The following is a 57,460-nucleotide window of genomic DNA, read 5'->3' as shown; positions in this document are numbered from 1 at the left end:
GTGACGAGCAGGGCGATACCGCGCTTCTGGAGCAGGAATTTGCGCAGATCATGGGGGCAAAATATTGCCTTGCGGTGGCATCGGGCGGTTATGCGCTCGCCACCGCGCTGCGCGCCATCGGGGTGGGGCAGGGGGACAAGGTGCTGACCAACGCCTTTACCCTCGCGCCAGTGCCGGGGGCGATTGCTTCGGTGGGGGGCACGCCGATCTATGTGGGTGTGACCGAGGATCTGACCATCGACCTTGAGGATCTGGCGGCGAAGGCGCAGGACGCCAAGGTCTTGATGCTCAGCCATATGCGAGGGCATCTGTGTGATATGGATCGCCTGATGGAGATCTGCACGGCCGCCGGGGTCACGGTGATCGAGGATTGCGCCCACACCATGGGGGCCAGTTGGAATGGCACGCTGTCTGGGCGTCATGGATTAATCGGCTGTTACTCTTGTCAGACCTACAAACACGTAAACTCCGGCGAAGGCGGCCTGCTGATCACCGATGATGCGGAGGTCGCGGCCCGCGCCATTATGCTGTCGGGGTCTTATATGCTCTATTCCCGCCATTTGGCGGCACCTGAACCTGAGGTGTTTGAGCGGGTAAAATACGACACCCCTAATATTTCGGGCCGAATGGACAATCTGCGCGCCGCGATCCTGCGCCCGCAACTGCGTGATCTGAACACTCAGGTCGATCGCTGGAATGAGCGTTACCGCACGCTGGAGGCAGGTCTGCGCGACACGCCGGGCCTTACCGTGATTGAGCGCCCAGAGGCGGAGGTCTATGTCGGCTCTTCGATCCAGTTCCTGCTCTTGGATTGGTCGCCTGAGGCCGTCCAGGAGGTGCTGACACGCTGCGGTGCGCGTGGCGTGGAGCTAAAATGGTTTGGTGTGCCGGAACCTGTCGCCTTTACCTCGCGCTACGACAGCTGGCGCTATGCTCCGGCGCAAAGCCTGCCTGACAGCGACCGTATCCTTGCGGGCATTATAGACATGCGTGTGCCGCTGACCTTCAGCCTTGAGGATTGCGCACTAATTGCCCGCATCATCCGCGCCGAGGTCAGCGCGGTCTGGCAAGCTCAGGGCGCAGATGGCTGACCCTATGTCGCGCTAGACCGCGATTTGCGTGACCATGGACGGCTCCAGCAGTGCCCGTTGGTTTTTGAGCGCCCGCGCAATGAATTGTTTCTGACGCGCGTTTTGTGGAATGGGACGGGCGGGGGCGGTCAAAACACCGCCCACCGCTGCCAGTTCCGGGAACAGATAGGTGATCTCTGCCCGTGCCTCCGGTGTGACCGCCGAAAGAGAGCGCTCCGTGACCAGAAAACTCTCGCTCGGCGCGCCATTGGCATAGACCACCTCATGCGCATCAAACAGCATGTGAAAATAAGTCACCGGCTGCTCCGCCTCGCATAGGCTGACATCGGGATGATCCAAGAGGCGTGCCGCTGCGACAAAAACCTCGGCCTCGCCAAACATTCGCTCAGCAATCCGCGAGCGCACCAGCATACGATGCTGACGTGAGACATAGAGCGGCTGTTGCGGCAAGCCGCCGCCTAATGCGCCGCGTCCAATCCGCACCGGGCGCAGTTTCGGGTTCTGCGCGAGGTGCTGACGCGACAGCGGGCGCCGCCCCATCCAGCGCAGTGGCCTGAGCCCACGCGCGGTGACAATCATATCGCCGGGGCGCAGATCCTCAACGTGGCGTTGCCCCTGTGCAGTCTCAATCAGCGTGCCTGCGCAAAAACACACCATCATCTCCACATTGTCGATGATCGCGCCGAGGCTGTCGTTGGGGCCAAGCTCTGTGAAACGCAGGGTGTAATCGCCCGCAGCGGGGAAGGTGATGTCCAGCGACACCTGATTAAAGCTGTTGGTGGTGGGCAGAACCGTCATAGACGAGACAACATTGCCCGCATCATCAAGGATTTCGACCTCGAACCCCTCAATACCCGCATTGGAATTGGAGGCCGTGCGCAACGCCACATCAAAGGTCAGCTGCGTTGTGATCGGATTGTCGACGCTAAAGCTCTGCTGCATGACCGTGGTCTGGCCACGATGACCATCCAGTTCCGCCACGCGGTTGCCGGAGCCGCCACTGATGTAGGACGACTGATTATACGAGGCTTCGATATCGTTGCCCGTCCAATGCGCAGCACCGCTGTCAAACGTGCCATTCAGAATCAGATTGTGAAGCGGCATGAGACGTATCTCTCCCGTCGGGCCAAACTGTTTATGGTAACTTATTGGTAGGGGATATGGCCAAAGTGGGACCAAAAGTAACCCTTTGATTAAAAAATCAATCCAATGTGAAGTTTTCGACCCGCAAAGACCGATAGGCCGCCATTCCACCGCGCGCGTGTCCACAAATCCGTCGCGGCAGCAGCGGAACGAACATCGGCGTTGACCGATCTGCGGGGCTGTGGCATTTATTGAACAAGTGTTCATTAAATATCGTGACTCGGGAGGAGACGCGCAAATGTTCAACGCAAGCATGACATTCGATCTGGGCGAGGACGTAAACGCCCTGCGCGACATGGTGCACCGCTGGGCGCAAGAGCGCGTCAAGCCAATGGCGCAGGAGATCGACCAGAAGAACGAATTCCCCGCCGACCTCTGGAAAGAGATGGGCGAGCTGGGCCTTCTGGGGATCACCGTGGATGAGGAATATGGCGGCGCTGGCATGTCCTATCTGGCGCATACCGTCGCGGTCGAGGAAATCGCGCGGGCCTCGGCCTCGGTTTCGCTGTCTTACGGCGCGCATTCCAACCTCTGCGTCAACCAGATCAAGCTCAACGGCAACGCCGAGCAAAAGGCAAAATACCTGCCGCGGCTGATTTCCGGCGAACATGTTGGCGCGCTGGCAATGTCCGAGGCTGGCGCGGGCTCCGACGTGGTGTCGATGTCGCTGCGCGCCGAAAAGCGCAACGACCGCTATGTTTTGAACGGCAACAAATACTGGATCACCAATGGTCCTGACGCGGACACGCTGGTGGTCTATGCCAAGACCGATCCCGAAGCAGGCTCCAAAGGCATCACCGCCTTCCTAATTGAGAAAGAGTTCAAAGGGTTCTCCACCTCCAAACATTTCGACAAGCTCGGCATGCGTGGATCAAACACTGCCGAGCTGGTGTTCGAAGACGTCGAGGTGCCGTTTGAAAACGTGCTGGGCGAGGAGGGCAAGGGCGTGCGCGTCCTGATGTCCGGTCTGGATTACGAACGCGTGGTGCTGGCAGGCATCGGCACCGGGATCATGGCGTCATGCATGGATGAGATGATGCCCTATATGGCAGAGCGCAAACAGTTCGGCCAACCCATCGGAAACTTCCAGCTGATGCAGGGCAAAATCGCCGATATGTACACCGCGATGAACACCGCGCGCGCCTATGTCTATGAGGTCGCCAAGGCCTGCGACAAGGGCACGGTGACCCGTCAGGACGCGGCGGCCTGCTGCCTCTATGCTTCTGAGGTGGCGATGACGCAGGCGCATCAGGCGGTGCAGGCTTTTGGCGGGGCGGGCTATCTGAGCGACAATCCGGTTGGTCGGATCTTCCGCGATGCCAAGCTGATGGAAATCGGCGCGGGCACATCGGAAATCCGGCGCATGCTGATTGGGCGCGAATTGATGTCGCATATGAGCTGATGCGGATCGCCTACTGGATCCCGATTGCGGTGCTGGCATTGGTGCTGGCCGGCATCGGGTTCCGCTATGGCATCATTCGCCAAGGCATCACCGAGTCCGATGTGATCACGCATTACGCGCAAAAATATCTCGCGGATCACGCGGTTTCTGGGGCCGCTGGCCGGGCAAAGCTCAGCGATTGCGTGGCGCGGCCCGCAAAAGACGCCGGTTTCTGGACGTGGCTTGTGGTCACCTGTCGCCCTGATGGCACCGCCCAAGACGTGGGGTTTCGCTATCAGGTCAATTGGTTGGGTGGGCTGATTGATGTCACAAGGCTGGGGCAAACGCCGCCCACAACGCCCCAGACCTGAGAGAGGGCCGATTGCAGGCGAATACGCTTTGAAGGTTGCGACAAAAAAGGCGCCGCAGGCAGGCGGCGCCACTTGGATCAAACGCCGGGCGGGCAGGGCCAACCCGGCATCTGAAAGGGATCAGAAGCGGTGCACGTAAGAGACACCCACAGTGATCGGATCAATGCTCGCGGTGCCAATGGGGGCCCCGTTGAGCTTGGCGTCGGTGTCGATATCCATGTAGCGCACGTTCAGACGCAGCGCGCCCTGCTCAGAGATTTTCCAATCCGCCCCCACGGTTGCAGCAAGGCCAAAACTGTTGTCCAGATCCAGACGCCCCAGCGCAGTCTTTTCCGAGAAGAAGGTGGTGTAGTTCACACCCAACCCGACAAAGGGCGTGATCTTGCCGTTGGTGGGGATGTGATAGACCAGCGACAGGGTTGGCGGCAGATGTTTGGTGGACCCAATGTTGGTGCCGCCAAGCGCAATGTCATGCTCAAACGGGGTGGCTGCCAAAAGCTCGATGCCGAGGTTGTCGCGGATGAAGTACTCCGCCGTGAGCGACAGTTGGGTGTCGTCGTCAATCTTGGCCGCAGCACCGGCAAGGGTGCCATTGTCGGATTTTGGGTTCACGTTGATGATCCCGACACCGAAGGTCCAGTCGCCCTGCGATTGTGCCATGGCAGGGGCGGCGAAGCTCGATGCGGCAACGCCCAGAGCGAGGGCGGAAACCAGAGTTTTCATGGGGGTAATCCCTTCTTCAATCAGTACGTCGCGACAGTGCCACGTCAGCCGCGCGACATCTCTGATCCAGATCAAATTACCTCTGTCTTTCCCTTTGGAAAGACAGGGAAAAATCGCATATCAGCTATGCGCTACGTGCAGGGTTAAACATGACTACCAAACGCATCATTCCGGGGCTGACAGAGGCAGGCGCTTGGGACATTCCAGAGCGGCTCAATATGGCGGCGCAGGTGATGGATCACGCGGGTGATAAACTGGCGATCATCGACCTCACCTCCGGGACCCGCCGTGATGTGAGTCATGGTGATCTGGCCGTGATGGTCGATGGTCTGGCGCGCGCATTGCTGCAACGTGTCGCCCCCGGTGATCGGGTTGGCGTGCTCCTGTCTCAGTCGCCGTGGTGTGCGGCGGCGCATCTGGCGATCTGGAAGATCGGCGCCATTTCCGTGCCGCTCTTTAAACTGTTTCAGCACGACGCCCTTGCCAACCGGGTCGAGGATGCAGGTGCAAAATATGTGCTGACCGACCGGGAGGGCGCGGCGCAGCTTGGCGATCTGGCCGAGCCGCTGATCGCCGCAGAGATTGGCGTCGAGGGCGAAACGGTGCCCTTTGCCGATACTGGATCTGAGGACCCGGCGGTCATTATCTATACCTCCGGCACCACTGGAAAACCCAAGGGAGCCTTGCACGGGCACCGGATGCTGACAGGGCACCTGCCGGGCGTGTCAATCAGTCACGACCATCTGGGCCAGCCCGGTGATTGTCTCTGGACGCCTGCGGACTGGGCGTGGATCGGCGGGCTGTTTGACGTCGCCATGCCGGGGCTTGCGCTGGGCGTGCCGGTGGTGGCCGCGCGGCTTGATAAGTTCACGCCAGACACCTGCGCCGAGGTGATCCGCTTGGGCGAGGTGCGCAACGTCTTCTTTCCCCCCACCGCCCTGCGCATGCTGAAAGCGGCGGGGCAGGGGCTTCGGGCCTTGCGTTCCGTGGCCTCCGGCGGAGAGCCCCTGGGCGCGGAGATGCTCGCTTGGGGCCAGCATCATCTGGGCGTCACCATCAACGAATTCTACGGCCAGACCGAATGCAATATGACGGTGTCCTCCTGTGGCGCGGACTTCCCCGTGCGCCCCGGCTGCATCGGCAAACCGGTGCCGGGGCATGTGGTCGAGGTGATCGACGCAGACGGCCAGCCCACCCGCGAGGAAGGCGACGTGGCGGTGCGCCGTGGTTCCGGGTCTATGATGCTGGAATACTGGAACCGCCCCGACGCCACCGCCGAGAAGTTTCACGGCGACTGGCTGGTGACCGGGGATCGCGGCATTTGGGAGACGGGCTATCTGCGCTTTGTGGGGCGTGAGGATGACGTGATCACCTCTGCCGGTTATCGTATCGGCCCCTCCGAGATCGAGGATTGCCTGATGACCCACCCGGCCGTTGCCACCGTCGGTGTGGTCGGCAAGCCCGACGCCCTGCGTACCGAGATCGTCAAGGCCTATGTGGTGCTGAAACCGGACCACGCCGCAAGCGAAAAAGAGCTGCAAGACTACGTCAAAGAGCGCCTTGCCAGCTATTCCTATCCCCGCGAGATCGCCTTTCTGGAGGCCCTGCCGATGACGGTCACGGGCAAGGTGATCCGTAAGGAACTCAAGGCGCGGGCTGCGGGGGAGGAAGGTAGATAAACTTGTTTGGTAAATCTGATCTAAGCTGTCCACGTTGCGGAGCCGCACAGAACAATTTTGCGCTTAGAACAACTTTTAAGGGTGGCCTGAATTTCGTGCCAATGCAGAAGTTTTCAGGGTGCCCAAACTGTGGGGCGAGGCTGCGGTTGAAGTCGAGACTAGCCGAGACGGAGCTAGTTTTGATTCAGGTTGGGGTTCCGGTGCTGGCTATCTCTGCGTTCTTGTTTCTCGGTGGTGCTGGGCTTGTGGTGGGGTTGTCCTTCTTCACGGCATTCCTTGTTGTTTGGCAACTGTGGTCGAAATCTATCATGAACTTCTTCTTTGAAGTGGAGGAACTATGAAACTTCAATCCAAGGCAATGCCCTCCTCTGAAGGGTTCAAGGCAAACAAAGCTGCCCATCTCTCCGCACTGGCCGAGATCAGCGAGGCCGCCGAGGCCGCGCGCTTGGGCGGGGGCGAGAAATCCCGTGCCCGTCATGAAAGCCGCGGCAAGATGCTGCCGCGCCGCCGGGTGGCGAACCTGCTTGATCCCGGCTCGCCCTTTTTGGAGGTCGGCGCGACGGCGGCTCATGGCATGTATGACGGCGCAGCCCCGGCGGCAGGCGTGATCGCAGGCATCGGGCGCGTCCACGGTCAGGAGGTCATGGTGGTCTGCAACGACGCCACCGTGAAAGGCGGCACCTATTTCCCGATGACGGTGAAAAAACACCTGCGCGCGCAGGAGATTGCCGAGGAAAACAACCTTCCTTGCGTCTATCTGGTGGACAGTGGCGGTGCCAACCTGCCGCAGCAGGATGAGGTCTTTCCCGACCGCGACCACTTTGGCCGCATCTTCTACAATCAGGCGCGGATGTCGGCCAAGGGCATTCCGCAGATCGCCGTTGTCATGGGCTCCTGTACCGCAGGTGGTGCTTATGTGCCGGCAATGTCCGACGTCACCATCATCGTTAAGGAGCAGGGCACCATCTTCCTTGCAGGCCCGCCGCTGGTGAAGGCCGCCACGGGCGAGGTCGTCTCGGCCGAGGATCTGGGCGGCGGGGATGTGCACACGCGGCTTTCGGGCGTCGCGGATTACCTCGCTGAGGATGACGCCCATGCGCTGGCCCTCGCGCGGCGCGCGGTCAGCCATCTCAATCGCACCAAACCCCAAGGCGTGAACTGGCAGAGCCCCGAAGAGCCCGCCTATGACCCCGAGGAAATCCTTGGCGTGGTGCCGGGCGATCTGCGCACGCCCTATGACATCCGCGAGGTGATCGCGCGTCTCGTGGATGGTTCGCGCTTTGATGAGTTCAAACCCCGCTTTGGCGAAACGCTGGTCACCGGCTTTGCCCACCTCAAGGGCTGCCCGATTGGCATCATCGCCAACAACGGCGTGCTCTTCTCTGAGGCCGCACAAAAGGGCGCGCATTTCGTGGAACTCTGCAGCCAGCGCAAGATCCCGCTGGTCTTCCTGCAAAACATCACCGGTTTCATGGTGGGTCGCAAATACGAAAACGAAGGCATCGCCCGCCACGGCGCCAAGATGGTAACGGCGGTAGCCTCCACCAACGTGCCCAAGATCACCATGCTGGTCGGCGGCTCCTTTGGCGCCGGAAACTACGGCATGGCGGGGCGCGCCTATAGCCCTCGGTTCCTCTGGACATGGCCCAACTCGCGCATCTCCGTGATGGGCGGCGAGCAGGCGGCGGGCGTTCTGGCCACGGTGAAGCGCGACGCCATCGAACGGCAGGGTGGCACATGGTCCGCTGAAGAAGAGGCGCAGTTCAAACAGCCCACCATCGACATGTTCGCCGAACAAAGCCACCCGCTCTATGCCTCGGCAAGGCTTTGGGATGACGGCATTATCGACCCACGCAAAAGCCGCGATGTGCTGTCACTGTCGCTCAGCGCCGCCCTCAACGCCCCCATCGAGGACACACGCTTTGGCGTGTTCCGCATGTAACCTCTTCTAACCTCAAATATCCCGGGGGTCCGGGGGCAGAGCCCCCGGCCGCGACGGTCCCTCAAAAGGAGCACCGCAAGATGTTCAACAAGATCCTGATTGCCAACCGTGGCGAAATTGCATGCCGGGTGATGGAAACCGCCCGTCGTCTGGGTGTACGCACCGTCGCCGTTTACTCCGATGCCGACCGAGACGCCAAACATGTGGCGCTTGCGGATGAGGCTGTCCATATCGGTCATGGACCTGCCCCGGCGGATAGCTACCTGCTGCAGGACGAGATCCTCGCCGCCGCCAAAACCACCGGCGCGCAAGGCATACATCCGGGCTATGGGTTTCTCTCTGAAAACCCCGATTTCGTAGAAAAGGTCGAGGCCGCAGGTCTCGCCTTCATCGGTCCCTCTGCCAGTGCGATCCGCAAAATGGGTCTCAAGGACGCCGCCAAGGCTCTGATGGAAGAGGCAGGCGTGCCCGTTGTTCCCGGCTATCACGGTGACACTCAGGACGCGGGCTTCCTCGCCGAACAGTCCGAGAGCATCGGCTATCCGGTCCTGATCAAAGCGGTTGCAGGCGGCGGTGGCAAGGGTATGCGGCTGGTCGAGGACCCCAAGGATTTCAACGATGCGCTGGCCTCGGCGCAGGGCGAAGCCACCACATCCTTTGGCAACCCGGCGGTATTGATTGAAAAATATATCCAGAAACCACGCCATATCGAGGTGCAGGTCTTTGGCGACGGCACATCGGCGGTGCATCTCTTTGAACGTGACTGTTCGCTGCAGCGCCGCCACCAAAAGGTGATCGAAGAAGCCCCGGCCCCCGGCATGACCGAAGAGATGCGCGCCGCCATGGGGCAGGCCGCAGTGCGTGCGGCCGAGGCGATCGGCTATGCGGGCGCAGGCACGGTGGAGTTCATTGTGGACGGCTCAGACGGGCTGCGTGCGGACGGGTTCTGGTTCATGGAGATGAACACCCGTTTGCAGGTCGAGCACCCGGTAACCGAACTCATCACTGGCGTTGATCTGGTGGAATGGCAGTTACGCGTCGCCTCTGGCGAAGGGTTGCCCCTGCAGCAGGAGGATCTCTCCATCAGCGGTCACGCCTTTGAGGCGCGGCTTTATGCCGAGGACGTGCCCAAGGGCTTTTTGCCCGCCACCGGCACGCTCTCGCATCTGGCCTTCCCCAAAGGTGTGCGCGCCGACAGCGGGGTGAGGGCAGGGGACACCATCAGCCCGTGGTATGATCCGATGATCTCTAAGGTGATCGTACATGGCCCCTCCCGCGCTGCAGCGCTGCGCCAGCTGGATGACGCGCTGGCCCGCACCGAGGTTGCCGGAACTGTCACCAACCTTGCCTTCCTTGGCGCACTGACCCGTCACGCGGGCTTTGCCGCAGGCGACGTGGACACGGGCCTGATCGCACGTGATCTCGACGCACTCGCGGCAGCACCGGTCGCCAAGCCCGAGCATAAGGCCGCCGCAGCGATGGCTGCGCTTGATCTGATCGAGGCGCGCCCCGAGATGGGCTTTACGCTGTGGGCCGACCTGCATCGCTCCGTCACGCTGGAGTGGCAGGGCGAGCAGTTTGAGGCCACTGTCGAGGTCGACGGCCCCGACCGTCAGGACTGGACGATTGAGGGCGCGCATATCGCCGTGAACCGCATGGCCTCAGGCTGGGTGATTGGCAGCATGCCCCTGCCGCCCCTTTCGATCTGCGGCGACACGATCACGGTGTTTGATCACTACGGGCTGAGCTTTACGGTGATCGACCCGCTGGACCGCGCCGCAGGCGCCGCCGGGGATGGCAACCTGATCGAGGCCCCGATGCCGGGCTTGGTCAAGGCGGTCTTTGCCGAGGCAGGCGCTGCAGTCAAAGAAGGCGACCGGCTCGCGATCCTGGAGGCGATGAAAATGGAGCACTCTTTGCTGGCCGCCCGTGACGGCGTGGTTGCAGAAGTTCTTGCGCAAGCGGGCGATCAGGTGGAGGCTGGAGCAGCGCTGGTCCGGCTGGAGGAAGACGCCTGAGCCGCGCCCATGAACCGGGAGGAGCAAAACCCATGAAAGACCGCGTCGAGATCTTTGAGGTGGGCCCACGTGACGGGCTGCAAAACGAAAAGCGCGACATCCCCGTCGCCGACAAGGTGGCGCTGGTGGATTGCCTCAGCCGCGCAGGCTTTTCCCGGATCGAGGTGGCAAGCTTCGTGTCGCCGAAATGGGTGCCGCAGATGGCCGGTAGCGCCGATGTGCTGGCCGGGATCACCAAGGCCAAAGGCGTGCGCTATGCGGCGCTCACCCCGAATATGCGGGGCTATGAAGACGCACTGGCTGCGCGCGCCGATGAAATCGCCATTTTTGCCTCCGCATCCGAGGGGTTTTCGCAGGCCAATATCAATGCCTCGATTGCCGAGAGTATTGAACGCTTTGCCCCCATTCTGGAGGCCGCGCGCCATATCGACCTGCCGGTGCGGGGTTATGTCTCCTGCGTGACCGACTGCCCCTATGATGGCGCTGTCGCCCCCGACAAAGTGGCCGAGGTCGCGGATCGGCTGTTCTCGATGGGCTGCTATGAGATCTCGCTGGGCGACACCATCGGCAAGGCCACCCCCGACAAGATCGCCAAGATGCTGATTGCGGTCAAAGACGCCGTGCCAGTGACGCGGCTTGCGGGGCATTACCACGACACCGCAGGCCGGGCCGTGGGCAATATCGACGCCTCGCTGGCGCTGGGCGTGCGGGTGTTTGATGCCGCCGTGGGCGGGCTTGGCGGCTGTCCCTATGCGCCGGGTGCGGCGGGCAATGTCGCCACCGAGGTTGTGCACGAACACCTGACCCGGCTGGGCTATGACACTGGGCTGGATGGTAATGTCCTGCAGGAGGCCGCCGCCATGGCGCGCGCCCTGCGCCCCATTGCCGCCGATGCCTGACCCTTCATCATAATAAGGACCCTTTGGCCATGTATGACACGCTAACGCTCACGCGCGATGATCGCGGCGTGGCGACCCTGACGCTCAACCGTCCCGAAAAGCACAACGCCATGTCGGGACAGATGCTGCAGGAATTGCAGGATGCAGCGCGCGCGCTGGCTGCGGACCAAAGCGTGCGTGTGGTGGTCTTGACCGGCGCGGGCAAGAGCTTCTGCGCCGGGGGCGATCTGGCGTGGATGCAGGCGCAGATGGATGCGGATGCCGAGACTCGCGCCCGCGAGGCGCGGGTGCTGGCGGAAATGCTGAACCTTCTGAACACCTTGCCGCAGCCCTTGATCGGGCGGCTACAGGGCAACGCGTTCGGCGGTGGCGTGGGCATGGCCTCGGTCTGTGATGTGGCCATCGGTGTCGACAGCCTCAAGATGGGCCTCACCGAGACCCGCCTTGGCCTGATCCCCGCCACCATCGGCCCCTATGTCATCGCCCGCATGGGCGAGGCGCGCGCGCGGCGCGTCTTTATGTCGGCGCGGCTTTTTGATGCGTCGGAAGCGGTGGAGCTGGGCTTGCTCAGTCGCGCCGTTTCTGCCGACTCACTTGATGCCGCAGTGGAGGCAGAGGTAACTCCCTACCTCGATTGTGCGCCCGGTGCGGTGGCCGATGCCAAGGCTCTGGCCCGCGCACTGGGTCCTAAGATCGATAAATCCACAATCGATTTTACCATTTCCGCCCTCGTCACCCGCTGGGAGAGCCCGGAAGCGGTCGAAGGCATCAATGCGTTTTTTGAAAAACGGCGCCCCTCTTGGCGTGACAAATAAGGGGATTCATCCCCCTCGGGCGCAGCAAATTTGCGCCCGTTTTTCGCAGCTTAAAAACTGAGTGAAACCATAAGGTTTTAGGGTATTGTTGCACTGCTGCGAAACTGGCCAATAAAGCTTTTCACATTAACTTCCCCTTGGTTGACGGTCTGTAGGGACAGGAGTAGTAACGGCGCAAGTCAACACGCCAATTGACGGTGCACGAGCAGATCTTGCCGTGTGCGCGGAAAGGAGCCACTCGTGGAAGAGATGTTGCGGGAATACCTGCCCATTCTGGTGTTTTTGGCCGTCGCCATCGGCCTTGGTCTCGTGCTTATTCTTGCTGCCGTTGTTGTTGCGGTGCGCAATCCCGACCCTGAAAAAGTCAGCGCCTATGAGTGCGGTTTCAACGCATTCGATGACGCCCGCATGAAATTCGACGTGCGCTTTTATCTGGTCTCGATCCTGTTCATCATCTTCGATCTGGAAATTGCCTTCCTGTTCCCTTGGGCCGTTGGCTTTAAGGACATCAGCGATACCGGCTTCTGGTCCATGATGGTGTTCCTGGGCGTTCTGACCATTGGCTTTGCCTACGAGTGGAAGAAAGGGGCTCTGGAATGGGAGTGATGGCTGGCGCGAACACCGCAGGTGTCGACAAGGAAGTGGTCACTCAGGCCCTCAACGCAGAACTGCAGGACAAAGGGTTTCTGCTGACCTCTGCCGAAGATATCATCAACTGGGCGCGTACCGGATCGCTGCACTGGATGACCTTTGGTCTGGCCTGCTGCGCGGTTGAGATGATGCATACCTCCATGCCACGCTATGACGCCGAACGCTTCGGCATCGCGCCGCGCGCGTCCCCGCGTCAATCGGATGTGATGATTGTTGCGGGCACCCTCACCAACAAAATGGCCCCGGCGCTGCGCAAGGTCTACGACCAGATGCCAGAGCCGCGCTACGTGATCTCGATGGGGTCCTGCGCCAATGGCGGTGGCTATTACCACTACAGCTATTCCGTCGTGCGCGGTTGTGACCGGATCGTGCCGGTCGACATCTACGTGCCCGGCTGCCCGCCCACCGCAGAGGCGCTGCTTTATGGGCTGATGCAACTGCAGCGCAAGATCCGCCGCACCGGCACCCTTGTGCGCTAAGGGCAGGAGACACAGATGATTGAAGCATTGCAAGACCTTGGCCATCAGATCGAAGCCAAGCGCCCCGATTGTGTGTTGTCCTGGGACATCGCGCATGGCGAGCTGAATATCGACGTGAAACCGGCCAATATCGCAGGTCTTGTGGAGTTCCTGCGCGTGGACAGCGCTTGCCGGTTCTCCACCTTGGTTGACATCACCGCCGTCGATTACCCCGAGCGCACCAAGCGCTTTGACGTGGTGTATCACCTGCTGTCGATGTACCAGAACCACCGCATTCGCCTGCGGGTTGCGGTGCGCGAAGAGGACATGGTGCCCTCCATCGTGGATGTGCACCCCTCCGCCAACTGGTTCGAGCGCGAAGTCTTTGACATGTTCGGCATCCTGTTCACAGGTCACCCGGACTTGCGCCGCCTGCTGACGGACTACGGCTTTCGCGGCCACCCGCTGCGCAAGGATTTCCCGACCACCGGCTACACCGAAGTCCGCTATGACGAGGCGCAAAAGCGCGTGGTCTACGAGCCGGTGAAACTGGTTCAGGAATACCGCCAGTTTGACTTCATGAGCCCATGGGAGGGTGCCGACTACATCCTGCCCGGTGACGAGAAAGAGGGGGCGAAATGATGGACGGCTCCAAAGGTTTCGACGACGCCCAGACGGGCGAGCAGAAGATCCGTAACTTCAACATCAACTTCGGCCCGCAACACCCGGCGGCCCACGGCGTTTTGCGTCTGGTGCTGGAACTGGACGGCGAGATCGTGGAACGCTGCGACCCGCATATCGGCCTTTTGCACCGCGGCACCGAAAAGCTGATGGAGAGCCGCACCTACCTGCAGAACCTGCCGTATTTCGACCGCCTCGATTATGTGGCGCCGATGAATCAGGAGCATGCATGGTGTCTGGCGATCGAGAAACTCACCGGGGTTGAGGTGCCGCGCCGCGCGCAGCTCATCCGGGTTCTTTATTCGGAAATCGGGCGCATTCTCAATCACCTCTTGAACGTCACCACGCAGGCGATGGACGTGGGCGCGCTGACGCCGCCGCTCTGGGGCTTTGAAGAACGCGAAAAGCTGATGATCTTCTACGAGCGGGCGTGTGGTGCACGTCTGCACGCGGCCTACTTCCGCCCCGGTGGTGTGCATCAGGACCTGCCGGATGAGCTCCTCGATGATATCGACCTCTGGGCGATGGAATTCCCCAAGGTGATGGATGACATCGACGGCTTGCTGACGGAAAACCGCATCTTCAAGCAGCGTAACTGCGACATTGGCGTGGTTACCGAAGACGACATTCAGAAATACGGCTTTTCGGGTGTCATGGTGCGCGGCTCCGGCCTTGCATGGGATTTGCGCCGCGCGCAGCCCTATGAATGCTACGACGAGTTCGAATTCCAGATCCCGGTTGGCAAAAACGGCGACTGTTATGATCGCTACCTTGTCCGCATGGAAGAGATGCGCCAGTCGCTGTCGATCATCCGTCAGGCCATCGCAAAACTGCGCGAGGCCACGGGCGACGTCATGGCGCGGGGCAAGATCAGCCCGCCCAAACGCAGCGATATGAAAACCTCGATGGAGAGCCTGATCCACCACTTCAAGCTCTACACCGAAGGCTTCCACGTCCCCGAGGGCGAGGTCTACGCCGCGGTTGAGGCCCCCAAGGGCGAATTCGGCGTCTATCTGGTGGCGGATGGCACCAACAAACCCTATCGCGCCAAGCTGCGCGCGCCGGGGTTCTTGCACCTTCAGGCGATGGATTACGTCGCCAAGGGCCACCAACTCGCGGATGTTGCCGCAATTATTGGAACCATGGACATCGTGTTCGGGGAGATTGACCGATGACACTGCGCGCTCTTATTGCAGGGGTTTCCCTGTGCCTCATCGGCCAAACCGCACTGGCAGAGAAATCCTTGGCGGATCTCATCGCCGAGTCTGTCGGCTATGTGCATGTGCGCGAGGGCGTGATCCTCGTCGAGGATGAGTATGATGAATACATCTGCCGCCTGAACGCCACCGATGCCGCTTTCGACGCCAAAGCCGCTGGTCAGGAGATTCCCGAAGGGGCGCTTACATCGACCTGCATTCTGCTTGAGGAGTTCGACAAGTAATGCTGCGCCGTCTGCACCACGAACAACCCGACAGCTTCGCTTTTACGCCCGCTAATCAGGCTTGGGCAGAGGCGCAAATAACCAAATACCCCGAGGGCCGTCAGGCCTCGGCGGTGATCCCGATCCTGTGGCGCGCGCAGGAACAAGAGGGTTGGGTCACCAAACCCGCGCTGGAATATGTCGCCGATATGCTCGGTATGGCCTATATCCGCGTGCTGGAGGTGGCCTCCTTCTACTTTATGTTCCAGCTGCAACCGACCGGTTCTGTTGCGCATATTCAGGTTTGCGGCACCACCTCCTGCATGATCTGCGGCGCTGAGGATCTGATCGCGGTCTGCAAGGACAAAATCGCCGCAAAGCCGCATACGCTGTCGGCGGATGGCAAGTTCTCTTGGGAAGAGGTGGAATGCCTCGGGTCCTGCACCAATGCGCCGATGGCGCAAATCGGCAAGGACTACTACGAGGATCTGACCGCCGCGAGCTTTACCAAGCTGATCGACGATCTTGCTGCGGGCAAAGCTGTTGTGCCCGGTCCGCAAAATGGCCGCTACGCGGCAGAGCCAAAATCCGGCCTAACCTCGCTCAAGGACTATGATGCGGACAAGCCGCAGTATAACGCGTCTGCCGCGCTGGCGACCGAGCTTGGCGATGGTGTGAAGCGCATTCAGGGCGATGAAGTACCGCTGCTGACCCCTTGGGTCGGCAAAGATGGCGTGGTTGCCGGACGTGCTGCGGCAGAGCCCACTCCGGCAGCGCCCGAGCGCCCCAAGCCAGCGGCAAAGCAGGCCGAGGACGCCAAGAAAGAGGCCGCACCTAAGAAAAAAGCGCCGGTCAAGAAATCCGACGCCGCCACCCCGGCACAGCCCGAGGCCGCCGCCGCGAAGGTGACGGAGCCCAAGGCAGAACCTAAGGCTGAGGCGACCGAGACGGTCGAGGAAAAAGCACCCGAGACGCTGACAGCGGCGCGCGAGGGCGGGGCGGACGACCTCAAACTCCTCAAAGGGGTGGGGCCGAAGCTCGAACAGACACTGAATGAGCTAGGCTTTTTCCACTTTGACCAGATCGCCAAATGGACCGGGGCCGAGGTGGCTTGGGTTGATGCGCGCCTGAAGTTTAAAGGCCGCATCGAACGTGACGGCTGGATCGACCAAGCCAAGCAACTGGCATCCGGTGAAGAGACCGAGTTTGCCAAATCGGCCAAGAAAGACGGCCGTTATAAAGACAAATCATAATCGCAGATCGCGGCCATGGGCCGTGCGCTGTGGTCAAGGATGACTGGACCCGATGACGAAGGACGAACAGGATAAGGCCATTGCAGCCAAGGGGCGGCACATCTCGCTGGTGATCGCCGGCACGATGGTGGCCTGGCTGATCCTGTCGCTTCTGATCGGTCCCGCGATCGGCCTGCCGGGCCGCTATGCGCTGCTGTTCGATTTCGCCGCTCTGGCGGCGATGATCTATGCGGGCGTCAACATCATTCAACTCTGGCGCATGCGTCAGAACAGTCAAAGGTAGGCACACATGCTGAAGGATCAGGACCGGATCTTTACCAACCTTTACGGGATGCACGAACGCACGTTGGCGGGCGCACAAAAGCGTGGCCATTGGGACGGTACGGCGGGCCTCATTGAAAAAGGGCGCGACTGGATTATCCAAACCATGAAGGATTCCGGCCTGCGCGGGCGCGGCGGTGCGGGCTTCCCCACCGGCCTCAAATGGTCCTTCATGCCCAAGGAAAGCGACGGACGTCCGGCCTATCTGGTGATCAACGCCGATGAGTCTGAGCCCGGCACCTGCAAAGACCGCGAAATCATGCGTCACGATCCGCATACGCTGATCGAGGGCGCGCTGATCGCATCCTTCGCGATGAACGCGCACACCTGCTACATCTACCTGCGCGGCGAATATATCCGCGAGCGCGAGGCGCTGCAGGCGGCGATTGACGAATGCTACGACAAGGGTCTCTTGGGCAAAAACGCCGCAGGCTCCGGCTGGGATTTCGACGTCTTCCTGCACCACGGGGCAGGGGCCTACATTTGCGGCGAGGAAACCGCCCTGATCGAGAGCCTTGAGGGCAAAAAAGGCATGCCGCGCATGAAGCCGCCATTCCCGGCAGGCGCAGGGCTTTATGGCTGCCCAACCACCGTGAACAACGTGGAATCCATCGCCGTGGTGCCGACCATCCTGCGGCGCGGGGCGGAGTGGTTTGCGGGTTTTGGCCGTCAGAACAACGCGGGCACCAAGCTCTTTGCGATCTCCGGTCACGTCAACAACCCCTGCGTCGTCGAGGAAGCGATGAGCATTTCCTTTGAGGAACTCATCGAAAAACACTGCGGCGGCATTCGCGGCGGCTGGGACAACCTTCTGGCGGTGATCCCCGGCGGCTCTTCCGTGCCCTGTGTGCGCGGCGAGAAGATGCGCGACGCGATCATGGATTTTGATTACTTGCGCGGCGAGTTGGGCTCCGGCCTTGGCACCGCTGCGGTGATCGTGATGGACAAACAGACCGACATCATCAAAGCGATCTGGCGTCTGTCCAAATTCTACAAACACGAGAGCTGCGGCCAGTGTACCCCGTGCCGTGAGGGCACCGGCTGGATGATGCGCGTCATGGATCGTCTGGTCCGGGGCGAAGCAGAACTCGAAGAAATTGACATGCTCTGGGATGTCACAAAACAAGTTGAAGGCCACACCATCTGTGCATTGGGTGATGCAGCTGCTTGGCCCATTCAGGGTCTCATTCGCAACTTCCGCGAAGAAATCGAAGACCGCATCAAGGCTCAGAAAACGGGTCGCGTCGGCGTGATGGCAGCGGAATAACCTGAAGAGATGATAATGACCTCACGTTTTACTTTAACGCTGATATTGGCGGCCTCGGTCGGGCTTGCGGCCTGTGGCGGCAAAACCCGCGAGGACAAGCGCATGCGGTTCGACGGCATCGCGTTCCGCACAAGCGTCAAAGCGATCAACAAAAAAGAGACCCTCGCGAATTTCCGCGTCGAGGTGCGTGATGCGCTGCGATCCCAGCGTGGTGCGCTGGCGGCTGCCGATCACGAGGCCAAACGCTACTGTATAGAAAACTACGGCACCTCGCGGTTTGATTGGACCAACATCGCGCTGGACGCCGAGGGCAACTATAAGATCCAGCTCGACAAGAGCGATGCGATCTACACGGGAAGCTGCGAGTCTTGATGCGCAGATCGGCATATCATGGCCGGTTCGGCGGGGCGTTATTGAATAACAGCGCGTCTCACTCCTGTGGTTCTGTCAGAACCACAAAGGAGTCTGACATGTCTGAATCAATTGCCATTTCCCCGGCACGCACCGCTGTGATGGCCACCTCTCTGGCGGCTTTGGCGGCCCTGCTTCTGGCCTTTGGTGCCAGCGCGGGCGAGGCCAGGCCGTCGTTGCGCGATGTGCAGGAAATCGAGGATCCGCTCTTTGCCGTGGCCGTGGCCAGCGAAGTGGCCGATCAATGTGATCGCCTCGCGCCCCGCACGCTCAAAGGGCTGAACCAGCTCTATCAGATCCGCGCGCGCGCCAATGCGCTTGGCTACAGCGACGCTGAAATTAAGTCTTACATCAAGTCGGACCAGGAAAAATCTCGGATGCGCGCCAAGGGCGAGCGCTTGCTGCGGCAGGCAGGGGTCAAACTGGACCAGCCAGAAACATTCTGCGCCTACGGGCTGGCGGAAATTAAGAAAAACAGCGCGATCGGCGTGTTACTGAGGGCGAAATAGACCATGTCTGACCTCCGCAAGATCAACATTGACGGAACCGAGATCGAAGTCGACGGGGCGATGACCCTGATCCAAGCCTGCGAGCAGGCCGGGATCGAGATCCCGCGCTTCTGCTACCACGAGCGTCTCTCGATTGCGGGCAACTGTCGTATGTGCCTTGTGGAGGTCGTCGGCGGCCCGCCCAAGCCCGCCGCCTCCTGCGCGATGCAGGTGCGCGATCTGCGCCCCGGTCCCGAGGGGCAAGCGCCGCAGGTGAAGACCAATTCACCGATGGTGAAAAAGGCACGCGAAGGGGTGATGGAGTTCCTCCTGATCAACCACCCGCTCGATTGTCCGATCTGCGATCAGGGCGGCGAATGCGACCTGCAAGATCAGGCGATGGCCTACGGCGTTGACTTCTCTCGCTTCCGCGAGCCGAAGCGCGCGGTTGACGATCTGAACCTCGGCCCGCTTGTGGGCACCGCAATGACCCGCTGCATCTCCTGCACCCGCTGCGTGCGCTTCACGACCGAGGTCGCGGGCATCTCCCAGATGGGCCAGACCGGTCGCGGCGAGGATGCGGAGATCACCTCCTATCTGAACGAGACGCTGGATTCGAACCTGCAGGGCAATATCATTGATCTCTGCCCGGTGGGTGCGCTGACCTCGAAACCCTATGCCTTTACCGCCCGCCCGTGGGAACTGACCAAGACCGAGACCATCGACGTGATGGACGCGCTGGGATCGAACATCCGCGTGGACACCAAGGGCCGCGAAGTGATGCGCATTCTGCCGCGCAACCATGATGGCGTGAACGAAGAATGGATCTCTGATAAGACCCGTTTTGTCTGGGATGGTCTGCGTCGCCAACGTCTGGACCGCCCCTATGTGCGCGTGGAAGGCAAACTGAAGCCCGCCACATGGCCCGAGGCGCTGGAGGCTGTCGCCACTGCGATGAAGGGCAAGAAAGTCGCAGGTCTGATCGGTGATCTGGTCCCGGTTGAGGCGGCCTATGCGCTGAAAAACCTGATCGAGAGCCTTGAGGGTAAGGTCGAATGCCGCACCGATAATGCGCGTCTGCCCATCGGCAACCGCGCCGCATATGTCGGCACCGCCACCATCGAAGACATTGATAACGCCAAGTTTATCCAGCTGATCGGCACCGATCCTCGCAATGAGGCTCCGGTGCTGAACGCCCGCATCCGCAAGGCATGGCTCAAAGGCGCGCAAGTGGGGCTTGTCGGCCCTGCAGTGGATCTGACCTATGATTACGCCCATGTGGGCACCGATCGTGCCGCGCTCGAGGGGCTGTTGAACAAAGACTACGGTGCGGTGCTGGAGGCGCCCTCCGTGGTGATCGTGGGGCAGGGTGCTCTGCGTGAGGCTGATGGTCTGGCCGTTTTGGCCGCCGCGCAGAAACTCGCGGCAGATACCGGCTCCAAGCTGATGATCCTGCACAGCGCCGCCGCCCGTGTCGGTGCTATGGACATCGGGGCTGTCACCGAGGGCGGCGTAGCTGCTGCGATTGACGGTGCAGATGTGATCTACAACCTCGGAGCCGATGAGGTCGAAATTGATGCAGGCGCATTTGTGATCTATCAGGGCAGCCACGGCGACCGTGGTGCGCACCGTGCCGATGTGATCCTGCCTGGTGCAGCCTATACCGAAGAAAACGGCCTGTTCGTGAACACCGAGGGCCGTCCGCAGCTTGCCATGCGCGCAGGTTTTGCTCCGGGCGAGGCCAAAGAAAACTGGGCCATCCTGCGGGCGCTGTCGGCGGAACTCGATGCAAAACTGCCCTATGACAGCCTCGCGCAACTGCGCAAGGCGCTGATCAAAGACGTCCCGCATCTGGCCAAGGTCGATCGCGTTGTTGCCAATGACGGCGAGGCGCTGCCGGTTGAAAAACTCGGCAAGGCGGACTTCCTGCCTGCGGTCAAAGACTTCTACCTGACCAACCCGATTGCGCGCGCATCGCAGCTGATGGCAGAGCTCTCCGCTCAGGCCAAGGCGCGTCGCGACACGGCGATTGCGGCAGAGTGATCCGGGCGGCGCTCATATCGCTCGCGGGGCTTGCCCTCATGGCCTGCACGGATGTGTCGGGCGATGAGGTGAGCCGCGCCGCGCCCGATTATCTGGGCGTGGACACCAGCCTCCTCGATGGGGATCTGGTGCAGTTCCATGTCACCATGGACCGGGTTGGGGCGCTTGAGGATCTGAACGATTATGCCGATTGCGCGGCAGCACAATATGCGCTGATCCGGGGATACGGCTTTGCGCGTCATGTGCGCACAAAAACGAAACAAGAGGCTGGTATTTGGAAGGCCGATGCGGTCTACACCATCTCGCCAGCCTTACCGCGCGGTTTGCGCACGCTCGACGCCGAAGTCGTGGTGCAGGACTGCAAGGCAAACGGAATACCTACGGTGTGAGGACCCATGGCTGAATTCTTTAACACCCCAGGCGGCATTGCTGTCATCATCCTGGCGCAGACCCTGGCGGTTGTCGCCTTTGTGATGATCTCGCTTCTGTTCCTTGTCTACGGCGACCGTAAAATCTGGGCGGCTGTCCAGATGCGGCGCGGTCCCAATGTGGTGGGCGTCTATGGCCTGTTGCAGACCGTCGCGGATGCGCTGAAATACGTGGTCAAGGAGGTGGTCATCCCGGCTGGCTCTGACCGGACCGTGTTTATCATGGCGCCGCTCACCTCATTCGTGTTGGCGATGATCGCCTGGGCGGTGATCCCGTTCAACGACACATGGGTGCTCTCGGACATCAACGTCGCCATCCTCTATGTGTTCGCGGTCTCCTCGCTTGAGGTCTACGGCGTCATCATGGGCGGCTGGGCGTCGAACTCCAAATACCCGTTCCTTGGCTCCTTGCGCTCTGCGGCGCAGATGATTTCCTATGAGGTCTCCATCGGCCTCATCATCATTGGTGTGATCCTGTCGACAGGCAGCATGAACTTTGGCGACATCGTGCGGGCACAGGACGGCAATGCAGGCCTGTTTAACTGGTACTGGCTGCCGCATTTCCCGATGGTGTTCCTGTTCTTCATCTCCTGCCTTGCGGAAACCAACCGTCCACCGTTCGACCTTCCCGAAGCGGAGTCCGAACTGGTGGCAGGCTATCAGGTGGAATACTCCTCGACGCCGTTCCTGTTGTTCATGGCCGGTGAATACATCGCCATCTTCCTGATGTGCGCGCTCACCTCGCTGTTGTTCTTTGGTGGCTGGCTGTCGCCGGTGCCATTCCTGCCGGACAGCCCGCTGTGGATGATCGCAAAGATGGCGTTCTTCTTCTTCCTCTTTGCCATGGTCAAGGCCATCACCCCGCGCTACCGCTACGACCAGCTGATGCGTCTGGGCTGGAAAGTCTTCCTGCCGTTCAGCCTGATCTGGGTGGTCTTCGTGGCCTTTGCCGCACGTTTCGATTGGTTCTGGGGGGCGTTCGCCCGCTGGAGCACAGGAGGCTGATATGACCCAAATCGATTACACCCGCGCCGCCAAATACTTCCTGCTGCAAGACGTGTGGCAGGGGTTCAAACTGGGGCTGAAGTATTTCTTCGCCCCCAAGGCGACCCTGAACTACCCGCATGAAAAAGGCCCGCTCAGCCCGCGGTTTCGCGGCGAGCACGCGCTGCGTCGCTACCCCAACGGCGAGGAACGCTGCATTGCCTGCAAACTCTGCGAGGCGATCTGCCCGGCGCAGGCCATCACCATTGATGCCGAACCGCGCGAGGACGGCAGCCGCCGCACCACGCGCTACGACATCGATATGACCAAATGCATCTACTGCGGTTTCTGCCAGGAGGCCTGTCCGGTGGACGCCATTGTCGAGGGGCCGAATTTTGAATTCGCCACCGAGACCCGCGAGGAGCTGTTCTACGACAAGGACAAGCTTCTGGCCAATGGCGAGCGCTGGGAAGCCGAGATTGCCCGCAACCTTGAGCTGGACGCACCGTACAGATGAGTGAGACGCCGAAAAACCCTTTCGAGGCCATGATGGCCCAGGCGCAGGAGATGGCGAAGGCCCTCAATCCTGCGCTTGAGAGTTTCTCTCCCAAAGGGTTTGAGGCGCTCTGGCCCACCATGCCCAAAGAGGTCATGGAGATGATGTTCGGCAACACCGTCAACAAAGACGGGCTTGATGCCAAAACCCGGCTGCTGCTGACGCTGGCGGGGTTGACCATGCAGGGCGCGCAGGCCGATACGGCCGTGCGTCAGACCGTGCGCCACGCTCTTGCGGCGGGCGCGAAGAAACAAGAGATCGTTGAAACGATCGGACAGATGTCGGTGTTTGCCGGCATTCCGGCCATGACCCGCGCCATGGATTTGGCGCAGGAGGTCATGGACGACAAAGGGGACGATGAGACATGAGCGTGTTTGCCTTTTACCTCTTCGCCATCAGCGCCATCACCGGCGGGCTGTTCACTGTGATCAGCCGTCAGCCAGTGCATTCGGTGCTGTGGCTGATCCTGGCGTTTATTTCCTCGGCCGGGCTGTTTGTGCTGCTGGGGGCGGAATTTGTCGCCATGTTGCTGGTGATCGTCTACGTGGGCGCGGTCGCGGTGCTGTTCCTCTTTGTGGTGATGATGCTCGACGTGGACTTTGCCGAGCTCAAGGCCGAAATGGCCCGCTACATGCCGCTGGCACTGCTGATCGGGCTGGTGATCCTGATGCAGTTCGTGATCGCCTATGGCTCGTGGGAGAGCGCGCATGACGTGGCGCAGAATCTGAGCCAGCCGATCCCCGTTGATCGGCACAACACCGAGGCGCTTGGCCTCATTATCTACGACCAATATTTCCTTCTGTTCCAGCTTGCGGGTCTGATCCTTCTGGTGGCCATGATCGGTGCCATCGTTCTGACCCTGCGCCACCGCCAGGATGTGAAGCGTCAGGACGTGCTCGCCCAGATGTATCGCGACCCGGCCAAGGCAATGGAGCTCAAGGACATCAAACCGGGGCAGGGGCTTTGATCGATGATCGGACTTGAACATTATCTCACCGTCGCGGCGACGCTGTTCGTTATCGGCATTTTCGGGCTCTTCCTGAACCGCAAGAACGTGATCATCCTTTTGATGAGCATCGAACTCATGCTGCTGGCCGTGAACATCAACCTCGTCGCCTTCTCGTCGTTCCTTGGCGATCTGGTGGGGCAGGTGTTCACGCTGTTCGTGCTGACCGTCGCCGCCGCTGAGGCCGCGATTGGCCTTGCGATCCTCGTCTGCTTCTTCCGGAACCGCGGCACCATCGCTGTCGAAGACATCAACGTGATGAAGGGCTAATCCAGATGGAAACCATTCTCCTCTTTGCCCCGCTGGTGGGGGCGGTGATCTGCGGCTTTGGCCATAAGATCATCGGCGAAAAAGCCGCCATGTGGACCGCCACCGGCCTGTTGTTCCTCACGGCGCTTCTGTCGTGGGTGACTTTCCTGACCTTTGACGGCGAAACCCGCATCATCGAGATTTTCCGCTGGATCGAGAGCGGTAGCCTGTCGACCTCCTGGTCGATCCGACTGGACCGGTTGACCGCGATCATGCTGATCGTGATCTCCACCGTGTCGGCGCTCGTGCATCTTTATTCCTTCGGCTACATGGATCACGACCCGCAGTACAAAGAGGGCGAGAGCTACAAGCCGCGCTTCTTTGCCTATCTGTCGTTCTTCACTTTCGCGATGCTGATGCTGGTGACCTCCGACAACCTGGTGCAGATGTTCTTCGGCTGGGAAGGCGTGGGCGTTGCCTCCTACCTTCTGATTGGATTTTACTATCGCAAGCCCTCTGCCGGGGCGGCGGCGATGAAAGCCTTCATCGTCAACCGTGTCGGTGATTTTGGCTTTTCGCTCGGGATCTTTGCGCTGTTCTTCCTGACGGACAGCATCAACCTTGGCACGATCTTTGCGGCGACGCCGGATCTGGCGGAAACCACTGTGTCGTTCCTCTGGACCGACTGGAACGCGGCCAACCTGATTGCCTTCCTGCTGTTTGTCGGTGCGATGGGGAAATCGGCGCAGCTGATCCTGCACACATGGCTGCCGGACGCGATGGAAGGTCCGACCCCGGTGTCGGCACTCATTCACGCCGCAACCATGGTGACCGCGGGTGTCTTCCTTGTGTGCCGCATGTCGCCCTTGATGGAGGTTGCGCCCGAAGCGACCACCTTTATCACCGTGCTGGGTGCCACCACCGCGTTCTTTGCCGCGACCGTGGGTCTGGTTCAGACCGACATCAAGCGCGTGATCGCCTACTCGACCTGCTCGCAGCTGGGCTACATGTTCGTGGCCGCAGGCGTCGGCATGTATTCGGCGGCGATGTTCCACCTGTTCACCCACGCGTTCTTTAAGGCGATGCTGTTCCTTGGGGCTGGTTCCGTCATTCACGCGATGCACCACGAACAGGACATGATGAACTACGGCGGCCTGCGCAAAAAGATCCCCTATACCTTCTGGGCGATGATGATCGGCACGCTGGCCATCACCGGCGTTGGCATTCCGCTCACCCACATCGGGTTTGCAGGCTTCCTGTCCAAAGATGCCATCATCGAGAGCGCCTATGCGGGCGGCTCCATGTATGGCTTCTGGATGCTGGTAATCGCAGCGGCGATGACATCGTTCTATAGCTGGCGCCTGATGTTCCTGACCTTCTACGGCAAGCCGCGCGGCGACAAGCACACCCATGATCACGCGCATGAAAGCCCGATGGTCATGCTGATCCCGCTGGGTGTTCTGGCGCTGGGGGCGGTGTTTGCCGGTATGCTCTGGTACAACTCCTTCTTTGGTCACGCCGACAAGGTGGGCAAATTCTACGGCATCCCGGTGGCCGAGGCCTCTGCCGAGGGTCACGCCGCAGAAGGCGAGGCTGCAGCACATGGCACGGACGCACCCGAAGGTCATGGCGAAGAGACCGCAGCAGCGGGCGAACATCACTATGTGTTTGCAGGCAAACCGGGTGAGGGCGCGCTCTATATGGCACCGGACAACCATGTTCTGGATGACGCCCATGCCGCGCCAAAATGGGTGAAGGTCTCGCCCTTCATCGCCATGCTCCTGGGCTTTGGTCTGGCGTTCCTCTTCTACATCGTGAAACCGGAGCTGCCCAAACGCCTCGCGCAGCAGCAGCGTCCGCTCTACCTGTTCCTCAAGAACAAGTGGTACTTTGACGAGCTTTATAACGTGGTCTTTGTCAAACCGGCGCTGGCGCTTGGCCGCTTCTTCTGGAAGAAGGGCGACGGCAAGACCATTGATGGGTTCCTCAACGGTGTGGCGATGGGGATCGTGCCCTTCTTCACCCGTCTCGCTGGCCGGGCTCAGTCCGGTTACATCTTCACTTATGCCTTCTGGATGGTGCTGGGGATCGCAGCCCTCGTCACCTGGATGTCGATCGGCGGAGGATCGCACTGATGGACAATATTCTCTCCATCGTAACTTTCATTCCCGCATTGGCAGCCGCTGTGATGGCGCTCTTGATGCGCGGCGAGGACGAAGCGGCACAGCGCAACGCCAAATATGTTGCGCTGATGGCCACCTCGATCACCTTCTTTGTCTCACTGTTCATCTATTTTCAGTTTGATCCCTCTAACACGGGCTTTCAGTTCGTCGAGGAACGCGCGTGGATCTTTGGCCTGAAGTATAAGATGGGCGTTGATGGCATCTCGGTGCTGTTTGTGCTGCTGACGACCTTTGTGATGCCGCTGACCATTCTGGCCAGCTGGTCCGTCACCACCCGCGTCAAGGAATATATGATCGCCTTCCTGCTGCTGGAAACGCTGATGCTCGGCGTGTTCATGGCGCTGGATATGGTGCTCTTTTACCTGTTCTTTGAGGCGGGCCTGATCCCGATGTTCCTGATCATCGGCATCTGGGGGGGCAAGGACCGCATCTACGCCTCGTTCAAATTCTTCCTCTACACCTTCTTTGGCTCCGTGCTGATGCTGGTGGCGATGGTGGCGATGTATTTCGATGCGGGCACCACCGATATCGTCAAGCTGCTGGCGCATGAGTTTTCTTATGCAAGCATGAATGTGTTGGGCATTCACGTGCTGGGCGGCATGCAGACGCTGCTGTTCCTGGCCTTCTTTGCTTCCTTTGCGGTGAAGATGCCGATGTGGCCGGTGCACACATGGTTGCCGGACGCCCACGTTCAGGCCCCGACGGCGGGCTCCGTGGTGCTGGCGGCGATCCTGTTGAAGATGGGCGGCTACGGCTTCCTGCGCTTTTCCTTGCCAATGTTCCCTGTCGGATCTGAGGTGATGACCGATGTGATCCTGTGGATGTCGGCGATTGCGATTGTCTACACCTCGCTGGTGGCGATGGTGCAGGAAGACATGAAAAAGCTGATCGCCTATTCCTCGGTCGCCCACATGGGGTTTGTGACCATGGGCATCTTTGCGGCGAACCAGCAGGGTGTGGATGGGGCGATCTTCCAGATGCTGAGTCACGGCTTCATCTCTGCCGCTCTCTTCCTTTGTGTGGGCGTCATCTATGACCGCATGCATACCCGCGACATCGACGCTTATGGCGGTCTGGTGATCCGCATGCCCGCCTATGCGCTGGTCTTCATGTTCTTCACCATGGGCAACGTCGGCCTGCCGGGCACCTCAGGCTTTATCGGGGAATTCCTGACCTTGATGGGTGTCTTTCAGGAAAACACCTGGGTTGCCTTTGTGGCCACCACGGGCGTGATCTTCTCGGCCTGCTATGCGCTCTGGCTCTATCGTCGGGTGGTCTTTGGCGATCTGATCAAGGAAAGCCTCAAGAGTATCAAGGACATGAATGCCCGCGAGAAATGGATCTTTGCACCACTGGTCGCAATGACACTCTTGCTGGGGATCTACCCTTCCGTCGTCACTGATGTGATCGGTCCCTCGACCGAAGCGCTGGTGCAATCCGTCAACACGGCCGTTGCCGACGCGGGGCCCCTCTGGGATGCCGCCGAGGTCGATGTCGCCGCCACCAATTCCCACTAAGGAGCTGATGAGATGCAAGCTGATCTCTCCGTGATCCTGCCCGAGATCATCCTCGCCGTCTTCTCGATGGCGGCGCTGCTCGGGGCTGTCTACACCGTCAAGGACAAGCTGGCGCCGATGCTCGTGTGGGTGACCGCCGCGCTGATGGTGGTGCTGGGCATCTGGATCGGAACCTCCGGTTCCGGTGCCACCGAGGCCTTTGGCGGCATGATCGTCAATGACGCCTTTGCGCGCTTTGCCAAAGTGGCGATCCTGTTCTCTGCCGCCGCCGTGATGGTGATGGGGCAGGACTACATGTCCAAACGCGGCATGCTGCGGTTTGAGTACCCGATCCTGATCGCGCTCTCTGTCATCGGCATGATGGTGATGGTCTCCGCAGGCGATCTGATGGCGCTTTATATGGGGCTGGAGCTGCAATCGCTGGCGCTCTATGTGGTCGCCGCTCTGCGCCGCGACAGCATCAAATCCACCGAGGCGGGCCTCAAGTATTTCGTACTTGGCGCGCTCTCTTCCGGTCTGCTGCTCTATGGCGCGTCGCTGGTCTATGGCTTCGCGGGCACCACCAAATTTGCAGGCATCATCGAGGTTGCCCAGCATGGTGAGGTCTCAATCGGCCTGTTGTTCGGGATCGTCTTCCTGATCTCCGGCATGGCGTTCAAGGTCTCTGCGGTGCCGTTCCACATGTGGACGCCGGACGTCTACGAGGGCGCGCCGACCCCGGTCACCGCCTTCTTTGCCTCCGCACCCAAAGTGGCCGCGATGGGTCTCTTTGCCCGCGTGTTGCATGATGCCTTTGGCTACGCGATCGAGGACTGGAGCCAGGTCATCGCGCTCCTGTCGGTGTTGTCGATGTTCCTCGGCGCGGTTGCGGCCATTGGCCAGACTGACCTCAAACGCCTGATGGCCTATTCGTCGATTGCCCATATGGGCTATGCGCTGATCGGTCTGGCGGCGGGCACTGCGCTGGGTGTGCAGGCGCTGCTGATCTACATGTCGATCTATGTGGCGATGAATATCGGCACTTTTGCCTTCATCATGATGCTGCACCGCGATGGCAAACCCGTCACCGACATCGCCGCGCTGAATCAATACGCCAAACGTGAGCCGGGCCGCGCGCTTGGCATGCTGGTGCTGTTGTTCTCGCTTGCGGGCGTGCCACCGATGCTGGGCTTCTTTGGCAAGTTCTTCGTGCTGCGCGCCGCGGTCGAGGCGGACATGGCATGGCTCGCCATTGCCGGTGTGATCGCCTCGGTGATCGGGGCCTACTACTACCTGCGCATCGTGTTCTTCATGTACTTCGGCTCTGAGGGCGATGACGTGGAAACTTCCCGCTCGCCGGTGCTGCTGGCCTTCTTTACAGTTGGTGCGGCGCTGATGCTGGTGGGGGTTATCACCACCTTCGGGCTGGAAGGTGCTGCGGCCTCTGCGGCGGCCATGCTGGTCAACTGATGAGTGCAGGCAATAATTCGTCAAAAGGCCCGGTCCGGAGCGACCGGGCCTTTTGCCTTTTGTCAAACCGGGTGCTAAAGGGGCGCGCATGACAGATTGGCCTATCGGATACGGGCGCCGTGTGCTGGCAGAAGTCGACAGCACCTTAGACGAGGCCGCCCGCCTTGCGCCCAGCCTTACCGGGCCGGAGTGGATACTCGCCCTGCGCCAGACCAAAGGCCGCGGACGACGCGGACGCGCGTGGACCGATCCCAAGGGCAACTTTGCAGGCACGCTGGTCTATCGCCCCAAGGGCACGCCCGACCAGATCGCCCTGCGCAGCTTTATCGCCGCACTTGCGCTCTATGACGCCGTAGAGACCGTAACCGGCCGCACCAGCGGACTTGCGCTCAAGTGGCCCAATGATGTGCTGCTCAATGGCGGCAAGCTTGCAGGCATCCTCCTTGAAAGCGCGGGCGTCAAATCCGGTGTCGATCATCTTTCTATCGGGATTGGCGTCAATCTGGCCGAAACCCCGATGAAGGAATGGCTGGAACCCGGCGCAGTGTGGCCGGTGTCGCTACAGTCGGAAACCGGCGTGCGCGTTGACCCGGAGACGTTTCTGTCGGCGCTTGCCCTTGCATTTGCCCGTCATGAGGACCAGTTCACCACCTACGGCTTTGCGCCCATCCGCGAGCTGTGGCTGTCACGGGCGGCCAAGTTGGGTGAGGTGATCACCGCCCGCACCGCGCGCGAGGAAACCTCGGGCACCTTTGAAACCATCGACGACGCGGGCAACCTCGTTCTCAAGACCGCAAAGGGGAAAGTCACCATCCCCGCCGCGGATATCTTTTTCTGACGGAGGCGGGGCACATGCTTCTCGCGGTTGATTGCGGCAACACCAACACTGTCTTTGCACTCTGGGATGGCGATCAGATGATTGGCCATTGGCGCACCTCGACCGAATGGCAGCGCACCGCAGATCAGTATTACGTCTGGCTTTCCACCCTGATGACCCTGCAAGGCATCAAGGCGCAGATCACCGATGTCATCATTTCCTCAACCGTGCCGCGCGTGGTTTTCAACCTGCGCGTGCTGTCGGACCGCTATTTCAAGACCCGCCCGCTGGTGGTGGGCAAACCTGAATGCGCGCTCCCGGTGGATGTGCGCGTCGACGAAGGCACCACCGTTGGCCCGGACCGTTTGGTCAATACGGTCGCCGGCTATCACAAATACGGCGGCGATCTGATCGTCGTTGATTTTGGAACCGCAACCACATTCGACGTGGTGGCCAAGGACGGCGCCTATGTGGGCGGTGTCATCGCGCCGGGGGTAAACCTCAGCCTTGAGGCGCTGCACCATGCCGCCGCCGCGCTGCCCCATGTCGACATCTCGAAACCACAAAATGTCATCGGCACCAACACGGTCGCCTGTATGCAATCCGGCGTGTTCTGGGGCTATGTCGGCCTCGTGCGCGAGATCTGCGATCGCATCAAGGCCGAATCCGGCGTGCCGATGAAAGTCATATCAACCGGCGGGCTGGCGCCGCTCTTCCAGCAGACAGCAGATCTATTTGACGCATACGAGGATGACCTGACCATGCAAGGTCTGCGGCGCATCCACGAACATAATAAGGATATCGGTACTCACGCATGAGCAGTGAACGTTTAATCTATTTGCCCCTCGGCGGGGCAGGTGAAATCGGCATGAACGCCTACGTCTATGGCTATGGCGCGCCGGGCAAGGAACGCCTGATCCTGGTTGATCTGGGCGTGGCCTTTCCCGACATGGACACCACCCCCGGCGTGGATTTGATCATGCCCGACATCAGTTGGCTGGCGGAACGCGCCGATCAGCTGGAGGGGATTTTCATCACCCACGCCCACGAGGACCACATCGGCGCGGTGGCGCATCTCTATAGCCGCCTCAATGTGCCGGTCTATGCGCGCGCCTTTACCGCCAATATCGCCCGTCGCAAGATGGAAGAGCAGGGCCATGACCCCGACGCCGTGGTGACGATCTCGCCTTGGCCCGAAGTGACCAAGCTCGGCCCCTTCACCATCGGTGCGGTGCCCATTTCGCACTCGATCCCGGAATCGGGTGGTCTGGTGATCGACAGCCCCGCAGGCCGGGTGATCCATACCGGCGATTTCAAACTGGACGCCAACCCCATCGTGGGCGAGGCCTTTGATCCCGACCTCTGGGCCGAGATTTCCAAGGATGGCGTGCAGGCGCTGGTGTGCGATTCCACCAATGTGTTCTCACCGCATGCGGGCCGCTCCGAGAGCGATCTGGGCGACAACATCACCAAACTCATCTCTGAGGCCTCCGGCATGGTGGCCGCGACCACCTTTGCCTCCAACGTTGCGCGCGTCAAAACACTGGCGCAGGCGGGCGAACGGGCAGGGCGCTCTATTGTGCTGTTGGGCCGTGCCATGCGCCGGATGATCGAAGCCTCGATCGAAACCGGGGTGCTGAGCGATTTTCCCAAAGTGGTTCAACCCGAGGAAGCGGCTGATATTCCGCGCGAAAACCTGATGCTGATCACCACCGGATCGCAGGGCGAACGCCGGGCTGCTACTGCACAGCTGGCCCGTGGCAAGTATCGCGGCATGGAGCTCAAGGAGGGCGATCTGTTCCTGTTCTCCTCCAAGACCATTCCCGGCAATGAAAAAGGCGTGATCTGGATCATCAACCAGTTTTCCGAGAAGGGCGTTGATGTGGTGGATGACAGCTCCGGTCTCTATCACGTGTCTGGTCACGCCAACCGCCCCGACCTTGAGCAGATGCATGACATCGTGAAGCCCAAGATCCTGATCCCGATGCACGGCGAACACCGCCACCTGCGCCAGCATGCGCGCCTCGGCGAGGACAAGGGCATCGCCTCCGCCATTGCCGTCAACGGCATGATGATCGACCTCACGGGCGATACGCCCAAGGTGGCCGACTATATCGACACCGGCCGTACCTATCTGGATGGCTCAGTCAAGATTGGCGCCATGGATGGCATCGTGCGCGACCGTATTCGTATGGCGCTTAACGGTCATGTGGTGGTCACGGCCATCCTCGACGAAGAGGACGAACCGCTGGGCGAACCCTGGGTCGACCTCAAGGGTCTTGCCGAGACCGGTCAGTCCAACGCCGCGCTGGCCGAGGTCATGGAAGAGGATCTGAACCAGTTCCTGATGCGCGCGGGCAAGAAAACGCTGAAGGATGACGATAAGCTGGAACAGGAACTGAAGCGCATCGCGCGTCAGACCGCCCAGTCCGAGATCGGCAAGAAGCCCGAAGTGACGGTTGTCGTCAGCCGTATGCGCTGATCGCGCAGGAGGGGGCGCTGCCCCCTCGTGTCCCTTCGGGTCACTTCACTCCCGAGGTATTTTTGAAAAGATGAAGGGGGAGGCGCTCTGTCCTCTCCCTTCGTTCGTTCCATGGGTCGTTAAAGCATCTGAACTGCGATGCGGTTGCCTTCGCTGTCTTCGATTTCCGCAACAAACCCACCATCGTCCAAAGCGGTCTTTGGAAGCAGGATCTGCTGGCCAAGGTTTGTTGCGCGTTGCAGCACCGCGTCGATGTCGTTCACGCTGAGATACAGCAACGCGCCCTGATGTGTGGGCACGTAGATCTCTCCTTCTGCCAAGGCTCCGCTGGCCCCGTCTTGTCCTTCGGTGAAGGGAAAGAAGGCCATACGGTTGCCGTGGATGCTGGTGATATCGGAAAATGTGATTTCAAATACGGTGCTGTAAAATGTCATGGCGCGCGCGAGATCGCGTACAGGAATTTCAACGTGGGCAATAATGTTCACAGGTTTCTCTTTGAAAATAAAAGGTTAGGCAGTATCGTAAACAAAGCCCGAGGGCTCCGTTTGCGATAATTTTGCGGAAATATGAGCGCTTAGCTGGCCGCCAGCGCCGCAATGATCGGTGCAAAATCAGCGGACTTCAGGCTGGCCCCGCCCACCAACGCGCCGTCGACGTTTGAGACGGCAAAAATCTCTGCCGCATTGCCGGGTTTCACCGATCCGCCATACAAAAGCGGCACATCCGCGCCCGCATTGCCAAAGCGCTGCACCAAGGCGTCGCGCAAGGCGTTATGCACCTCTGCGATCTGCTCCAGCGTGGGGACCTTGCCGGTGCCAATGGCCCAGACCGGCTCATAGGCGACAACAGTGTTTTGTGCGGTGACACCATCGGGCAGGGAGCCTGCCAGCTGCATGCCCACCACCTGCAGGGTGGAGCCTGCCTCGCGTTCTTCCAGGGTTTCACCGATGCAGACCACGGCGACCAGATTGGCACCATGGGCGGCGTCGGTCTTGGCGCGCACCATTTCGTCGCTCTCGCCATGATCGGCGCGGCGTTCGGAATGGCCGAGGATCACATAAGACGCCCCCGCATCGCGCAGCATCTCGGCGCTCAGGTCCCCGGTATGCGCGCCGGATGCGGCCGCGTGGCAATCCTGCCCGCCGATAGCGATCTTGTCCGCACGTTCTGCCGCGCGGGAGATCAGCGTGGCGGGGGGGCAGATCAACACGTCCACGCCTTTGGGCAGATCCCCCTTGGCGAGCGCTTCCAGCTCTGCGAGGCTGTCGCCGGTGCCGTTCATCTTCCAATTGCCTGCCGCGAGTTTGCGCGCCATGTCGCCCCCCATATCTTGTTGCATAATACTGTTGTCATTGGTGGTAGCACCGAGGCGCGAGGCGGGCAATCATCGCTGCACCCCCCATCAAAAAAGGGCGGCGCATGGCCACCCTTTTGATACGGAATATGAGTGCTGTTCGGGGGTTACTCGCCGACCTTAAAGCTGATCGATTCACCGCAACCGCAGGCCTCAGCGACGTTGGGGTTGTTGAACTTAAAGCTCGACTCCAACAGCGTGGTCTCATAGTCGATCTCGGTGCCAAACAGGAACATCTGCGCCATCGGCGCAATCAGCACCCGCGCGCCGTCCTGTTCCACCACCTCATCGTTGGGATCGGCGGCATCGACATATTCCATGGTGTATTCCATGCCCGCACAGCCGCCTTTTTTGATGCCGATGCGCAGACCGGCATGGCCCGCCTTCTCCATCAGCTTGGAGATCTGCGCGGCGGCGCGGGGGGTCATGGTGACAGCTTGCTTGCCGGGAATGGCGAACATGAGGAAGGCTCCGTTATGTGTTACCCTGTAACCTAAGGGGTCCGCTGCGGCCCATCAAGGGGCGGCTGACAACAGGGTGGGGCCGACTGGCCTGCGATCACGATACTTCGACCGCAGGGTTTCGATTACATGAACCCGAGTTCCAGCCGGGCTTCATCCGACATCATGTCCATGCCCCAGGGTGGCTCCCATGTGAGTTCCACATCGACGCTTTTGACGCCGGGCACGGGGGAAACCGCATCAACAATCCAGCCGGGCATGTCGCCTGCGACGGGGCAGCCGGGCGCGGTTAGGGTCATGATGATTTTCACATCGTTTTCATCAGTGATATCAACCGTGTAGATCAGGCCAAGATCATAGATGTTGACCGGGATTTCCGGGTCAAAGACGGTACGGCAGGCATCAACCACCGGCTCATAGAGCGAGTGGGACACGGAGGAGGGCGCAATCAGCGGGGTGCCTTCAAGCGGTTCGGATGCGTCGGTCATTCAAGCCTCGGTCAGTTATCTGAGGTTTTATATAGGGAAACGAGCGCGCCGGGTCCAGAGAGCGTGGCGTTTTCAACGACCAGATCTCACTTCCCGCTGGCAGCCGGAAAGGCAAAAGCGCCGAGGCGTTCCCTCGGCGCTCATGTGTTGCTCAATCGTTGATATCGGTGTCGAAGGTCTTCACCTGACCCTTGGGCAGGGCAAAGACGCGTCTGAGGATCAGCCATGCTGCCAGTGACAGCACCGCAAAGACCAGCAAAAGCACCGGTAAAGTGAGGCTCAATGGTGTCAGCAGGATCACCGCAACCGCTGCCGCACCAATGGCAAAGCCAAGAAAGACAAACCCCGGCAGCAGGATCTCAATGATAGCAAGGCCTAGGGCAATCACGCCCCAGACCCACCACAGTGACCAGAGCGCGCCCATCACTTCGCCTTCAGCATTTTGAAGGCATCGCCAAAGGCCTCAATGGCTTGTGCTGGCACGATAATGGTCTGTTTGCCATCGCCATTGCCCAGCGCGTTGAGGGCTTCGACCTGTTTGAGCGCCACCTGATACTGCGCTGCGGCCAGACCGTTCTCGGCAATCGCCTTGGCCACGACTTCGGTGGCAAAGGCTTCGGCCTCGGCCTGAATACGGCGCGCTTTTGCGGTTTGCTCTGCTGCATAAAGCTCAGCATCGGCGGCCAGTTCGACCGCGCGTTTCTTGCCTTCGGCTTCGGTCACCTGCGCGCGGCGGGCGCGTTCGGCATTGAGCTGCTGCAACATCGCATCGCGGGTGGCTTGGTCGAGGTTCACGTCGAGGATCTCCGCGCGCGTCACCTCGATGCCCCAGTCATCCACCGCGCTCTCCACGCTTTTCTTGATCTCACCGATCAGCTGCGAGCGGTTGGATTGCACCTCGTCGAGATCCATCTTGCCGATCTCGGCGCGCACGATCCCGGCCACGGTGGTCGAAATCGCTCCGTCCACATCGCGGATGCGGTAGACGGTCTTTTCCGGTTCCAGAATGCGGTAAAACACCGAGGTGTCGATCTCCACCAGCACGTTGTCGCGGGTGATCGCGTCTTGGCTGGCGTTGGGCAGCTGACGCTCCAGAATGGAGACTTTGTGGCGTACAACATCCAGAAATGGCACGATAAAGTTGATGCCCGGCCCAAGCACGGATTTCAGGCGGCCAAAGCGCTCAACCACGAATTTTTCCGATTGGGGTACGATGCGGACCCCTTTGAAGATCACGATGATCACAAAGAGGGCGGCAACGATATAGAGCAGCCCACCAGAGAGGGCGTCGATGATATCTTGTTCTGTCATGGGAAAAATCCGGGTCTAAATCAACAATGAGCGCAGAGTTTCCCCTCAACGCCGGAGCGTCAAGGGGAAAGGGTCTTCGTTCACCGCATGGGTTATTCGGCGGCGTCGCCCAGCGCCTTGCGGCTGCGTAGGGGCGTGGGGCGCACATTGGTCTCGATCTCGTCGTGGATCAGGGCCGCGATGTCTTTGTTTGATGTCTTCTCGATCCCCTCAAGACCCGGCGAGGAGTTCACCTCCAGAACCTTTGGCCCGGTTTCCGAGCGCAAGAGATCGACACCCGCCACCCCAAGGCCAAAGCAGCGCGCGGCGCGGATTGCGGTTGCGCGCTCTTCCTTGGTGATGCGGACCGAGACCGCACTGCCGCCCAGATGCAGGTTGGAGCGGAAATCGCCCTCCGCACCGGATCGCTTCATTGCTGCGACCACTTTGGACCCCACCACAAAACAGCGAATGTCGACGCCTGCGGCCTCTTTGACGAATTGCTGCACGAGGAAGTTGGCCTTGAGGCCACGAAACGCCGTAATCACCGACTCCGCCGCCTTCTTGGTTTCCGCCAGCACCACACCTTTGCCTTGTGTGCTCTCAAGCAGCTTCACAATGAGCGGCGCACCACCGACAATATCAATCAGCGCGTTGGTGTCCTTGGGCGAGGCGGCAAAGGCGGTGGGGGGCATGCCGATCTTGTGACGTGCCAGCATCTGATGTGCGTGCAGCTTGTCGCGGCTGGCGGTGATGCCCGCGCTGCCGTTGACGCAATAGGTGCCGATGGTCTCAAACTGGCGCAACAGCGCCGTACCATACTGGGTGATCGAGGCTCCGATCCGCGGGATCACCGCGTCATAGCGGGGCAGACGCTTGCCGTCATAGTGGATTTCCGGTGCCAACGCGTTGATCGACATATAGCAGCGCGTCGTGTCGATCACCTCCACCGAATGGCCACGGCGTTCGCCTTCTTCGACCAGACGGCGGGTGGAATAATTGTCCTCGCGGCTCAGCACCGCAATCCGCAACGCGCGGTTCGGGGCCTTTTTGCGGATCGCAGGCGTGGTGTAGACGGAGTAATCCAGCTCCGGTTGGCAATAGCGCTCGGACGGCACCACAGAGATGTTCTCGGTAAGCGCCTGCCGTCCCAGCAGCATATGCAGCGCCATGCCGCGCCGGTCGGTCAGCGTGATCTCCACGGGCCAGATCTGCCCGCCGATTTCCAGATTGGTTTCAATCACATAGCGCAGTTCACGATCCCCATTGGAGGAGGTCACCTCGCGGCGGTCCTTGATCTCGGCAGAGCAGGGGATGAGCAGATCATCGCGCCCCGGAATCGGGTGCACGGTAAAGCGGACCTTGGGGGCCTTGGAGGGGCCGAAGGTCTCAATGTCAGTCGCATGAAGGGCAGAGGTCCGCGCGCCAGTGTCGACCTTTGCACGCAACGCGGGCAGGCCAAGTGTGGGCAATCTGACCCATTCCTCCCAACCTAGACGCAGGTTCTGGTTCGGGTCATCTGTGGACATAGGGACGCCTCCTTGGCATTAGGGGTGAATCACCGCCCTCGCGGTGTGCAGACTGACGCAGGAACATGAGATGGCAGAGCTTTTCAACTTTGAAATGACAGCAACGGACGGCAAGGCACGCACTGGTGTAATTCATACACCACGCGGCGACATCCGCACCCCTGCCTTCATGCCCGTCGGCACCGCCGCCACCGTTAAGGCGATGATGCCCGAAAGCGTGCGTGCGACCGGTGCGGATATTCTGTTGGGCAATACGTACCACCTGATGCTGCGCCCCACCGCCGAGCGGATCGACCGCTTGGGGGGCTTGCATAAATTTATGAACTGGGACCGGCCGATCCTGACCGACAGTGGCGGTTTTCAGGTGATGTCGCTGGCGGGGCTGCGCAAGCTCACCGAAAAGGGCGTGACCTTCAAATCCCACATCGACGGCTCGCGTCACGAGTTGACGCCGGAACGCTCGATGGAAATTCAGGCGCTCTTGGGCTCTGACATTGTGATGTGTTTTGACGAATGCCCCGCGCTGCCTGCCGACCGGGATCGCATCGCCGAGAGCATGCGCCTGTCGATGCGGTGGGCGGAACGCTCGCGCGAGGCCTTTGGTGATCGGCCGGGCCATGCGCTCTTTGGCATCCAGCAGGGTGGGCTGGAAAAAGACTTCCGCGAAGAAAGCGCCGAAGCTCTCACCAAGATCGGCTTTGACGGCTACGCCGTTGGCGGCCTTGCGGTGGGCGAAGGACAAGAGGCGATGTTTGGCTGTCTGGACTATGCGCCCGACATGCTGCCCGTGGACAAGCCGCGCTACCTGATGGGCGTCGGCAAGCCCGACGATATCGTCGGCGCGGTGGCCCGTGGTATCGACATGATGGATTGCGTGCTGCCTTCGCGCTCTGGTCGCACGGGGCAGGCGTTTACCCGTCACGGCGTGGTCAATATCAAGAACGCCCGCCATCAGGACGACCCGCGTCCCTTGGATGAGAATTGCAGCTGCCCGGCATGCAGCAATTATTCGCGCGCCTATCTGCACCACGTGTTCCGGTCGAACGAGATGATCTCCGGCATGCTTCTGACATGGCACAACCTGCATTACTTTCAGGACATCATGGCTGGCATGCGAGAGTCAATCGCAGCGGGCACATTTGACGCTTGGCAGAAGACTTTCCACGACATGCGCGCCCAAGGCGATATCGAACCCTTGTGACACGCGCGGGTTTGAACCCGACCGCCAAGCGGGAGGGCAGTCGCGCACCTCTTCGTGAACGTAAAAAGGCCGCCCTTCGGGGAGGACTTTTAACGTTCTGATATTATGAGATATTTCCCACATTGTTGCGGAACGAAGGGGGCGATTGCGCTGGGTTTTTCGGGGTTTCGAAACATTCTCGTTGCTGGAGGGTTGAAAGGCGGAGGGGGGATGCTCAGTTCTTGTGGGGCAACATTCCTGTTGCTGGATACTTTGAGCGAAGGATACTCCCCGTGAGCCAGAAACCCGTGAGCCAGAACCTGTTTGCCGCAACCACCGCCGGTGCCCTTGAGTTGACAAATCGCGTGGTGATGGCGCCGCTGACGCGCAACCGTGCCGACGACACCACCGGAGAGGTGCTCGACCGTCACGCCGAATACTACGCCCAACGCGCCAGCGCCGGTTTGATCATCACCGAAGGCAGCCAGATCAGCGCCGAGGCCAAAGGGTATATCCAGACCCCCGGCATCCACACCGCCGCGCAGGCCGCCGCATGGCGCAAGGTCACCGATGCGGTGCATGCCAAGGGCGGCAAGATCGTGATCCAGCTGTGGCACGTGGGGCGGATCACCCATGACTCGCTGCTGCCCGAGGGCGTAAAAGCGGTGGGGCCGACCGATCAGGCGGCGGAGGCGCAGACCTTTACCCATGCCGGGTTTGAACCCACCGCGACGCCCGAGGCGCTGACGGTTGCAGGCATTCAGCGCGTGATCGAAGATTACGTTCAGGCCGCAAAATACGCCAAAGAGGCGGGATTTGACGGCGTTGAGCTGCATGCCGCCAATGGCTATCTGCTGGAACAATTCCTCAAGGATGGGGTCAACACCCGCAGTGATGCCTATGGTGGCTCGGCAGAAAATCGGGCGCGTTTCCTGTTTGAGGTGCTGGACGCATTGGCCACCGTCTGGGAGCCGGGGCGCATCGGTGTGCGGCTGTCGCCCTTTGCCAGCTTTAACGATGTCTCCGACAGCGACCCGGTGGCCCATTACACCCCGGTGATCGAACGACTGAACACCTATGATCTGGCCTATCTGCACCTGATCGAAGGCGACACCGGTGGCGCGCGCGAAGGGGATTTTGAGACCCTGCGCCAGCTTTATACCGGAACCTATATGGCCAATAACGGCTATGATCGCGAGACGGCCCTGGCCCGGACCGAAAGCGGCGCGGTGGATCTGGTGGCCTTTGGGCGGCCCTTCATCTCCAACCCGGATCTGGTGGCGCGCCTGAAGGCGGACGCCCCCTTGGCAGAAGGCGATCAAGCGACCTTTTATGGCGGTGGTGACAAAGGGTTCACCGACTATCCGACGCTGGAACTTCAGGCGGCGGAATAGGTCTCGACCTCTGGCCAGATCACCTTAGCTATATCGACGCAGGCGGGGAAATCCGCCTGCGGATCACAGACAATTTACGCCAGCTTATTGGCGACGGAACGGCATGGGCTGACGATGTTAGGGCTTTGCTCACCGTTTCACCATTTGCGCCCTTGTGGTCAGATCATGCACGGGGCATTCTGGTAGACAACGTTTGAGGCAGGGCGGTTGAATATCTCGACCCGCCTGACCAGATAAATAATCCGAGTGAGGAGACGACCGCGGTTGCCGAACATACGGGGCCTGGCCGTCTTGCTAAGAAAAAGGACCGAGTATGCAAGAGCCTCTCAATTCCTCCTACCCCGTACTGCCGCTGCGCGACATCGTGGTTTTCCCCCACATGATCGTGCCGCTGTTCGTGGGCCGGGAGAAGTCGGTACATGCCCTCGAAGAAGTCATGTCCGATGACAAGCAGATTCTCTTGTCCAGCCAGATCGACCCGTCCGAGGACGATCCGGATCAGGATGGTATCTACCGCACTGGCGTGCTGGCCAATGTGCTGCAACTGCTGAAGCTGCCCGACGGCACCGTGAAGGTGCTGGTCGAAGGTCATCAGCGGGTGAAGATCACCGAGTTTCTGGACAACGACACTTTCTTTGAGGCCCGCGCCGAGGCGCTGTCGGAAATGCCCGGCGATGTGACCACCACGGAGGCGCTGCTGCGCACCGTCGGTGATGAGTTCGAGCGCTATGCCAAGGTGCGCAAAAACATCCCCGAAGAGGCGCTGACCGCCGTCGGTGAAACCACCGAACCTGCCAAACTGGCCGATCTCGTGGCTGGACATCTCGGCATCGAGGTGGACCGCAAGCAGGAGCTTCTGGAAACCCTGCCGATCAGCGAGCGGCTGGAGAAGGTCTATGCGCTGATGCAGTCCGAACTGTCGGTGCTGCAGGTCGAGAAAAAGATCAAGACCCGCGTCAAGACGCAGATGGAGAAGACCCAGCGCGAGTACTATCTGAATGAGCAGATGAAAGCCATTCAGAAGGAGCTTGGCGACGGCGAAGATGGCGCTGGCGAGATTGCCGAGCTGGAAGAAAAGATCGAAGGCACGAAGCTGTCGAAAGAGGCCCGTGAAAAGGCCGATGCCGAGATCAAGAAGCTCAAGAATATGTCGCCGATGTCGGCCGAGGCCACAGTTGTGCGCAACTACCTCGACTGGATGCTGTCGATCCCGTGGGGCACCAAATCCCGCGTCAAAAAGGATCTGGGCCGCGCGCAGGATATCCTCGACAAGGACCACTATGGCCTTGAAAAGGTGAAAGAACGCATCGTCGAATATCTCGCGGTGCAGCAGCGTTCTGCCAAACTCAAAGGCCCGATCCTGTGCCTTGTTGGCCCTCCGGGCGTGGGTAAAACCTCGCTGGGCAAATCCGTTGCCAAGGCGACGGGTCGTGAATTTATCCGGATTTCTCTGGGTGGCGTGCGCGACGAGTCCGAGATCCGTGGTCACCGCCGGACCTATATTGGCTCCATGCCGGGCAAGATCATTCAGGCGCTGAAAAAGGCCAAGACCACGAACCCGCTGATCCTCTTGGACGAGATCGACAAGATGGGGCAGGACTTCCGTGGCGATCCGGCCTCGGCGATGCTCGAAGTGCTTGATCCGGAACAGAATGGCACCTTTGTGGACCACTATCTGGAGGTCGAATATGACCTCTCGAACGTGATGTTCCTGACCACCTCGAACAGCTACAATATGCCGGGCCCACTTCTGGACCGGATGGAGATCATTCCGCTCTCTGGCTACACCGAGGACGAAAAGCGTGAGATCGCCAAGCAGCACCTGATTTCCAAACAGGTGAAGAACCATGGCCTGAAGGCCAAGGAGTTCGAGCTGACCGACGCAGCACTCACAGAGATCATCCGCACCTACACCCGCGAGGCGGGCGTGCGGAACCTCGAACGTGAGATTGCCAAAGTGGCCCGCAAGGCGCTGACCTCTATCGTCAAAAAAGAGACCGAAAGCGTGAAGGTGACGCCCGACAATCTCGGCGATTTCCTGGGCGTGGCGAAGTATCGCTACGGTCTGGCGGAGCTTGAGGATCAGGTCGGTGTGGTCACCGGGCTTGCCTATACCTCCGTTGGCGGTGAACTGCTGTCCATCGAGGCGCTGCGCCTGCCGGGTAAAGGTCGGATGAAGACCACCGGTAAACTGGGCGATGTGATGAAGGAATCGATCGAGGCGGCAAGCTCTTATGTGCGCTCCGTCTCGCCACGTCTGGGCATCAAGCCGCCGCGCTTTGACAAATGGGACATCCACGTCCACGTCCCCGAAGGCGCAACGCCCAAAGACGGCCCCTCGGCGGGTCTGGCGATGGTGACCTCCATCGTGTCGGTGCTGACGGGCATTCCCGTGCGCAAGGACATCGCCATGACCGGCGAGGTCACCCTGCGCGGCAATGCGCTGGCCATCGGTGGTCTGAAGGAAAAACTGCTCGCAGCGCTGCGTGGCGGCATCAAGACCGTTCTCATCCCCAAGGAGAACGAAAAAGACCTGCCGGAGATCCCGGACAACGTGAAAGAAGGGCTGGAAATCATCCCGGTCGATCACGTCTCTGAGGTGCTGAAACACGCGCTGGTCCGCCAGCCCGAAGCGATCGAGTGGGACGAGGAGGCCGAAGAGGCCGCCGCCGCCGCTGCCGCGCTGAAAGGCGGAGACGCCAGCGGCGCCACGGCGCACTAAGCACCGTCGCGTATTGAGTGTGATGGAGGGCGTCCCGGTTCGGGGCGCCCTTTCTATATGCTGGGCGTCGTTGGGTTGGGTGCGGTGCGATCCTTAGGTTTCGCGGTTTTGCACCAGATGGCGGCGCCGCCGGGAGGGCAGGCGGGTTTGATCCACGCGGGCCTGTCCCGCGCGTGATCCGGATGAAGTCTTCAGATCGGACCCCCTGCACCTTTGGTTGAGAGGTGATCTCTGGGGGTAAATCCCGGTCCGGAGGTGTCAATTCCGGTGCCATGTCGCGACATTTGTCAGTGTGCCACAGAAACCTGAAAATCCCCCAACCCCAGCGCCCGCTCGCCCTGCAACAGGATGCGAGGCTCTGCCTCGCGCTCCGGGATATTTGGAGTTAGAAGAGAGCCGGGGGGTGTTTCTCACCTATTCTTCTAACTAAAAATATCCCGGGGTGAATTGGCCGCAGGCCAAGAGGGGCAGAGCCCCGGATGTTGGGTTTTCCATGATTTTCTATCGGTTATGCGCTAGTTTCACCGCAGAAAGTGATCTGCGTGCGCTCGAGTATCGAAATCCGCGCAGGTGAGACGAGCACAGAAAAACAAAAGGCAGGAACTATGGCAAAACCCCGCACCCCCTCCACAAGCCCGCGGCCGAAACACAGCACCGCGCGCGTTGCGTCCTCATCTCCAAAGGTAGAGGTTGCGACATCTGCAGTTGAAACAGCGGCGGATTCGTCCTCTTCACCTGTGGAGCAAACCCCAGTTCTCGAGCTACGCAAAAAGGAGTTGATCGACCAAGTTGTGGCGCGCAGTGGTGTAAAAAAACGCGATGCAAAACCTGTGGTCGAGGCCATGCTGGCGGTTCTGGGCGAGGCCATTGACGCTAAACGGCCACTGCATCTGGAACCGATGGGGAAACTGCGCGTAAACCGCAGCAAGGATACCCCAAACGGGCGCATCCATATTTGCAAATTGCGGCGTAAACCTGCGATTGCCGAAAAGCCATCGCAGGAGCAAAAAACTGCAAGTACCCCTCTTGCGAAGCCTGAGTGCTGAGGATAAACACCAGCCTCACGGGTGATTAGCTCAGTGGTAGAGCGCTTCGTTCACATCGAAGATGTCAGGAGTTCAAATCTCTTATCACCCACCATTCTACCCCTTTGATTTGCATGGGTTTCTGCTTAATTGCAGGAAAATTCTGCCCCGACTGGTGCTTAGCGGTGGTGCATCAACATGGGACGAGGGGTGCCGAAGCCAATCTGTATCGGTGCCAATCCGAACTACTATTTGAGGTTTGCTGTGCCCGCTGCGCTCCAAATTGCTGTGCTGTGAAAATTTGACCTCAATCTCTGATGAGCGCACGATCTGTTGGACAGTCTGGTCTGCGACGGGCAACCTGGTTGGCGCTGTGAGGAGCAGATCCGCGATACAGGTTGCCCGGCAGAGGTGTTGTTTGGTTCAGTTCATGACGCCAAGGTTGATTGTCATCTGACATTCAATACCCTTTAGAAGTCAGTCCAATCCCCATTTGAAACGCGTTGCCCGCCGCGTGGTGGTTCGAACACGACCACCTCGGGCTGATCATTGCGCGTTCTGGTTCGTCCGTCAGAGCCAAGCTCGATGAGTGGAGAGCCACTGGTCGGGGCGGGCTTGCGCGGCGCTTGAGGTTGGGCCTGAGCGGTGCCTTTGCGCAATGTAAACCGACCGACCTGACTTTCGAGAGATGCAGCCTCCTGCTGGAGCGTGGCGGCTGCGGCAGATGTTTCCTCGACCATTGCAGCGTTGTGCTGGGTCACCTGATCGAGCTGCGTTGCGCCCACGTTGATTTCACCAAGCCCAACGGATTGTTCGTTTGCACCCGCAGCGATTTCTGACATCTCGTCGGCGACGCGGGCAACGCGCTCCACGATGTCGGTGAGGGAGTCCCCTGCGCGGTTGACCAAATCGACCCCGGTCGTCACTTGGGCAGAGCTGGCTTCGATCAGCTGTTTGATATCCATGGCTGCCTCAGACGAGCGCTGCGCAAGGCCGCGCACCTCGGAGGCCACAACCGCGAAGCCACGACCGACCTCGCCTGCGCGCGCGGCCTCAACGCCGGCGTTCAGAGCCAGCAGATTGGTCTGAAAGGCGATGTCTTCGATGACATTGATGATGTGTTTGATCTTTTCCGAGGACTTCTCGATCTCTGACATGGCGACCACCGCATCTCTGACGATGGTACCGGAGGTTTGGGCATTTTTGCGGGTCTCGGAAATATTGCGTTCCGCATTGGAGGCTGTATCCGCGGCCGAGCGGACGGAGGTTGTCATCTCATCAAGCGCTGCGACCGTTTCCTCCAGCGTGGCAGCCTGGCTTTCCGTGCGGCGCGCCAACTCATCAGAACCCAAGCTGATTTCATCTGAACGCGCGCGAATTTCCCTGATGCTCTCGGAGAGCTTTGCCATCATGTCATTCAACGTGTTGACGGTCAGGTTGAAGTCCTCTCGCAGGGCCTCGTAGGAGCCGGAGAAGCGGACATCAATCGTGTGCGACAGATCGCCTTTTGCTAGGGCTTGCAGGCTCTTGGCGAGTGTTTCCACAACCCGCGCCTGCTCTGCTTGCTGGCGGTCCTGTTCCTGCTCCATCTCTTCTTTTTCGAGCAAGCGTGCGCGCAGGGCTTCGACAGATGCGGCCATTGTGCCGACGTCGTCCTGGCGTTCGGTGCCCTGCACAGCATCACTGTATTGCCCGGCGGCGAGCTTATTGACTGAGGCGAGCATGTCGCCAAGGGGGCGTCCCACCAAGGCCCGCGCGGTCAGGTAGATCGTGCCCAGCGACATTATCAGGATCAATACCCCACCTGACACGGAAGAGAAGACGGCCTCGCGGACCGGGTTGGTGAAGACCGCGGCCGGGACATCCAAAATTGTGGCCCAGGTGGTGTTCATGCCGGGCGCGGTGAACGGAAAGACGAGGCGGGTGGCGCCATCAGGAAGCCCCTCGATCACCCGTGGTGCGCCGTCTGCCAGGGCCGCCTTCAGGAGATCCGCCCCGGCGTCGTCATAAGGTTGGGTCAAGATTGCTTCATCTGGGTTGGCGAGCCATTTGCCGCTGCTGTCCACCAACATGACGCGTCCACCTTCGAAGGTTTCGAGCGTTGCGAGCATTGTGGTCAGATCTGTCAACACGATGTCGACGCCGGCCACGCCGAGCGTTTGCCCATCGACGATGACGGGAACAGCGACTGAGGTCAAAAGCCGGCCTTCCTCAGAGAGGTAAGGTTCGGTGATTATTCCTTTTGCGGTTTTGACTGGCACGGCAAACCACTGGGCGCTCGCGTCGATCGCAAAGGTTGCAAAATCCAGACCACCCTGCGCGGCCTTGGTCCAATAGGGGGTGAAGACACCGTTGTCGTTGCGACCCTCCGATCCTGTCAGAAAGGCATCGGTTCCCCCATCGGGCAGGCCCGCCATCCACGCAGAAAAGACTGTATCGTACTGTGTGGGAACACCACGCAGGATTTCGATCACATTGGCAGTGGTGGCGTTGCCAGTGGACATATAGCCCGAGACCGCGCCACTGACGGCTGCACCCGCCGACGTCGCTTGTGTGATTTGAACCGCTATGGTCTGGGCAATCTCTCCCGCTGTTTCGCTGGCGAGGGCCATGACCTGGTGATCGGCCTGTCGCGACGCGCGCCATCCGCTGTAGCTGATGTAGCCCGCGAGAATGACAGTGATTGCTATTCCGGTCGCTAAGACCAGTTTGCCCGCTACCGTTTTGAAAAGATCGCTCATGGCTGATGCGCCCCGAATGTCCAACTATCTATCGGCTGGTATCAGGTTGAGCTTGCCAAACCTTTAAACTGAGACGCGCAATTGGCCCCACCAGATCCGGCAGCGGCCGTGGACACCACACCGTGGGCGAGACATCGGTTTTACGGCTTTACGCCACTGCGGTGAAATTGACTTTTTTCGCAGTAGGGGCGATATCACCCCTATGGTTGAGAAGGACATCCACATTGTCGCCCGGTCAGCCGGTATCCCCATGGCGGGATGCCGGGATGACGATCACGCGACCTGACCACGCCGATTGCCAGCCTCGGCCTCGCCCCTTTTGGACGAGGTCTCTTGGCGTGGAAAACGTGCCTCGTCCTGCTTTTTATCAGGAGATACACATGGCACAGAATATCTACGACAATCCCGACTTCTTCTCAGGCTACAGCCAATTGCCCCGGCAGGTGCAGGGGCTGGATGGCGCGCCGGAGTGGCCCGCCATTCGCGCGTTATTGCCGGAGCTCACAGGCAAGCGTGTGGCGGATTTAGGCTGCGGCTTCGGCTGGGCGTCGCGCTGGTTTCGCGCGCAGGGGGCGGACAGGGTTCTGGGACTAGACCTGTCGCAAAACATGATCGACCGAGCGCAAGCTGACACCAGCGATTCCGCTATCACCTATCGCATTGCCGATCTTGATAGGCTTGAACTGCCCGAAACCGCATTTGATCTGATCTACAGCGCTCTGACCTTTCACTATGTGCAGGATTTTGAGCGCTTGATCCGTATGATCCACGCGGCGCTGAGTGCAGGCGGTGATCTGGTCTTTACCATCGAACACCCGATTTTCATGGCCGCAGCACATCCGCACTGGATCGAGGATGAGGACGGGCGCAAAACTTGGCCGGTCAACGGGTATTCAAACGAGGGTGAACGCCGCACCGACTGGTTCGCCAAAGGGGTGTTGAAACACCACCGGACACTTGCCACGACGATCAACACCCTGATCAACGCGGGGTTCACCTTGCGCAGGGTTGAGGAATTCGCGCCTTCGCCGCAGCAGATTGCAGCGATGCCGGAATTGGCGGAGGAACTGGAACGGCCAATGATGTTGATGGTTTCGGCGTATAAGAACTGATCTCAGCGCAGCCCGATCAGGGTGTTCGGGCTGCGTGCTCTACCGATAAGGTGTGGGGCAATGTGGGCCAGTGTTGGCCGGAGTGCGCGGCGTTGTGGGGACAGGAATGCCTGCCCTAGCGCTCGTTGGCGCCTTTTCCGTCGATGATCTTATCGCGAAATTTCGCGATCCGGTTTACCCTTGTTTCCTGTTTCTTGGCACCGTTGAGGTTAATGACGTAACTTCTCTGCCGCCCGCGTGTCAGGGCGTGAAAGGCCTCTGACAGCTCCGGGTCGGCATCGAGCGCTTCGATGAGTTCTTCGGGGAGGTCGAGAGCGCTGTCGTCCTTTGGGGGCTTCTGACCCGCCTCGGCATAGCCTTTTGCCTCTTGCAGATAGGCGAGGATGACATCTTCCATCTGCGCCGGGCCGCTATTTGATGTAAAGCGGATCAGGTTTGAATGTTTGGTGTTCGGACCTTGTCGTTCGAGGATATTTTCGGCGTCTTTCATCAGCGCAGCGTTAAAGAAGCTAAGCCCGAAGTCCTTCCGAAATGCCCCCAAAAGCGCGATGTTGCGATCTGCGAACATGTAGCAGGGATGGCCCCATTTGACCGTCTCTTTCAAATCGGCCGAGATGCAAATACTGCGCAACTGCGCCAGACCCTCTTGCCAATCCTTGATTGAGCATTCCGGCGTGCTGAAGCGCGCGCAACGTCCGCAGCCTTTTGAAAAATAGGTCTCGATATCCGTGATCATCATACCGCAAACCTATCACGCCGTGGTGTTATGCGCATCTTTTCTGTGGTCCTGAGCCTCTGATGGTCGTCTCGGCTACACCCCGACTAGGCTTGCCATGTCATACGTCCGGCGCAGAATGTGAAGGCGGCGCGCGCTTGGTTCAGGGTCTCAGGATCCATGGTTTCAAGGTTATGATCCATGACGGCAATGTCGGCCATCATACCGGGTTTCAGCTTGCCTTTGCGGGTCTCGTTGAATTCGACCCACGCGTTTCCGGCGGTGTAGCTTTCGAGCGTATCCAGCAAGCTTTGCGATTGGTCACGCCAAGGCGCGCCGAGTTTCAGCGGAGCGACAGCGCCCTTGATTGTGGGCATCACATCCACCGGGATCACCGGCCAATCTGTCGAAAAGATCACCTTTGCGCCGCTGTTGCGGATGTCGGCCCAAGCATAAGACAGGGGGATCTGCGCGTCATGCAGCATCGCACCAACGCCTGAGGGAGGGAAATAGCCGCCAAACGGTGCGTGGCCCGGTTGGATCGAGGCCACCACGCCCAAGTCCTTGAACCGGGGCAGGTCGTCCGGATGCAGCACCTCGATATGTTCGATCCGGTGGCGGCTGTCTCTTGCGCCATTGGTGCGGCGCGCGGCCTCGTAGCCATCAAGCGTGCGCCGGACTGCGAGGTCACCAATCGCATGGGTGGCGATCTGCAGGCCCATGGCATCGGCGCGGATACAGGCCTGATTGAAATGCTCGGCCTCAAAAACCGCGTCCCCGATGTGATCGGTGCCGGGGTAGGGCTGCAACATCAGGGCGGTGCCGCTCTCGACCACGCCGTCCATGAACATTTTCACCCGGTTGCACCAGACCATGTCACTGTTAAAGCGCTGCCGCATCTCTTGCGCCTCTGAGAAACGCTCCAGCGGGTCGGGGCTTTTGTAGTGAAATGGCACCTCAGTCCGGCACAAGAGCGTGCCGTCGCGCTCCATCTCCGAGAGGAGTTCCAGCTGATAGAAATTGCCGTCCATATTGTGCAGACCGGTGATCCCATGGCTGGCACAATGCTGAAGACCGCGTTCCAGCGCGGCCTTATCCAGCGTGCGTTCCTCCAATGTTGCAGGCGGTACCGGATCCGCGCCGGTCACCAGCCCCATCATGTCGCGGCCTGCGTGGCGGGTCATGCGCAACACCGGCGCATAGGCTGAGGGTTCCTGCAACTCGCCGCTGGCCAGCCCATCAGAGCCCATCACCACCTGTGCCCCGGCCTCGACCTCGGCCCCGTGCAACAGACCTGCGGCCTCCAGTGCGGCGGTATTGGCCCAGACCGTGTGGTGGTCGGGGGCATACATGGCAAAGGGGCGGTCCGGCAGGACCCGGTCCAGCGCTTGCCGCGTGGTTTTGATGCCATCGCCCAAAATGGCGTAGTCGGCTTGCACCGCAAAGACCAACTGGTCATCGGTGTTCCACTTGGCCCAGTCGCGCACCACCTCGGTCAGCTGGGCCTCGCCTTTGATACTGGTGAGATCAAGACAGGCCAATTCGACCGAGCCGCCAAACAGATGGACATGACTGTCGATGAAACCCGGCAACACCGTAGAGCCAGCAGCGTCGATCACGCGGGTGGAAGGCCCCGCCAATGCGCGGATCTCTGCGGTGGAGCCAACCGCGGTGATGACCCCATCTGCGATGGCCAGGCCTTCGGCGTAGGGGCGCGCGCTGTCAAAGGTGATCAGGCGCCCATTGAGGATCACGGTATCTGGGGCTTTGGTCATAATGGGGTCCGTCTTTTTATGGATGGGCCGCGCCGTATCAGGGCGCGACCCGATGTGTCATCAGATCTGGTGCGGTTACTTGGTCAGTTCGGTCCAGATCTTAGAGTAGATTTTCAGCACCTCGGGCGGGCAGCTTGTCGCCAGATAGCCTGCGTCCTGCAGACCCTCGGGGACGACAATTTCGGGTGCCGTGGCCATCACCTCATCCATAAAGGGCTCTGACCCTTTGATGCCATTGGCGTAGCGGGCAAAGTTCGACAGCAGCGCGGCGTTTTCCGGTGCCATGATGTAGTTGATGAACAGTTTTGCATTTTCGACGTTCTGCGCATCCGCGAGGATTGCGGCATTGTCCATCCAGATCGAAAACCCGGTCTGGGGGTAGCCGAAGGCGATGTCATCATTTTGCAGACGGGCGCGAAGGGATGCGCCGTTCCAGTTGGTCCCCGCCGCAAGGTCACCTTTGGCAAATTTCTCAATGTTGCCATAGGCCATGGAGAGCCAGTGTTTCTTGGCTTCGACCAGTTTGTCGCGGACTTTCAGCAAGACGTCCTTGTCGGAGGTACATTGCTCGCCGCCCATATAGTGAATGGCCATGCTCATCACGTCGACCATTTCTGGCACCACGTTGATTTTGCCCTTCAGCTCTTCGGGGGGATCAAAGACCAGCGCGGCCGAGTTGATATCGCCGGAATAGACCGCCGTGTTCACGGTGACGCCCACGGTGCCCCATTGCCATGGCACGGTGTAGTCGCGGCCCGGATCAAACTCCACATCGACCCAACGCGGGTCCATGTTTTTAAAGTTCTCCATCTGGTTTGGCATCGACTTCATCAACAGCCCTTCGCTGATGAAGATCGGCACATAGGTGCCTGACGGGACCACGATATCATAGCCATGACCACCCGCCTTGAGCTTGGCGAGGGCGGTGTCGTTGCTGTCATAGTCGGTGATGGTGACGTCGATGTCGAACTCCTGTTCGAACTTCTCGATCAGCTCCGGGCTGGTGTAATTGCCCCAGTTGAAGATGTTCAACTGTCCCTCGGCCGTGGCCGCCGTCACGGAGACGGTTGCAAGCGCCGTGGCTGCTAGCAGATGTTTCATGTGTCTTCTCTCCTGTCGGATGTTGGGTTTTGATGTGCGGCCAGTTATATCCGGCTCGTGGTTTTCGGATTATTTGCGGGTCTTGTTGATAAAGAAAAACGCCGTGACCATGATAACTGAGATGGCCAGAAGGGCGGTCGAGATCGCGTTGATTTCGGGTGTGACCACCCGGCGCAACTGCCCCAGCATATAGGTGGGCAGCGTGTCCTGTCCCGCAGATTTCACAAATTCGGTGATCACCACGTCATCAAGCGAAATAACAAACGCCAGCATCGCCCCGGCCAAAATCCCCGGCCACAGCTGCGGCAAGGTGATGTGGCGAAAGACCTGTAGGGGCGTACCGTAGAGATCAGATCCCGCTTGTTCGAGGCTCAGATCCATGCCCTGCAGGCGCGCGCGCACCGGCATATAGGCAAATGGAATGCAAAAGGCCGAATGCGCGAGGATCAAGTAGCCAAGCCCGGTGTAGCCGGTGAAGGATTTCACCACGGCAAAGACGATGAGCAGCGACACGGCGGTCACGATTTCAGGCACCATCAGCGGTTGGTTGACCATGGCAAACACCACCGTCTGTCCCCGCCATGGTTTACTGCGGGTGGTGGCCAGCGCCGCCAGAACCGCAGCGGTGGTGGCCACGGCAGAAGAGGAGGCCGCGAGGATCAAAGAACGGATCGTGGCGTCCTTGACCTGCTCGTTTTCCCAAGCCGAGGCATACCAGCGCCATGAGAAACCTTCCCAGATTGCAATCGATTCACCGGCATTGAAAGAGTAGGCCACCAACAAGATGATGGGCAGATACAGCAGGATGAAACAGCCCATCGCAATTGCGGTAAAGCCCGGCTGACGGCGAACATCAAATCCCTTACGCATTGTGTTCGCCCTCCCGTCCAATGGCACGCACGTAAAAGACCAGCGCCACCATCACCACGGCCAAAAGCGTCAGCGCCAGCGCGGCCCCAAGCGGCCAATTGCGCAATTGTCCAAACTGCAATTCAATCAGATTGCCGAGCATCAATTGCTTGCCCCCGCCCAGAACGCGCGGGGTCACATAGGCCCCGAGACATGGCACAAAGACCAGAATAGACCCGGCCACCACGCCCGGTTTGACCAGAGGGAAGATGATGCGCCGCAACACCTGAAGCCGGGTCGCGTAGAGGTCATAGCCTGCCTCCACAAGATTGAAGTCGAGCCGCTCCATCGAGGCGTAGATCGGCAGGATCATCAGTGGAAGGTAAACATAGGTCATGCCCACCAGCACCGAAAACTCTGTGTAGAGCATCTGGATCGGCTCATCTATCACGCCGCTGGCCATCAATAGGGTGTTGATGGTGCCTTGGTTGCGGATCAGCTCCATGATCGCGAAGGTGCGGATCAACAGGTTGGTCCAGAAGGGGATCATGATCAACAGCATCCACATATCCCGTCGATGCGCGGGGCGGGTGGCGATGAAATAGGCGGTGGGAAAGCCCACAATCAAACAAAGGATCGCCGTCATCAGCGAGAGTTTAATCGAGCGCCAGAAAACCAAGAGATGGGCATCGGCGAGCTTGAGTTCTTCGGTGAAAAAATCTCTCTCGGCGACCACATTGAACCATGGATCGAGCGAAAACTGCCACTCCACGCCGCCATAGTCTCCGGGCGTCAGGAAGGAATAAATCACCACCACCAGAAGGGGACCACTGGCAGCAAGGCTGAGGATCACGAGGGCCGGGGTGAGCAGCAACCAGCGGCTGCGCCGCTCGCGGCGGGCCCGTGTCTCGGGGCTTGGGGCGGGGTCGGACAGTGCCATATCACTCATCCGATCAATCCTTCAGGATCTGGGCGGTGCCGGGGGCAAAGTCCAGTCCCACCCGATCGCCCGTCGCCCAGTTTTGCGTGTGGCCCGGCTGGTTTTGGCGGCGCAGAATGAACATCTCCCCGCTCTCCAGACCCACATGATAATGCGTATCGGTGCCGAAATAGACGACGTTTTTCAGACTCCCGGCCAAGAGCGCGCCATTGGGATCGCACAGATCGGCGTGCTCCGGGCGTACGGCAAGGGTCACGGAGGCGCCATTCGTCGCCGGAGGCTCGCCCTGTGCAGGTTTCGCCATGATTTCCGCACCAGACGACAGGCGCACCTTGGAGCCGGCGCCCTCGGTCGAGAGCATCTGGGCCTTGAGGAAATTGGTGTCACCGATGAAATCCGCCACAAAGCGTTCCGCCGGGTGATCATAGATATCACGTGGCCCGCCGATTTGCCGGATGGTGCCCGCATTCATCACCGCAATGCGATCAGACATGGTGAGCGCCTCTTCCTGATCGTGGGTGACAAAGACAAAGGTGATGCCGGTTTCATGTTGCAGGCGCTTCAATTCCAGCTGCATCTCTTTACGCAGTTTGAAATCCAGCGCGGAGAGCGGCTCGTCCAGCAACAGAACCTTCGGACGCGGCGCGAGGGCACGAGCCAGCGCGACACGTTGCTGTTGCCCGCCCGAAATCTGAGCGGTCTTGCGGTCGGCCATGGCCGTCATCTGCACCAATTCCAGCATCTCTGAAACGGTGGCAGAGATTTCCGCCTTTGGCCGCTTAAGCATCTGCAATCCAAAGGCAATGTTTTCCGAAACCGTCATATGCGGGAACAGTGCGTAGGATTGAAATACCGTGTTGACCGGGCGATGGTGCGGCGGCTTGCTGAGCAGGTCCTCACCGTCCAGCGTCAACTTTCCCCGGGTTGGATCAAGGAAGCCCGCAATGGTGCGCAGAAGGGTGGTTTTGCCACACCCCGATGGCCCGAGGAGCGTGAAAAATTCGTTGGATTGGATCGTGACCGAGACATCGTCCAGCGCGGTAAAAGCAGTTGGCCCTTCTCCAAATGTCTTGGTCAGGCCCTCTATTTCGATCATGCGTGCGCTCCCTGTTGGCATTGCGAGCGCGACGCGCCCGGGTGTCCTGTGATCTGGGTAAAATGCCCGAATGCAATTTGCTGGCTTCTGGCGGCCTTTCGCGGCATCTGCCCGGTCAGCTTGCGATTTGATCAAATTGAGAGTCAATAATTTTTAACGCAGACGCGATGTGTGCCACTTCTATAGGCATCGCGAGACGAACCGGTGAGCGCGCCGGGTGATGGCAGTATTTAGACCTGTCTTGACGATGGTTTTGCGACTGTCGAGACGACGTCAAACGCGGCGGGGCTTTGATGTGCTCCCCGGAGCTCATTGGAAGTTCTGAATAAAATACGCCGACAACCAGACTGAGGGGACGCGCGCGCAGCCGCAGGCCTTACGCCCGTGCTGGTTGGGCGTCGTCCAGACCACATCAGATCAGTCTCCAGCGCATCTTGAAAAAAGGTGGGCAATGCAAGTCTTTGGAATGGCCTCGGAATTTCCTAACGGAAAGGTATGATCATATATGATCACATAGTTAACAAAAAAACTGCGCATGGCCTCTGCTGTCATATGAGAATGAAATCTTATCATACAGCAATGCCAGGGTGAAAAGTTCACATTTTCTGATGTTTTCTTGGGCGGTTTTATCAATCTTTAAGTGCTGCGCGCCAAGTTTTTCGATGAACCGGGAAAATACCCGTTGCACCAATCACCCTTAATGAAAGTCGATGTTAAGGGCGTTTGCAATCAGGCATTTTTAACAGTTCAGTTTTGGAAAAGAAACCACCCGCCCGTCAGTGAAAATAACGTGTAGAGTGAAAATGTCTGATCTGTCCGATACCCATCCAGAAACTCGCCGTCGTTTTGGAGTTTTACGAAGCGTACGCGCGAAACTAACCGCTATTTTGCTATCGGTGGGGCTTGGCTTCACATTATTTGCCTACCTGATTTACGCCATGTTGATGGAAATCGACATCCATATGACGGAGTTGAACGATGAAAACCTGCCTGACCTTGGTGTATCTCAGGAAATCACTCTGGCTGCAGATATGGCTAAGGACAGTATGATCACCATGCTGGTGGTAGATAGCCCGGCTGGCGTAGAAAAGGCCATGCAAGAGGTCAATGCCGCGACCACTGCTTTGGCGATGTCGATTGAGCACCTCAACGATGAAATTGAACCACAATTTTCATCCGGTCTTGACGAGGTCTCGCGCGCCCTCAGTGATCTTGCACAAGCCCGCAATACTGCCTTTGCCAGTGATGACCAGATCGAAGCACGTGTGCGCGAAATGCAGAGCATTATCAGTGAACTTAGCGGTGCGATGGCCGAATTGTCGGACTCCGCAGCTGAAGAGTTGAAAGAGGGAGCTGAAGCGACCGATCAAAAAATTGACACTTCTGTCAAAAATCTCGTTGATGTCGATTTTCAGAACCTCTCACTTCTTTTAGAGTCGCGAGCAGAACTTAATCTCATGGCAGGGGCCTCTGTTGCTGCAGGGGGGACAAAAGACCCGGAGACTTTGGCCAGTATTGAAAAACTGGCTGAGACGTCCCGCGCGCGTTTGTTGGAAATTTCTGATCTTATCGATGAGCGCGCCCCAGAATTAATAGATGCTTCTTTGATCAGAAACGCTGTTTTTACGCTTGAGACAGTGCTCGCGCAAAGTCTTTTCCCATCTGAAACACTCCGTAAGGCTGCCATGAAAGCGCGCTCTGACACCGATCGTTTTATTACCATGGCCATTGATGCGCAGATGTTTAAACTGCATGCGGCTGTCGATAAGGCGAGTAAATCAAATGGCGAGGCGCTAGAGCTCTTGTTGACGAACGAGATCGGATTCCTCGACGAATTGATTGAAATCGGAATCGCGGCCAATAAGTTTCAGGTCGCAGCGCTTGATGTAGCAACCTCAGATGATGAGGCAAGCGTTAATGAAGCCGCCCAAGTGATGGCCGAGGCAGGTGCGGTTCTTGCTCAATATCAGGATTTCCGGGATGAGCGCGTGGCGGAGTTGCTCCTTGCACTCAATAGCCTCAATGACCCGCAAACCGGTTTGGCGGCGCTTCAAATCAGAGGCATTGAAGCTGCAGAGGCAGCGGATGAGGCTACTCTTTTTGCAAGGGCATCGGTTGAAGCGATCTCGCAGCGCGCATCGGAGTTTACCGCCAGCACGCTGAATGAAATTGATGTGATGACAGATGATATCTTTGCGGAGGTCGCGCTTATTGTGCGAAACCTCGTGATCTCTGTCAGCATCGCGGCTGTGTTCTTCCTATCCATGCTCGTATTTATCCAAGTGCTTATCCTGCGCCCTTTGAACCGGGTGAGTGACCGCACGGAGGCGCTGGCAAATGGCGACCGGAAACCCATCAGCGGTTTTGCAAATGCCAGCACGGAGATTTACCGCATAGCGCGTTCGCTTTCAGTGTTCCGGGATGGGATCGTAGAAAAAGAGAAGATGGAAGAGGCGGCCTCCGAAGAACGTGCGCAGCGGCGTGCGGTGCAGGACAAGGCGGTGGATGCGCTTGGAACGGGTCTGGCCCGCTTGTCAGAGGGCGATCTCACCGCGCATATTTCCGATGAACTGGGCGAGGGATATGACCGGCTGCGTATTGATTTCAACCGCACGCTGGATACGCTCAATGATACCGTTGGACAGGTGATCAACACCTCGTCTTCGATCCGCAATGGAGCCTCTGAGATCAGCCAGGCCTCGCAGGATCTGTCGCATCGCACCGAGAGCCAGGCGGCAACGCTGGAGGAGACGGCAGCGGCGTTGGATGAGATGACCGCCAGCGTGACCTCGGCGGCGACGGGAGCCAGGGATGTGGAACGCACCACAAACGAAGCGCGGGCCGAAGCCGAAGCCAGCGGGGAAATCGTGCGCAATGCGGTTTCGGCGATGACGGAGATTGAACAAAGCTCCGGCAAAATCGCGCAGATCATTTCCGTAATCGATGACATCGCCTTTCAGAC

General features: G+C 59.7%; 54 protein-coding genes and 1 tRNA gene (1 of these 55 cut by a window edge). 39 read left to right on the top strand and 16 right to left on the bottom strand.

Going from position 1 to position 57,460, the window contains the following annotated elements; translation table 11 throughout:
• Positions 1 to 1,091 carry the 3' portion of a DegT/DnrJ/EryC1/StrS family aminotransferase gene (locus UB90_RS13425; RefSeq protein WP_065326965.1) on the top strand. Its footprint begins 115 nt before the window's first position, so the window shows 1,091 of its 1,206 coding nt (coding positions 116-1,206); its start codon lies beyond the left edge, outside the window; its stop codon occupies positions 1,089 to 1,091.
• Positions 1,092 to 1,103: 12 nt separating this feature from the next.
• Here UB90_RS13425 and UB90_RS13420 read toward each other — a convergent pair whose 3' ends face one another.
• Complete coding sequence (locus tag UB90_RS13420) at positions 1,104 to 2,195, bottom strand: Hint domain-containing protein (protein ID WP_065326940.1); 1,092 nt, start codon at positions 2,193 to 2,195, stop codon at positions 1,104 to 1,106.
• 277 nt (positions 2,196 to 2,472) lie between these two features.
• Here UB90_RS13420 and UB90_RS13415 point away from each other — a divergent pair, with 277 nt between their 5' ends.
• Together UB90_RS13415 and UB90_RS13410 are read left to right on the top strand one after the other, a co-directional pair.
• On the top strand, positions 2,473 to 3,636 hold the full coding sequence (locus UB90_RS13415) for an isovaleryl-CoA dehydrogenase (protein ID WP_005643856.1): 1,164 nt from the start codon (positions 2,473 to 2,475) through the stop codon (positions 3,634 to 3,636).
• Positions 3,636 to 3,986 (top strand): hypothetical protein, encoded by a 351-nt coding sequence (locus tag UB90_RS13410; RefSeq protein ID WP_065326942.1) that lies wholly within the window; start codon positions 3,636 to 3,638, stop codon positions 3,984 to 3,986. Before UB90_RS13415 ends, UB90_RS13410 begins: the two co-directional genes overlap by 1 nt.
• A gap of 120 nt (positions 3,987 to 4,106) precedes the next feature.
• Here UB90_RS13410 and UB90_RS13405 read toward each other — a convergent pair whose 3' ends face one another.
• Entirely contained in the window at positions 4,107 to 4,709 is a 603-nt protein-coding gene (locus tag UB90_RS13405) for an OmpW/AlkL family protein (RefSeq protein ID WP_065326967.1), read from the bottom strand.
• 149 nt (positions 4,710 to 4,858) lie between these two features.
• Here UB90_RS13405 and UB90_RS13400 point away from each other — a divergent pair, with 149 nt between their 5' ends.
• From UB90_RS13400 to UB90_RS13260, 29 genes are all read left to right on the top strand, one after another.
• Positions 4,859 to 6,388 (top strand): AMP-binding protein, encoded by a 1,530-nt coding sequence (locus UB90_RS13400; protein ID WP_065326943.1) that lies wholly within the window; start codon positions 4,859 to 4,861, stop codon positions 6,386 to 6,388.
• 179 nt (positions 6,389 to 6,567) lie between these two features.
• Positions 6,568 to 6,729 (top strand): hypothetical protein, encoded by a 162-nt coding sequence (locus tag UB90_RS13395; protein WP_157888767.1) that lies wholly within the window; start codon positions 6,568 to 6,570, stop codon positions 6,727 to 6,729.
• Entirely contained in the window at positions 6,726 to 8,330 is a 1,605-nt protein-coding gene (locus UB90_RS13390; protein WP_065326945.1) for a carboxyl transferase domain-containing protein, read from the top strand. Before UB90_RS13395 ends, UB90_RS13390 begins: the two co-directional genes overlap by 4 nt.
• Before the next feature lie 80 nt (positions 8,331 to 8,410).
• Positions 8,411 to 10,348, top strand: coding sequence for an acetyl-CoA carboxylase biotin carboxylase subunit (locus UB90_RS13385; RefSeq protein ID WP_065326946.1), 1,938 nt, complete (start codon positions 8,411 to 8,413; stop codon positions 10,346 to 10,348).
• 32 nt (positions 10,349 to 10,380) lie between these two features.
• The gene (locus UB90_RS13380; RefSeq protein ID WP_065326947.1) at positions 10,381 to 11,247 is read left to right on the top strand and encodes a hydroxymethylglutaryl-CoA lyase; all 867 of its coding nucleotides are present in this window, start codon (positions 10,381 to 10,383) and stop codon (positions 11,245 to 11,247) included.
• 29 nt (positions 11,248 to 11,276) lie between these two features.
• On the top strand, positions 11,277 to 12,062 hold the full coding sequence (locus tag UB90_RS13375) for a crotonase/enoyl-CoA hydratase family protein (RefSeq protein ID WP_065326948.1): 786 nt from the start codon (positions 11,277 to 11,279) through the stop codon (positions 12,060 to 12,062).
• A gap of 240 nt (positions 12,063 to 12,302) precedes the next feature.
• The gene (locus UB90_RS13370) at positions 12,303 to 12,668 is read left to right on the top strand and encodes an NADH-quinone oxidoreductase subunit A (RefSeq protein WP_005618552.1); all 366 of its coding nucleotides are present in this window, start codon (positions 12,303 to 12,305) and stop codon (positions 12,666 to 12,668) included.
• Complete coding sequence (locus tag UB90_RS13365) at positions 12,659 to 13,192, top strand: NuoB/complex I 20 kDa subunit family protein (RefSeq protein ID WP_005618554.1); 534 nt, start codon at positions 12,659 to 12,661, stop codon at positions 13,190 to 13,192. Before UB90_RS13370 ends, UB90_RS13365 begins: the two co-directional genes overlap by 10 nt.
• 15 nt (positions 13,193 to 13,207) lie before the next feature.
• Positions 13,208 to 13,813, top strand: coding sequence for an NADH-quinone oxidoreductase subunit C (locus UB90_RS13360; RefSeq protein WP_005618556.1), 606 nt, complete (start codon positions 13,208 to 13,210; stop codon positions 13,811 to 13,813).
• Positions 13,813 to 15,027, top strand: coding sequence for an NADH-quinone oxidoreductase subunit D (locus tag UB90_RS13355; RefSeq protein WP_005618558.1), 1,215 nt, complete (start codon positions 13,813 to 13,815; stop codon positions 15,025 to 15,027). The genes UB90_RS13360 and UB90_RS13355 overlap by 1 nt, the downstream gene beginning before the upstream one ends.
• Positions 15,024 to 15,293, top strand: coding sequence for a hypothetical protein (locus UB90_RS13350; protein ID WP_009178764.1), 270 nt, complete (start codon positions 15,024 to 15,026; stop codon positions 15,291 to 15,293). The genes UB90_RS13355 and UB90_RS13350 overlap by 4 nt, the downstream gene beginning before the upstream one ends.
• Positions 15,293 to 16,525 carry an NADH-quinone oxidoreductase subunit E gene (locus UB90_RS13345; RefSeq protein WP_065326949.1) on the top strand — a complete coding sequence of 411 codons (1,233 nt, stop codon included), beginning with the start codon at positions 15,293 to 15,295 and terminating at the stop codon, positions 16,523 to 16,525. Before UB90_RS13350 ends, UB90_RS13345 begins: the two co-directional genes overlap by 1 nt.
• A 52-nt stretch (positions 16,526 to 16,577) precedes the next feature.
• A complete protein-coding gene (locus UB90_RS13340) occupies positions 16,578 to 16,808 on the top strand; it encodes a DUF5337 domain-containing protein (protein WP_065326950.1) in 231 nt (76 codons plus the stop codon).
• 6 nt (positions 16,809 to 16,814) lie between these two features.
• The gene (gene nuoF / locus UB90_RS13335) at positions 16,815 to 18,113 is read left to right on the top strand and encodes an NADH-quinone oxidoreductase subunit NuoF (RefSeq protein ID WP_005618566.1); all 1,299 of its coding nucleotides are present in this window, start codon (positions 16,815 to 16,817) and stop codon (positions 18,111 to 18,113) included.
• Positions 18,114 to 18,128: 15 nt separating this feature from the next.
• Positions 18,129 to 18,485 carry a hypothetical protein gene (locus UB90_RS13330; RefSeq protein WP_005618568.1) on the top strand — a complete coding sequence of 119 codons (357 nt, stop codon included), beginning with the start codon at positions 18,129 to 18,131 and terminating at the stop codon, positions 18,483 to 18,485.
• 98 nt (positions 18,486 to 18,583) lie between these two features.
• Positions 18,584 to 19,033, top strand: coding sequence for a DUF5333 domain-containing protein (locus tag UB90_RS13325; RefSeq protein ID WP_172599682.1), 450 nt, complete (start codon positions 18,584 to 18,586; stop codon positions 19,031 to 19,033).
• A gap of 3 nt (positions 19,034 to 19,036) precedes the next feature.
• Positions 19,037 to 21,055: an NADH-quinone oxidoreductase subunit NuoG gene (gene nuoG / locus UB90_RS13320; RefSeq protein ID WP_065326951.1), complete on the top strand. Its 2,019-nt coding sequence runs from the start codon at positions 19,037 to 19,039 to the stop codon at positions 21,053 to 21,055.
• Positions 21,052 to 21,444 (top strand): hypothetical protein, encoded by a 393-nt coding sequence (locus UB90_RS13315; RefSeq protein WP_005624612.1) that lies wholly within the window; start codon positions 21,052 to 21,054, stop codon positions 21,442 to 21,444. The genes nuoG and UB90_RS13315 overlap by 4 nt, the downstream gene beginning before the upstream one ends.
• Before the next feature lie 6 nt (positions 21,445 to 21,450).
• Complete coding sequence (gene nuoH, locus UB90_RS13310) at positions 21,451 to 22,488, top strand: NADH-quinone oxidoreductase subunit NuoH (protein ID WP_009178756.1); 1,038 nt, start codon at positions 21,451 to 21,453, stop codon at positions 22,486 to 22,488.
• Position 22,489: 1 nt separating this feature from the next.
• Complete coding sequence (gene nuoI, locus UB90_RS13305; RefSeq protein WP_005624618.1) at positions 22,490 to 22,984, top strand: NADH-quinone oxidoreductase subunit NuoI; 495 nt, start codon at positions 22,490 to 22,492, stop codon at positions 22,982 to 22,984.
• Complete coding sequence (locus UB90_RS13300; protein ID WP_005624621.1) at positions 22,981 to 23,391, top strand: carboxymuconolactone decarboxylase family protein; 411 nt, start codon at positions 22,981 to 22,983, stop codon at positions 23,389 to 23,391. The genes nuoI and UB90_RS13300 overlap by 4 nt, the downstream gene beginning before the upstream one ends.
• Complete coding sequence (locus UB90_RS13295) at positions 23,388 to 23,990, top strand: NADH-quinone oxidoreductase subunit J (RefSeq protein ID WP_005624623.1); 603 nt, start codon at positions 23,388 to 23,390, stop codon at positions 23,988 to 23,990. The genes UB90_RS13300 and UB90_RS13295 overlap by 4 nt, the downstream gene beginning before the upstream one ends.
• 3 nt (positions 23,991 to 23,993) lie before the next feature.
• The gene (nuoK, locus tag UB90_RS13290; RefSeq protein WP_005624625.1) at positions 23,994 to 24,299 is read left to right on the top strand and encodes an NADH-quinone oxidoreductase subunit NuoK; all 306 of its coding nucleotides are present in this window, start codon (positions 23,994 to 23,996) and stop codon (positions 24,297 to 24,299) included.
• A gap of 5 nt (positions 24,300 to 24,304) precedes the next feature.
• Positions 24,305 to 26,413, top strand: a complete 2,109-nt coding sequence (nuoL, locus tag UB90_RS13285; protein ID WP_065326952.1) for an NADH-quinone oxidoreductase subunit L — start codon at positions 24,305 to 24,307, stop codon at positions 26,411 to 26,413.
• The gene (locus tag UB90_RS13280; protein WP_065326953.1) at positions 26,413 to 27,978 is read left to right on the top strand and encodes an NADH-quinone oxidoreductase subunit M; all 1,566 of its coding nucleotides are present in this window, start codon (positions 26,413 to 26,415) and stop codon (positions 27,976 to 27,978) included. Before nuoL ends, UB90_RS13280 begins: the two co-directional genes overlap by 1 nt.
• A gap of 12 nt (positions 27,979 to 27,990) precedes the next feature.
• Positions 27,991 to 29,427 (top strand): NADH-quinone oxidoreductase subunit NuoN, encoded by a 1,437-nt coding sequence (gene nuoN, locus UB90_RS13275; RefSeq protein WP_005624631.1) that lies wholly within the window; start codon positions 27,991 to 27,993, stop codon positions 29,425 to 29,427.
• Positions 29,428 to 29,515: 88 nt separating this feature from the next.
• A complete protein-coding gene (locus UB90_RS13270; protein ID WP_009178791.1) occupies positions 29,516 to 30,265 on the top strand; it encodes a biotin--[acetyl-CoA-carboxylase] ligase in 750 nt (249 codons plus the stop codon).
• A gap of 14 nt (positions 30,266 to 30,279) precedes the next feature.
• On the top strand, positions 30,280 to 31,062 hold the full coding sequence (locus tag UB90_RS13265) for a type III pantothenate kinase (RefSeq protein WP_009179099.1): 783 nt from the start codon (positions 30,280 to 30,282) through the stop codon (positions 31,060 to 31,062).
• A complete protein-coding gene (locus tag UB90_RS13260) occupies positions 31,059 to 32,726 on the top strand; it encodes a ribonuclease J (RefSeq protein ID WP_065326954.1) in 1,668 nt (555 codons plus the stop codon). The genes UB90_RS13265 and UB90_RS13260 overlap by 4 nt, the downstream gene beginning before the upstream one ends.
• Positions 32,727 to 32,845: 119 nt before the next feature.
• Here UB90_RS13260 and UB90_RS13255 read toward each other — a convergent pair whose 3' ends face one another.
• From UB90_RS13255 to rimK, 7 genes are all read right to left on the bottom strand, one after another.
• On the bottom strand, positions 32,846 to 33,211 hold the full coding sequence (locus tag UB90_RS13255; protein WP_065326955.1) for a VOC family protein: 366 nt from the start codon (positions 33,209 to 33,211) through the stop codon (positions 32,846 to 32,848).
• A gap of 89 nt (positions 33,212 to 33,300) precedes the next feature.
• Positions 33,301 to 34,041 carry a triose-phosphate isomerase gene (gene tpiA / locus UB90_RS13250; protein ID WP_065326969.1) on the bottom strand — a complete coding sequence of 247 codons (741 nt, stop codon included), beginning with the start codon at positions 34,039 to 34,041 and terminating at the stop codon, positions 33,301 to 33,303.
• Positions 34,042 to 34,187: 146 nt separating this feature from the next.
• The gene (locus UB90_RS13245; protein WP_005618153.1) at positions 34,188 to 34,541 is read right to left on the bottom strand and encodes a HesB/IscA family protein; all 354 of its coding nucleotides are present in this window, start codon (positions 34,539 to 34,541) and stop codon (positions 34,188 to 34,190) included.
• 125 nt (positions 34,542 to 34,666) lie between these two features.
• A complete protein-coding gene (locus tag UB90_RS13240) occupies positions 34,667 to 35,029 on the bottom strand; it encodes an SUF system Fe-S cluster assembly protein (protein ID WP_005618150.1) in 363 nt (120 codons plus the stop codon).
• A 151-nt stretch (positions 35,030 to 35,180) separates the two neighbouring features.
• Complete coding sequence (locus UB90_RS13235) at positions 35,181 to 35,453, bottom strand: hypothetical protein (RefSeq protein ID WP_005618146.1); 273 nt, start codon at positions 35,451 to 35,453, stop codon at positions 35,181 to 35,183.
• The gene (locus tag UB90_RS13230) at positions 35,453 to 36,340 is read right to left on the bottom strand and encodes an SPFH domain-containing protein (protein ID WP_065326956.1); all 888 of its coding nucleotides are present in this window, start codon (positions 36,338 to 36,340) and stop codon (positions 35,453 to 35,455) included. Before UB90_RS13230 ends, UB90_RS13235 begins: the two co-directional genes overlap by 1 nt.
• A 92-nt stretch (positions 36,341 to 36,432) precedes the next feature.
• On the bottom strand, positions 36,433 to 37,848 hold the full coding sequence (gene rimK, locus UB90_RS13225; protein ID WP_009179017.1) for a 30S ribosomal protein S6--L-glutamate ligase: 1,416 nt from the start codon (positions 37,846 to 37,848) through the stop codon (positions 36,433 to 36,435).
• 70 nt (positions 37,849 to 37,918) lie between these two features.
• Here rimK and tgt point away from each other — a divergent pair, with 70 nt between their 5' ends.
• The 5 genes from tgt to UB90_RS13200 all read left to right on the top strand — a co-directional run bounded on the left by tgt (position 37,919) and on the right by UB90_RS13200 (position 44,284).
• Complete coding sequence (tgt, locus tag UB90_RS13220; protein ID WP_065326957.1) at positions 37,919 to 39,049, top strand: tRNA guanosine(34) transglycosylase Tgt; 1,131 nt, start codon at positions 37,919 to 37,921, stop codon at positions 39,047 to 39,049.
• Between the two features lie 272 nt (positions 39,050 to 39,321).
• Positions 39,322 to 40,422: an alkene reductase gene (locus UB90_RS13215; RefSeq protein WP_065326958.1), complete on the top strand. Its 1,101-nt coding sequence runs from the start codon at positions 39,322 to 39,324 to the stop codon at positions 40,420 to 40,422.
• A gap of 313 nt (positions 40,423 to 40,735) precedes the next feature.
• Positions 40,736 to 43,144 carry an endopeptidase La gene (gene lon / locus UB90_RS13210; protein WP_065326959.1) on the top strand — a complete coding sequence of 803 codons (2,409 nt, stop codon included), beginning with the start codon at positions 40,736 to 40,738 and terminating at the stop codon, positions 43,142 to 43,144.
• Positions 43,145 to 43,677: 533 nt separating this feature from the next.
• Positions 43,678 to 44,190 carry an HU family DNA-binding protein gene (locus UB90_RS23100; RefSeq protein ID WP_227512124.1) on the top strand — a complete coding sequence of 171 codons (513 nt, stop codon included), beginning with the start codon at positions 43,678 to 43,680 and terminating at the stop codon, positions 44,188 to 44,190.
• Between the two features lie 19 nt (positions 44,191 to 44,209).
• Positions 44,210 to 44,284 (top strand) — tRNA-Val (locus UB90_RS13200).
• Positions 44,285 to 44,639: 355 nt separating this feature from the next.
• On the opposite strand, the gene UB90_RS13195 is transcribed toward UB90_RS13200, so the two are convergent.
• Complete coding sequence (locus UB90_RS13195; RefSeq protein ID WP_065326960.1) at positions 44,640 to 46,910, bottom strand: methyl-accepting chemotaxis protein; 2,271 nt, start codon at positions 46,908 to 46,910, stop codon at positions 44,640 to 44,642.
• A gap of 380 nt (positions 46,911 to 47,290) precedes the next feature.
• On the opposite strand from UB90_RS13195, the gene UB90_RS13190 reads away from it, so the two are divergent.
• Positions 47,291 to 48,022 carry a class I SAM-dependent methyltransferase gene (locus UB90_RS13190; protein ID WP_065326961.1) on the top strand — a complete coding sequence of 244 codons (732 nt, stop codon included), beginning with the start codon at positions 47,291 to 47,293 and terminating at the stop codon, positions 48,020 to 48,022.
• A gap of 115 nt (positions 48,023 to 48,137) precedes the next feature.
• Here UB90_RS13190 and UB90_RS13185 read toward each other — a convergent pair whose 3' ends face one another.
• The 6 genes from UB90_RS13185 to UB90_RS13160 form a co-directional block, all read right to left on the bottom strand.
• Entirely contained in the window at positions 48,138 to 48,761 is a 624-nt protein-coding gene (locus UB90_RS13185) for a YdeI/OmpD-associated family protein (protein WP_204161390.1), read from the bottom strand.
• Positions 48,762 to 48,844: 83 nt separating this feature from the next.
• Positions 48,845 to 50,512, bottom strand: coding sequence for an amidohydrolase (locus UB90_RS13180; RefSeq protein WP_065326962.1), 1,668 nt, complete (start codon positions 50,510 to 50,512; stop codon positions 48,845 to 48,847).
• Between the two features lie 75 nt (positions 50,513 to 50,587).
• Complete coding sequence (locus tag UB90_RS13175; RefSeq protein ID WP_009178648.1) at positions 50,588 to 51,613, bottom strand: ABC transporter substrate-binding protein; 1,026 nt, start codon at positions 51,611 to 51,613, stop codon at positions 50,588 to 50,590.
• A gap of 69 nt (positions 51,614 to 51,682) precedes the next feature.
• Complete coding sequence (locus UB90_RS13170) at positions 51,683 to 52,483, bottom strand: ABC transporter permease (RefSeq protein WP_065326963.1); 801 nt, start codon at positions 52,481 to 52,483, stop codon at positions 51,683 to 51,685.
• Complete coding sequence (locus UB90_RS13165; RefSeq protein ID WP_005617187.1) at positions 52,476 to 53,411, bottom strand: ABC transporter permease; 936 nt, start codon at positions 53,409 to 53,411, stop codon at positions 52,476 to 52,478. Before UB90_RS13165 ends, UB90_RS13170 begins: the two co-directional genes overlap by 8 nt.
• A gap of 4 nt (positions 53,412 to 53,415) precedes the next feature.
• Positions 53,416 to 54,498: an ABC transporter ATP-binding protein gene (locus tag UB90_RS13160; RefSeq protein ID WP_065326964.1), complete on the bottom strand. Its 1,083-nt coding sequence runs from the start codon at positions 54,496 to 54,498 to the stop codon at positions 53,416 to 53,418.
• Between the two features lie 803 nt (positions 54,499 to 55,301).
• On the opposite strand from UB90_RS13160, the gene UB90_RS13155 reads away from it, so the two are divergent.
• A partial coding sequence (locus tag UB90_RS13155; RefSeq protein ID WP_065326972.1) for a methyl-accepting chemotaxis protein occupies positions 55,302 to 57,460 on the top strand: 2,159 nt, incomplete at its 3' end.

This window comes from Tritonibacter mobilis, from assembly GCF_001681715.1.
Taxonomy (GTDB): domain Bacteria; phylum Pseudomonadota; class Alphaproteobacteria; order Rhodobacterales; family Rhodobacteraceae; genus Epibacterium; species Epibacterium mobile.
Note: the sequence above shows the minus strand (reverse complement) of the source record. Positions and strands in the feature narration are given on the sequence as shown.

Bases quoted from the DNA above. Each gene is read 5' to 3' on its own strand.
- UB90_RS13230 (WP_065326956.1), bottom strand. From the start codon at position 36,340: ATGACAGAACAAGATATCATCGACGCCCTCTCTGGTGGGCTGCTCTAT.
- UB90_RS13325 (WP_172599682.1), top strand. From the start codon at position 18,584: ATGTCTGAATCAATTGCCATTTCCCCGGCACGCACCGCTGTGATGGCC.
- UB90_RS13240 (WP_005618150.1), bottom strand. From the start codon at position 35,029: ATGACCGACGCATCCGAACCGCTTGAAGGCACCCCGCTGATTGCGCCC.
- nuoF (WP_005618566.1), top strand. From the start codon at position 16,815: ATGCTGAAGGATCAGGACCGGATCTTTACCAACCTTTACGGGATGCAC.
- UB90_RS13235 (WP_005618146.1), bottom strand. From the start codon at position 35,453: ATGGGCGCGCTCTGGTCACTGTGGTGGGTCTGGGGCGTGATTGCCCTA.
- UB90_RS13375 (WP_065326948.1), top strand. From the start codon at position 11,277: ATGTATGACACGCTAACGCTCACGCGCGATGATCGCGGCGTGGCGACC.
- tpiA (WP_065326969.1), bottom strand. From the start codon at position 34,041: ATGGCGCGCAAACTCGCGGCAGGCAATTGGAAGATGAACGGCACCGGC.
- UB90_RS13340 (WP_065326950.1), top strand. From the start codon at position 16,578: ATGACGAAGGACGAACAGGATAAGGCCATTGCAGCCAAGGGGCGGCAC.
- nuoK (WP_005624625.1), top strand. From the start codon at position 23,994: ATGATCGGACTTGAACATTATCTCACCGTCGCGGCGACGCTGTTCGTT.
- UB90_RS13175 (WP_009178648.1), bottom strand. From the start codon at position 51,613: ATGAAACATCTGCTAGCAGCCACGGCGCTTGCAACCGTCTCCGTGACG.
- UB90_RS13270 (WP_009178791.1), top strand. From the start codon at position 29,516: ATGACAGATTGGCCTATCGGATACGGGCGCCGTGTGCTGGCAGAAGTC.
- UB90_RS13260 (WP_065326954.1), top strand. From the start codon at position 31,059: ATGAGCAGTGAACGTTTAATCTATTTGCCCCTCGGCGGGGCAGGTGAA.
- rimK (WP_009179017.1), bottom strand. From the start codon at position 37,848: ATGTCCACAGATGACCCGAACCAGAACCTGCGTCTAGGTTGGGAGGAA.
- UB90_RS13300 (WP_005624621.1), top strand. From the start codon at position 22,981: ATGAGTGAGACGCCGAAAAACCCTTTCGAGGCCATGATGGCCCAGGCG.
- UB90_RS13360 (WP_005618556.1), top strand. From the start codon at position 13,208: ATGATTGAAGCATTGCAAGACCTTGGCCATCAGATCGAAGCCAAGCGC.
- UB90_RS13280 (WP_065326953.1), top strand. From the start codon at position 26,413: ATGGACAATATTCTCTCCATCGTAACTTTCATTCCCGCATTGGCAGCC.
- UB90_RS13195 (WP_065326960.1), bottom strand. From the start codon at position 46,910: ATGAGCGATCTTTTCAAAACGGTAGCGGGCAAACTGGTCTTAGCGACC.
- UB90_RS13410 (WP_065326942.1), top strand. From the start codon at position 3,636: ATGCGGATCGCCTACTGGATCCCGATTGCGGTGCTGGCATTGGTGCTG.
- UB90_RS13160 (WP_065326964.1), bottom strand. From the start codon at position 54,498: ATGATCGAAATAGAGGGCCTGACCAAGACATTTGGAGAAGGGCCAACT.
- UB90_RS13385 (WP_065326946.1), top strand. From the start codon at position 8,411: ATGTTCAACAAGATCCTGATTGCCAACCGTGGCGAAATTGCATGCCGG.
- UB90_RS13330 (WP_005618568.1), top strand. From the start codon at position 18,129: ATGACCTCACGTTTTACTTTAACGCTGATATTGGCGGCCTCGGTCGGG.
- nuoH (WP_009178756.1), top strand. From the start codon at position 21,451: ATGGCTGAATTCTTTAACACCCCAGGCGGCATTGCTGTCATCATCCTG.
- UB90_RS13295 (WP_005624623.1), top strand. From the start codon at position 23,388: ATGAGCGTGTTTGCCTTTTACCTCTTCGCCATCAGCGCCATCACCGGC.
- UB90_RS13420 (WP_065326940.1), bottom strand. From the start codon at position 2,195: ATGCCGCTTCACAATCTGATTCTGAATGGCACGTTTGACAGCGGTGCT.
- UB90_RS13390 (WP_065326945.1), top strand. From the start codon at position 6,726: ATGAAACTTCAATCCAAGGCAATGCCCTCCTCTGAAGGGTTCAAGGCA.
- UB90_RS13170 (WP_065326963.1), bottom strand. From the start codon at position 52,483: ATGCGTAAGGGATTTGATGTTCGCCGTCAGCCGGGCTTTACCGCAATT.
- lon (WP_065326959.1), top strand. From the start codon at position 40,736: ATGCAAGAGCCTCTCAATTCCTCCTACCCCGTACTGCCGCTGCGCGAC.
- UB90_RS13190 (WP_065326961.1), top strand. From the start codon at position 47,291: ATGGCACAGAATATCTACGACAATCCCGACTTCTTCTCAGGCTACAGC.
- UB90_RS13165 (WP_005617187.1), bottom strand. From the start codon at position 53,411: ATGAGTGATATGGCACTGTCCGACCCCGCCCCAAGCCCCGAGACACGG.
- UB90_RS13245 (WP_005618153.1), bottom strand. From the start codon at position 34,541: ATGTTCGCCATTCCCGGCAAGCAAGCTGTCACCATGACCCCCCGCGCC.
- UB90_RS13400 (WP_065326943.1), top strand. From the start codon at position 4,859: ATGACTACCAAACGCATCATTCCGGGGCTGACAGAGGCAGGCGCTTGG.
- nuoL (WP_065326952.1), top strand. From the start codon at position 24,305: ATGGAAACCATTCTCCTCTTTGCCCCGCTGGTGGGGGCGGTGATCTGC.
- UB90_RS13415 (WP_005643856.1), top strand. From the start codon at position 2,473: ATGTTCAACGCAAGCATGACATTCGATCTGGGCGAGGACGTAAACGCC.
- UB90_RS13180 (WP_065326962.1), bottom strand. From the start codon at position 50,512: ATGACCAAAGCCCCAGATACCGTGATCCTCAATGGGCGCCTGATCACC.
- UB90_RS13345 (WP_065326949.1), top strand. From the start codon at position 15,293: ATGCTGCGCCGTCTGCACCACGAACAACCCGACAGCTTCGCTTTTACG.
- tgt (WP_065326957.1), top strand. From the start codon at position 37,919: ATGGCAGAGCTTTTCAACTTTGAAATGACAGCAACGGACGGCAAGGCA.
- nuoG (WP_065326951.1), top strand. From the start codon at position 19,037: ATGTCTGACCTCCGCAAGATCAACATTGACGGAACCGAGATCGAAGTC.
- UB90_RS13185 (WP_204161390.1), bottom strand. From the start codon at position 48,761: ATGATGATCACGGATATCGAGACCTATTTTTCAAAAGGCTGCGGACGT.
- UB90_RS13350 (WP_009178764.1), top strand. From the start codon at position 15,024: ATGACACTGCGCGCTCTTATTGCAGGGGTTTCCCTGTGCCTCATCGGC.
- nuoI (WP_005624618.1), top strand. From the start codon at position 22,490: ATGACCCAAATCGATTACACCCGCGCCGCCAAATACTTCCTGCTGCAA.
- UB90_RS13355 (WP_005618558.1), top strand. From the start codon at position 13,813: ATGGACGGCTCCAAAGGTTTCGACGACGCCCAGACGGGCGAGCAGAAG.
- UB90_RS13405 (WP_065326967.1), bottom strand. From the start codon at position 4,709: ATGAAAACTCTGGTTTCCGCCCTCGCTCTGGGCGTTGCCGCATCGAGC.
- UB90_RS13365 (WP_005618554.1), top strand. From the start codon at position 12,659: ATGGGAGTGATGGCTGGCGCGAACACCGCAGGTGTCGACAAGGAAGTG.
- UB90_RS13265 (WP_009179099.1), top strand. From the start codon at position 30,280: ATGCTTCTCGCGGTTGATTGCGGCAACACCAACACTGTCTTTGCACTC.
- nuoN (WP_005624631.1), top strand. From the start codon at position 27,991: ATGCAAGCTGATCTCTCCGTGATCCTGCCCGAGATCATCCTCGCCGTC.
- UB90_RS13380 (WP_065326947.1), top strand. From the start codon at position 10,381: ATGAAAGACCGCGTCGAGATCTTTGAGGTGGGCCCACGTGACGGGCTG.